Genomic DNA, 50,096 nt, shown 5'->3' on the forward strand with positions numbered 1-50,096 from the left:
CCTCGCCGTCGTCGCCGGCATCGGCGTCCTCGGCGCAGGTGCCGCCGGGCTCTGGGTGGCCCGCACCGGGCTCAGGCCCGTGGACCAGCTCACCGAGGCCGTCGAGCACGTCGCCCGCACCGAGGACCTGAACCTCCGCATCCCCGTCGACGGCGACGACGAGATCGCCCGGCTGTCGGAGTCGTTCAACTCCATGACCGCCTCCCTGGCCTCCTCCCGCGACCTCCAGCAGCAGCTGATCGCCGACGCGGGCCACGAGCTGCGCACGCCGCTCACCTCCCTGCGCACCAACATCGAGCTGCTCGCCCGCAGCGAGGACACCGGCCGCGCCATCCCGCCCGACGACCGCAGGGCGCTGCTCGCCTCGGTGAAGGCGCAGATGACCGAGCTGGCCTCGCTCATCGGCGACCTTCAGGAGCTGTCCCGCCCCGACGCGGGCCAGGGCAGCGCGAAGGTGCAGGTCGTCGCCCTGCACGACATCGTGGAGACGGCGCTGGAGCGGGCCAGGCTGCGCGGTCCGGAGCTGACGTTCGCCGCGGACCTCGCGCCCTGGTACGTCCGCGCGGAGCCCGCCGCGCTGGAGCGCGCCGTGGTCAACATCCTCGACAACGCGGTGAAGTTCGGCCCGCCCGGGTCCGCCGTCGAGGTCGTCCTGAAGGACGGCGAACTGACGGTGCGCGACCACGGGCCCGGCATCCCCGCCGAGGAACTCCCGCACGTCTTCGACCGGTTCTGGCGTTCACCCACCGCGCGGAGCCTGCCGGGCTCCGGGCTCGGTCTGTCGATCGTGGCCCGCACGGTGCGGCAGTCGGGCGGCGAGGTGGCGCTGGCGTCCGCCGAGGGCGGCGGCACGGTGGCGTCGGTGCGGCTGCCGGGGGCGGCCACCCCGCCGCCGGAGACGCCGGAGACGCCGTCGGGGACCCCGCTGGAGTCCCCGACGGGGACCTCGCCGAGCTGACCGGAGAGACAGGAGAAGCCAACGAGACGGACCGTCTTGCGAGACGGTCCGTTCTGCGTTACCTTTCTTCTACGCGAGACGGAACGTCTCGTCGCGCAGGACCGACCATGCCGTCGAAGAAAGAGGACGTACTTGTACCCAGTCACCGGCACCACCGCGGCCACCACGACCACGGCCACCACTGCCGCCGTCTCCCAGCTCACCCTCACCGACATCACCAAGCGCTACGACGACCACGTCGTCCTCGACCGGGTCTCCTTCACGGTCAGCCCCGGCGAGCGGGCGGGCATCATCGGGGACAACGGCTCCGGGAAGTCCACGCTGCTGCGGATCGTCGCCGGCGCGGAGTCGCCCGACAACGGCACGCTCACCGTCACCGCCCCCGGCGGCACCGGGCACCTCGCCCAGACCCTCGACCTGCCGGACACCGCCACGGTCGGCGACGCGATCGACACGGCGCTCGCCGAACTGCGCTCCCTGGAACGGCGGATCCGGGTCGCCGCGTCCGCCCTGGAAGGCGCGGACGAAGCGGCGTACGAGCGGTACGCCGCCCTGGTCGCCGCGTTCGAGGCGCGTGACGGCCACGACGCCGACCGGCGCGTCGAGGTCGCGCTGCGCCGCCTCGGCGAGCGCGCCCCGCTGGACCGCGCCCGCCCGCTGGCCACGCTCTCCGGCGGGCAGCGCTCCCGCCTCATGCTCGCCGGGACCCTCGCGTCCTCGCCCGAGCTGCTGCTCCTCGACGAGCCGACGAACGACCTCGACGACGAGGCCGTGCGCTGGCTGGAGGACCGGCTGCGCGCCCACCGCGGCACGGTGCTCGCGGTCACCCACGACCGCGCGTTCCTCGACCGCGTCACCACGACGATCCTGGAGGTGGACGGTGACACACGGACCGTGCGCAGGTACGGCGACGGCTACGCCGGCCATCTGACCGCCAAGGCAGCCGAACGGGCCCGCCACGAGCGGGAGTACGAGGAGTGGCGCGCCGAGGTGGCCCGGCACTCCGCGCTCGCCGACTCCAACATCGGGCTGCTCTCGGCGATCCCGCGCAAGGCACCGGCCTCGTTCAGCGGGGCGGGCGCCTTCCGCGCGCGGTCACGGGCGCACGGCGCGATGAGCCGGATCCGCAACGCCCGCGAGCGGCTGCAGCGCCTGACCGAGCACCCGGTGCCGCCGCCCCCGCGCCCCCTGCGCTTCACGGCACGGGTCGAGGGGGAGGCCGCGGGCGCCGCCGAGCTGACCGACGTACGCGTGCCCGGCCGGCTGGCCGTCGAGGGGACGCTGCGGATCGGCGCGGGCGAGCGGCTGCTGGTCACCGGGCCGAACGGCGCGGGCAAGTCGACGCTGCTGCGGCTGCTCGCCGGTGACCTCGCGCCGGAGAGCGGTACGGTCCGGCGGCCGGCGCGGGTCGGCTTCCTGCGGCAGGACAACGTCCTGTGGCAGGAGGGGCGTTCGGTGCTCGACGTGTACGGAGGCGCCGAGCACCGGGACGAGCTGCTCGCCCTCGGGCTGTTCCGCGAGGCGGACCTCGGGCGGCCGGTGCGGTCGCTGTCGGCGGGCCAGCGCCGCCGCCTCGAACTGGCCCGGCTCGTCGCGCGCCCGCTGGACCTGCTGCTCCTGGACGAGCCGACCAACCACCTCTCCCCCGCCCTGGTGGAGGACCTGGAGGCGGCGCTCGCCTCCTACGAGGGCACGCTGGTGGTCGTCAGCCACGACCGGCGGCTCCGGGCGGGCTTCCGGGGCACGCACCTGGCCCTGCGGGACGGGCGGCCACAGGACGAAGGCGACGTCGCCTAGCGGCCGAAGCCCAGTCCCGACCCCGTGAGCCGCACCCGGATGCCCTCCTTCTCCACCGTCACGTCCTGGAGCGCCACCGTCCCGGCCCCCGGCAGCTTCGGCAGCTCGAAGGCGAGGGTCAGACGGTCGGCGAGGACGGGGCGGGTGAGCTGGGAGAGGCCCTTGAGGAGCGCGGGGTCGAGGCCGAGCTTCTTCAGGAGCCAGGGGTGGCCCATCGCGACGTCGATGAGGTTCAGGCCCATCACGTCGTTCACGAAGCGCGGGGAGCCGGTGAGCTCGTTGAGCTTGGCGTCGCTCTTGAGGGCCTCGCGGACCACGTCGTCCGGGACGCCGAGCCGCTGGACGATCGCAGGGACGGAGAGCAGCGCCTTCGCCTTGGCGGTCTCCTCGGCGACGCGGTCGGCGGAGCTCTTCGACAGGTGCAGGCCCTCCGCCGCGCGGGCGCCGGGACGGTAGGTCGCCAGGTCGCCGAGCTGGAGGCTCATGCCGCCGATGTCGGTGGAGATGCCGCGGTCGCCGTTGCGCTGGATGCGGGCGTCGGCGCGCACCTTCAGGTCGTGGCCCGCGACGGGCAGCGTGCCGCGCGCGAGGACCTTGTCGCGGCCGTGGCCGGTGAACGTGACCTGGGAGGCGCCCAGTTCGCGGTTGAGGTCCTCGAAGGAGAGCAGCACCTCGCCGTTCATCCCGCCGATGGTGGCGCCCGTGATGGAGGTGGGTCCGTCGCCCTCGATGGTGACGTCGGTGGCGGTCGCGGAGACCTTGGCGAGGGAGACGCGGTCGGCGGCGACGTCCGGGACGGTCACCTTCACCTGGTCCAGGCGCTTGTCGAGGACCTGGGTGAGGAAGGGGAACCCCTCGATGTCGACCTCGGGAGCCGCGCTCAGGTTCATCTGCTCCTTGAGCCTGTCCGCGGCCTCGTGCTCCGCGTACAGGAGCGCCCAGCGGTCGCCGAGGGCGAGGAAGGCGGTGGCGACGAGGACGGCGACGACGGCCTTCGCGGCGAGCGGCAGTCCGGCGAAGCGGTTGCGGCGGCGGCTGCCGCGGCGGTGGTTGGGCGGCGTCCAGGGCGCGTCCGCGGGGTCCGCCGCGTCCTCGGAGTCCTTGTCCTCGTGGAGGAAGTCCTCCAGCGGGTTCGGCGCGAGGGCGGCGAGTTCGTCGTACGGATTGCTGTACGCGGGCTGGTCGGCGCGGTCGCCGTGAGGCCGGTCGGAACGGTCGCCGTGAGGCCGGTCGGAGCGGTCGTGGTCAAGCTGGTCGGCGCGGTCGTCGTCGATAGGCGCATCCGGAGGATGCGTGGCTATGCGGTGGGGGGAACGCATCGAGCGATCTCACCATACGTTCACACCCCACCCCAAACCTTACTCCCGGTAAGCCACGGTTTCGGCCGGTACTTGCCGGTCGTGAGATTGCCTACTTCACGATCGTGATCCGGTCGGCCTTCGGCGGCGCGATCGGCTTGTCCGCCGAGGAGTTGGCGGTCAGGTAGTCGTTGAACGCCTTCAGGTCGTCCGCGCCGACGAGCGGCTTGGTGCCCTTGCCGAGCTCGGCGAAGCCGTCGCCGCCGCCCGCGAGGAAGGAGTTCATCGCGACGCGGTAGGTGGCCGCCGGGTCGATCGCCTTGCCGTTCAGCCTGATCGAGTCGGCGACGACGCGGTCGGCGCCGGTCTTGGTCATGTCCAGCGTGTAGGTGAGCCCGTCGGAGATCTGAAGGATCTTCGGCGAGGCCGTGTTCGAGCCGCTGACCTGCTGCTTGAGGCCCGTGACGAGCTGCGCTCCGGTCAGGTCGACCAGGTTGACGGTGTTGCTGAACGGCTGCACGGTGAACGCCTCGCCGTAGGTGACGACGCCGTCGCCCTCGCTCCCGCTCGCCTTGAAGACGATGTCGGAGCGGATGCCGCCCGGGTTCATCAGGGCCAGATCGGCCTCCGGGTCCAGGGACTTGGCGTGCGCGAGCTGCGCGTCCGCGATGAGGTCGCCGAGCGGGGACTCGGGCACACCGGCGCCGCGGCCGGGGATGTCCGCCGAGATGTAGCCGACGGCCTTGTTGGCGACCGGCGCGGCCAGCTTGTCCCAGCGCGAGATGAGCGAGGTCATGTCGGGCGCCTTGGCCTGCTCACGGCTGACGACGTGGTTCGCGGACTTCACGCTGGTGCGCACGATGTCCTTGGTCCTGCGGTCGTACGTGAGCGTGGTGTCCGTGTAGAGCTTCCCGAAGGAGGACGCCGAGGTGACCATGCGGGGGTTGCCCGCCGGGTCGGGGATCGTGCAGACGTACGCGTTGTGCGTGTGGCCGGTGACCAGGGCGTCGACCTTCGGCGTGATGCCCTTGGCGATGTCGGTGATCGGGCCGGAGATGCCGTCGCCCGCGCCCGGGGAGTCGCAGTCGTAGTTGTACGTCTGGGTCTTCGGCACGCCGCCCTCGTGGATGAGCGTGACGATGGACTTCACGCCCTGCTTGTCGAGGATCTTGGCGTACTTGTTGACCGTCTCGATCTCGTCGTGGAACTTCAGCCCCTTGACGCCGTCGGCGGAGACGATGTCCGGGGTGCCCTCCAGGGTCACGCCGATGAAGCCGATCTTCACGCCCTTGTGCTTCCAGACCCAGTAGGGCTTGAGGATCGGCTTGTCGGTCTTCTCGTCGGTGACGTTCGCGGCGAGGTACGGGTAGTCCGCGCCCCCGAACTTCTTGTCCTTGCCCTTCTTGTCCTTCTCGAAGCAGCCGTCCTTGGGGTGGCAGCCGCCGTTCTGGATGCGGGCCAGCTCCTTGGCGCCCTCGTCGAACTCGTGGTTGCCGACGCTGGTGACGTCCAGGCCGAGCTTGTTCATCGCCTCGACGGTGGGCTCGTCGTGGAAGAGGCCGGACAGCAGCGGGCTCGCGCCGATGAGGTCGCCGGCGGCCGCGGTGACGCTGTAGGGGTGGTTCTGGCGGGCGGTGCGCAGGGAGGTCGCGAGGTACTCGACACCACCGGCGTCGATCTTCTTCTCGGTCCCGTCGGCCTGCTTCTCCGTCACCTGCCCCGAGGAGCCCGCGGGCGGCTGCAGATTGCCGTGGAAGTCGTTGAACGACAGCAGCTGCACGTCGACGGTGCGGTGCTTGCCGCCCTTGCCCGCGGCCGCGTGGTCCGGCCCGGCGCTGGCGGGCAGCGCGGCGGCCAGCGCGCCGACGGTGGCGAGCCCCGCGGCGACGGCGAGGACGCGGGTGGCACGGCGCCCGGACCTTCGTTGCTTCTGTATGGCGGACAAGCGTTCCCCCGAGGGTGAGGTGGGACGACAGGGACGGCGACATCGCCGAGCGCAGCCTAGGTTCAACGCGCGTAGCGCGACAGAGGGTTGCCGGTTACATCCTGGTTGCCATTGCGGGAACCGGTCCGGGGCCGTGCCGAGCGCGCGGTGCGATGACACCCCCGGGCCGCCGCGCCGCCCCCCGTACTCTCGATGCATGACTGACGACCGCGCCGCCGAGGCCCCCGTACCGCTCCGGAAGATCGACACCCTCGCCGCACTCACCACCGCGCAGGCCGACGCCGTGCTCGCGCTGCTCACCGAGGCCGCCCGCGCCGACGGTCAGCAGGCGGTGTCCGAGCAGGGCAGGCTCCAGCTGAAGGGCGGCGCGCGCGACGGCATCCGGCACCTGCTGCTCAGCGTCGACGACCTCCTCGTCGGCTACGCGCAGCTGGAGGACACCGACCCCGTGGAGGCCCCCGCCGCCGAGCTGGTCGTGCACCCCTCGTACCGCGGGCGCGGCCACGGCAGGGCGCTGGGCACGGCGCTGCTCGGCGAGTCGGGCCGGCGCCTGCGCGTGTGGGCGCACGGCGGGCACTCCTCGGCCCGGCACCTGGCACAGGTCCTCGGCCTGGCCCTGTTCCGCGAACTGCGCCAGATGCGGCGCCCGCTGGCGGACCTGGACCTGCCCGAGCCCGCGCTCCCCGAGGGCGTCTCCGTCCGCGCGTTCGTGCCCGGACAGGACGACGCGGCCTGGCTCGCGGTGAACGCGGAGGCCTTCGCGCACCACCCGGAGCAGGGCTCCCTCACCCAGCGCGACCTGGACGACCGCAAGGCGGAGCCGTGGTTCGACCCGGCGGGCTTCTTCCTCGCGGAGAAGGACGGCGAACTGGTCGGCTTCCACTGGACGAAGGTGCACGCCGCGGAGGGCCTCGGCGAGGTGTACGTGGTCGGCGTGCGGCCCGGCGCCCAGGGCGGCGGCCTCGGCAAGGCCCTGACCACGGTGGGTCTGCGCCACCTCGCGCAGGCGGGCCTGCCGACCGCGATGCTGTACGTGGACGCGGACAACAAGGCCGCCGTGAGCGTCTACGAACGCCTCGGCTTCGTCACGCACGAGACGGACCTGATGTACCGCACGGAGTCCTGAGCCCGGCGCCCGCGGACGCGCGAAGGGCGCGGTGTTCCCCCGGGGAACACCGCGCCCTTCGGCGTACCGGCCGTCGGCCGCCAGGCGGACTACTTGGCCCCGGCCTGGCTCAGGCACATCGAGAACTGCACCCGGCCGCGCCGCGTCTGCTCGTAGCGGGACTGCCCCGGCTCGCACTCCGCCTGGCCGGTGCTCTCGACCTTGTACTCGGCCTTGGCGTCGCCGCAGTCGACGGCCTCCATGTCGGGGCTGCCCTCGGACCCCTTGTTCTGCACGCAGTCGCCGATCTGGAGGGCCGCGGGCTGGTTGGCCGTCTCGCTGTCGGAACCGGTGGTGTTGCCGCGGCTCGTGTACATCCAGACGCCGGCGATGACCGCCGCGATGAGCAGGACGCCCACCTTCATCAGGGGCGAGAGACCGGCGAACGCGCCGCCGCCACCGCCCTGCGGGACGTGCCGGGACAGACGGCGCCGCCGGGTGCGCTGGACCTGCTGGGACATGGACAAGGCAAAGCCCCCGTATTTCATGCGTGTTCACGTCAATGCTGAGCGGCAGACGGTACAAGATCCGCGGCCGCGTCCCGGACCCCGCCCCCGCCGCCTCCATCAGTCCGTCACATCCCGCTCCCACCGGGCGACTTGACCGCGGACCCCACCTTGCACCACCCTTTCACTACTCAATTAGTGAAAGGGTGGTGCAAGGCAGTGGTCGAATACCGGATCGACCGGCGCAGCGGCGTCGCCACGTACCTCCAGATCGTCCAGCAGACCCGGCAGGCGCTGCGCCTCGGCCTGCTGGAGCCCGGCGACAAGCTGCCCACGGCCCGCGAAGTCGTCGAGGCCACGGCCATCAACCCGAACACGGTCCTGAAGGCCTACCGCGAACTGGAGCGCGAGGGCCTGGTCGAGGCCCGCCGCGGCCTCGGCACCTTCGTCCGCCGGACGCTGGGCGCCGCGCCCGCCGACTCGCCGCTGCGGGGGGAGCTCGTCGAGTGGGCCGCGCGGGCCCGTCGGGCGGGTCTCGAGAAGGACGACGTGGCGGCACTCTTCAGTGCCGTACTGGAAGAGCAGTTCACTGATTCACCGGCCCAAGAGCAGGAAACCAGGGGGGACTTGGTATGACCGACACCGCCATGGAGGCGACCGCACTGACCAAACGCTTCGGGCGGGGCCGGCACGCCCTGCGCGACTGCGCGTTCCGCCTGCCCGCCGGGCGCGTCTGCGCGGTCGTCGGCCCCAACGGCGCGGGCAAGTCGACGCTGCTCGCGCTGGCCGCGGGGATCGACCGCCCCACGTCGGGGACGCTCACCGTCCTCGGCACCGGCCCCGGCGAGGCCCGCGCCCGCGTCGCCTACGTCGCCCAGGACAAGCCGCTCCACCCGCAGCTGACCGTCGCGGACACGCTGCGGCTCGGCGCCGAGCTGAACCCCGACCGCTGGGACGCGGCCGCCGCCGAGCGCGTCGCGGGCGGCAGCGGGCTCGACCCGAAGGCCCGCGTCCGTACGCTCTCCGGCGGGCAGCGCACCCGTGTCGCGCTCGCCCTCGCGCTCGGCAAGCGCGCCGAACTCCTGCTCCTGGACGAGCCGATGGCCGACCTCGACCCGCTCGCCAGGCACCAGCTCATGGGCACGCTGATGGCGGAGGCCGCTGAGCACGGCACGACCGTGGTCATGTCCTCGCACATCATCGGCGAACTGGCCGACGCCTGCGACCACTTGCTCCTCGTGTCCGAGGGCCGCGTGCGGCTGGGGGGCGGCATCGACGACCTGCTCGGCGCGCACCGCCTGGTCACCGGGCGCGGCCCGGCCGACCGCCTGCACCCGCACACCGTCGTCGAGTCCCGCGCCACCGGCCGCGGCCTGTCGGCCCTGATCCGCCCCGAGGGCCCGGTCGGCGACGACTGGGACGCCGAGGAGCCGTCCCTGGAGGAACTGGTGCTGGCCCATCTGCGCGCACCGGACGCGCCCGCACTGATCGCCCCCGACGCCACCCCGAGCGACCTGGAGGTGTCCGCGTGAGCACGCAGTTCCTGCACGGCCCCCGCTGGGCCTTCGCCCGTGTCCACCGCACCACTCTGTGGGGCACCGCCGCCCTCCTGGCAGCCGCCGTCGCGGTGACCGGATTCCTGCGCTGGGCCGCCTGGGCCTACCCGGCGGCGGAGTGCCACCAGGGCCCCTGCGAGACCTTCCTCGGCTTCAGCAGCGCCGACGACCTGCTGTACACCGCCATGCGGTACGGCTCCACGAGCCTGCTGCTCCTGCCGCTGCTGATCGGCGCCTTCGTCGCGGGCCCGCTCATCGGGCGCGAACTGGAGTCCGGGCTCCACCAATTGATGTGGACCCAGTCCCTCTCCCCGACGCGCTGGCTCAGCTCGAAGCTCGTGACGACCGCGGTGGTGGCCGTCGCGGGCACGCTCACTCTCATGGCCGCCTTCAGGTTCGGCGCCGCCCGCATGCTCGACACGCGCTCCGACCTGATCTGGGCCGACCGGGGCGTCTACGAGGCCACCGGCCCCGTCCTCGTCGCGCACGTCCTGTTCGCCGTGGCCACGGGAGCCGTCATCGGCCTCCTGGTGCGCCGCACGCTGCTCGCCGTGGCCCTCGCGGGCGGGGTCACCGGGGCCGTGCTGCTGGGCGCCGGCACCGTGCGCTGGGACCTCTTCCCGACCCGCACCGCCTCCGGGGCCGCCACCAACGAGGACTGGTGGCCCACGTACCCCGCCGACTCCTTCGCCGTGGACCAGGGCGTCACCAACGCCGCGGGCGAGCGCTTCTACCCGGGCCAGTGCCTTCCGAAGCCGATCCCCGGCTACTCCTGCCCCACCGACACCAAGGTCGTCAGCTCGTACGTGGACTACCACCCCCGGTCCCACTTCTGGTACGTCCAGCTCATCGAGACCGGGATCGTCCTGGCCCTCGCCGCCGCCGCGACGTACGCCGCCTTCCGGCTCTTGCGCCGCCACGCGGCCTGAACCGTACGATCGGGCCTGAAACGTACGGTCGGCCGAGGGCCCCCGGCGCTGTAGACGCCCGGGGGCCTTCGGCCGATGTCCCGCACGTCATGTCGCCGTAACCGCTGATTCAGACTGGCTTGCGACGCTCACTCAATGCAGCCCGCCGTGCCCGACCCGTCCCCGGAGAACGGAGCGGCTTCCCCGACGAACGGGAAGCTCCACCTCGCTCCCGCGCTCTCCGACGCGCCCATCGGCGTGCCCGCGCGGAAGAATGGCTCCATGAGCCAGCAGAACACGCAAGGACAGGTCCGGCACGCCCAGCCTTCCGTGGGTTCCATCGCCGCGCACCGGCCGCACACCATCGCAGCCACCGTCTCCGACCTCGACCCCGACATCGACGCGGATCTCGACGCGTACGACGAGGACGCCCAGGTCGGACACGACGGCACCGAACTGCCCCAGGGCCGTTTCCTCGACCGCGAGCGCAGCTGGCTCGCCTTCAACGAGCGCGTGCTCGAACTGGCCGAGGACCCCCACACCCCCCTCCTCGAACGGGCTAATTTCCTGGCGATCTTCGCCTCGAACCTGGACGAGTTCTTCATGGTCCGCGTCGCCGGCCTGAAGCGGCGCATCGCGACCGGCGTCGCCACCCGCTCGGCCTCCGGCCTGCAGCCCCGCGAGGTCCTGGAACTCATCTGGAACCGCTCCCGCGAGCTCATGGCCCGGCACGCCGCCTGCTACCAGGACGACGTCGCGCCCGGCCTCGCCGACGAGGGCATCCACCTGGTGCGCTGGCACGAGCTGACGGAGAAGGAGCAGTCCCGGCTCTTCACGCTGTTCCGGCAGCAGATCTTCCCCGTGCTGACCCCGCTGGCCGTGGACCCCGCGCACCCCTTCCCGTACATCTCGGGACTCTCGCTCAACCTCGCCGTCGTGGTCCGCAACCCGGTCTCCGGACATCAGCACTTCGCACGCGTGAAGGTGCCGCCGCTGCTCTCCCGCTTCCTGGAGGCCTCCCCGCAGCGGTACGTGCCCATAGAGGACGTCATCGCCGCGCCCGCGCATCTCCAGGAGCTCTTCCCGGGCATGGAGATCCAGGAGCACCACATGTTCCGGCTCACCAGGAACGAGGACCTGGAGGTCGAGGAGGACGACGCCGAGAACCTCCTCCAGGCCCTGGAGAAGGAGCTCATGCGGCGCCGCTTCGGGCCGCCCGTGCGCCTGGAGGTCGAGGAGTCCATCGACCCGAACATCCTGGGCCTGCTGGTGCGCGAGCTGAAGATCAGCGAGGCCGAGGTGTACCCGCTGCCCGGCCCCCTCGACCTCACCGGCCTCTTCAGCATCGCCGCCCTGGACCGGCCCGAGCTGAAGTACCCCAAGTTCGTGGCCGGCACCCACCGCGACCTCGCCGAGGTCGAGTCGGCGTCCGCGCCCGACATCTTCGCGGCCCTTCGCGAACGCGACGTACTCCTGCACCACCCGTACGACAGCTTCTCCACGTCCGTGCAGGCCTTCCTGGAGCAGGCGGCGTCCGACCCGGACGTCCTCGCCATCAAGCAGACGCTGTACCGCACCTCGGGCGACTCCCCCATAGTCGACGCGCTCATCGACGCCGCCGAGTCCGGCAAGCAGGTCCTCGTCCTCGTCGAGATCAAGGCCCGCTTCGACGAGCAGGCCAACATCAAGTGGGCGCGGAAGCTGGAGGAGGCGGGCTGCCACGTCGTCTACGGCCTGGTCGGCCTGAAGACGCACTGCAAGCTCTCCCTCGTCGTGCGCCAGGAGGGCGAGGCCCTGGTCCGCTACTCGCACGTGGGCACCGGCAACTACCACCCCAAGACCGCCCGCCTCTACGAGGACCTCGGCCTGCTCACCTCGAACGCGGAGGTCGGCGCGGACCTCTCCGACCTCTTCAACCGCCTCTCCGGCTACTCCCGCCGGGAGACCTACCGCCGCCTCCTCGTGGCCCCCAAGTCCCTGCGCGACGGCCTCGTCTCCCGCATCAACAAGGAAATGCAGCACCACAGGGCGGGCCGCCCCGCCTACGTCCGCATCAAGGTCAACTCGATGGTCGACGAGGCGGTCGTCGACGCGCTCTACCGCGCGTCGCAGGCGGGCGTCGAGGTGGACGTGTGGGTGCGCGGCATCTGCGCGGTGCGCCCCGGTGTGGCGGGTCTGTCGGAGAACATCCGCGTACGCTCCGTACTCGGCCGCTTCCTGGAGCACTCCCGCGTCTTCGCCTTCGGCAACGGCGGCGAACCGGAGGTGTGGATCGGCAGCGCCGACATGATGCACCGCAATCTCGACCGCCGCATCGAGGCGCTGGTCAGGGTCCAGGACCCGGCGCACCGGGCGGCCCTCAGCCGGCTCCTGGAGACCGGCATGTCGGACACCACCGCCTCCTGGCACCTGGGCGCGGACGGCAACTGGACCCGCCACTCGGTGGATCCGGAAGGCCAGCCCCTGCGGAACGTACAGGAGATGCTCATAGACGCCCGGAGGCGCCGGCGTGGCACAGCAACACCATGAGATGACGGGTACGCCGGGGACGGGCGCCGCGGCGGGCGAGGCACTCTCGGCCTATCTGCAGGACCAGGCCACGGAGTTCCTCCGCTCCCTGCGGCTGCACCGCGAGTCCTCGACGGACGCGCAGGGCGCCGAGGAGGCCCTGGCCGCGGCCCACTCCCTGCGCCGCGCGGCCCGCCGCATCGGCGCCACCCTGCACACCTTCCGCCCGCTCCTCGACCAGGACTGGTCGGCCGCCCTGCGCCCCGAACTGGCCTGGCTCTCCGGCACCCTGGCCCAGGAACACGCCTACGCCACCCGCCTCCAACGCCTCCTGGAGGCCTTGCACCGCCTGTCGGGCCCGGCAGCGGTGCCTTCGCCCGCAAACGGAGGCACCGCTGTGGGCACGCGTTCCGCGGGCCGAGTGGGGTCGCCCCTGCTCGCGCGGAGCCGGGAGCTCGGCGAAGGGTGGGCACAGCCCCCGGTGCCGGGCGCCGAGAACGGGGGCAGCACCCCGAGAGGCCTCACAGTCGGCGCGGCCAAGGCCGCCGCCCTCCTGGAGCGGCAACTCACCCTGGCCCGGACCCGCGCCCACTCCACCGCCCTCCAGGCCTTCGGCTCCTCCCGCTTCCACGCGGTGGCGGACAACGTGGCCGTCCTGGCCAGCGAAGTCCCCCTCACCGACACCGAGGACGACCTGAAGCACCTGACCGCCAAGGCGGAGGCCGACCTCAACGAAGCCGTCGCCGCCCTGCCCCTCGGCCAGGCGGGCCACCCCTACAACGCCGGCGCCCTCGTCCACGGCCTCGCCGCGGACACCGCCCCCGACGCCCAGGACGCCCCCTGGCTGAAGGTCCGCTCCCTGCTGCGCCTGCACCGGTACGCCCTGGAGATCCTCCTCGACCACGCGCCCCTGGCACCCCGCATCGCGGAGGCGAGCCACGCCCTGAACGTCCACCGCGAGGCCGCCGCCGCCGCGTCCGCCGCCGCCCAGGCGGCCCGCACCCCCCGGATCGCCCCGGCCACCGCGTACGCGCTCGGCGTGCTCCACGCCGACCAGCGCCACGAGGTCGAGGCCGCGCGGTTCGCCTTCCAGCAGGCCTGGCTGTACGAGGTGGTGAGTACGCGGTGACGTACGAGGAAGCGCCCCGGAGCGAGCCGGGCGCGCCCCGGCCCAAGCAGGCCACCGTCCACGCGGCCGGCTGCGTCCTGTGGCGCCGCTCCCCGGTCGACGGCGAGCTGGAGATCTGCCTCGTCCACCGGCCCAAGTACGACGACTGGTCGCACCCCAAGGGCAAGCTGAAGCGCGACGAGGACCCTCTGGCGGGCGCCCTGCGCGAGGTCGAGGAGGAGACCGGTCACCGGTGCGCCCCCGGCCCCCGCCTGCCCACGGCCCGCTATCTCGCGCACGGCCGCCCCAAGCAGGTCACCTACTGGGCCGCCGAGTCCACCGGGGGGCACTTCACCCCCAACCGCGAGGTCGACCGCGTCCTCTGGCTGCCGCCCCTCGCGGCCCGCAACCGCCTCACCCAGCTCCGGGACCGGCAGCTCGTGGACGCCCTGCTCAGCATGCTTAACCCTGCGTAGCTCTGCCGCTACTTTTTGTCACACATCGTTCTAACCAGGCCGACCGCCGAGGTTCACCCTCCGTTCACTCATGCCCATCGGCCGCTTCACCTGTCCTGCCTAATTTCGGCCTTACAACACGACGTAAGACCTCAACACGCAAGACATCGCACGCCGCCAGCAAAGGGTCGGCGGCTCCCGGAAGGAAGACCCGAAGTGAAGCTTCAGCGCAAGAACCGGCTCCGCGCCCTCTCCCTCGGCGCCATCGCCGTCTCCGGCGCCCTGGCCCTCACGGCGTGCGGCTCCGACGACACGAGCGGCTCGGGCGGCGGCAAGGAGACCAACGCCAACGCCAACATCAAGTGCGACGACGCCAAGGGCCAGCTCGCCGCCTCCGGTTCCTCCGCGCAGAAGAACGCGATCGACGCCTGGCGGAAGGTCTACACGACCAACTGCAAGGACGTGCAGCTGAACTACAACCCGACGGGTTCGGGCGCCGGCATCACCGCGTTCCTGCAGGGCCAGACCGCCTTCGCGGGCTCCGACTCGGCGCTCAAGCCGGAGGAGATCGAGAAGTCGAAGAAGGTCTGCAAGGACAGCCAGGCCATCGACCTGCCCATGGTGGGCGGCCCGATCGCCATCGGCTACAACGTCCCCGGCGTCGACAACCTGACCCTGGACGCCAAGACCCTGGCCGACATCTTCAACGACAAGATCAAGACCTGGGACGACAAGGCGATCGCGAAGCTCAACCCCGACGTCAAGCTCCCCAGCACCAAGATCCAGGCCTTCCACCGCTCCGACGAGTCGGGCACCACCGACAACTTCACCAAGTACCTGAAGGGCGCCGCCCCCGACGCCTGGCCGTACGAGCCGGGCAAGCAGTGGGAGCCCAAGGGCGGCCAGTCCGCGAACGGCTCCGCCGGTGTCGCGGGCCAGGTCAAGCAGACCGCGGGCGCCATCTCGTACTTCGAGCTCTCCTACGCCGGTGAGGGCATCAAGACCGTCGACCTGAAGACGGGCGCCAAGGAGCCGGTGAAGGCCACCGTCGACAACGCCTCCAAGGCCATCTCCGAGGCCAAGGTCGTCGGCAAGGGCAAGGACCTCGCCCTGGAGCTGAACTACAAGCCCACCGCCGAGGGCGCGTACCCGATCACCCTGGTGACGTACGAGATCGTCTGCGAGAAGGGCAACAAGGCGGAGACGCTGCCCGCCGCCAAGTCCTTCCTGACCTACATCGCCAGCGAGGACGGCCAGAAGGTCCTCAAGGACAACGACTACGCCCCGATCCCCGCAGAGATCATCGCCAAGGTCCGCTCCACCGTCGCGAGCCTGAGCTAGCTGACCCGAGTGCGGCCGGCCCCCGCAAGGCCGGGCCGGCCGCACCGTCCGGTGCACCGCCGCCACGGAGCGCCTGCGACAGCCGCACGGCGCCTCCGCAGACCGGAGAACCCCCATGGACATACCAAGCAATACGACCGCTCCTCCCCCCGTCGACGACGTCGAGCCGATCGCCCCGGCGAGCAAGGCCTCCGCCCGCGGCACCACCCGCGCCGGTGACCGGATCTTCCTCGGACTCTCCCGTGGCTCCGGCATCGCGCTCCTGGTGATCATGGCCGCCATCGCGGCGTTCCTGACCTACCGCACGACCCTCGCGCTCTCCGACAACACGGGCAACTTCCTCACCACCTTCGAGTGGGACCCGGCCGGCAACACCACCGGCGGCAAGCCGTACTTCGGCATCGCCGTCCTGGTCTTCGGCACCGTGGTCAGCTCGGTGATCGCCCTGGTGATCGCCGTGCCCGTCGCCATCGGCATCGCGCTCTTCATCTCGCACTACGCGCCGCGCAAGCTGGCCACCCCCATCGCCTACGTGATCGACCTGCTGGCCGCCGTGCCCTCGATCGTGTACGGCCTGTGGGGCGCCCTCGTGGTCGCGCCCAACCTCACCGGCCTCTACAGCTGGCTCGACGACTACTTCGGCTGGACCGGCGTCTTCTCGTACCAGGGCGGCGCCCCGCGCTCCCTGATGACCGTCGGCATCCTCCTCGCGATCATGATCCTGCCGATCATCACGAACGTGACCCGCGAGGTCTTCCTCCAGGTCCCGAAGATGCACGAGGAGGCCGCACTGGCCCTCGGCGCCACGCGCTGGGAGGTCATCCGCATGTCGGTGCTCCCCTTCGGCCGCTCCGGCATCATCTCCGCCTCGATGCTGGGCCTCGGCCGCGCGCTCGGCGAGACGATCGCCGTCGCCACCGTGCTCTCCCCGACCTTCGTGATCCAGGCCTCCGTGCTCGACTACGGCGGCGGCACCTTCGCGCAGAACATCGCCAGCAAGTTCAACGAGGCCAGCGAGTACGGCCAGGACGCGCTCATCGCCTCCGGCCTGGTCCTGTTCATCATCACGCTGCTGGTCAACGGCGCGGCCCGCCTGATCATCGCGCGCCGCAAGGAGTACTCGGGGGCCAACGCATGAGCACCACGACACCCACCCCGCCCAACCCGCTGGTCAAGCGGCCCAGCACGCTCAAGGCCGCGACCCTGCCCCGCTGGTCCCCCGCGGCCGTCGCGGCCGGCTCGGCCGCCGTCGCCGTCGCCATCGGCGCGGGCGCGGGCCTGGAGAGCCGCATCCAGTGGGGCCTGATCGCCGCCCTGCTCTTCATCGCCGGCTCGTACGCCCTCGCGGTGGCCGTCGAGGGCACCCGCCAGGCCAGGGACCGCCTCGCCACCTCGCTGGTGTGGGTCATGTTCCTGCTGGCCGTCGTCCCGCTGGCCTCGCTGATCTTCGAGACCGTCAAGCGCGGCATCAAGGTCTTCGACGGGTACTTCCTCACCACCTCGATGGGCCTGCTCTCCGACGACGAGACCGGCGGCGGCATCTACCACGCGATCATCGGCACCCTGGAGCAGGTGCTCCTTGCCTCCCTGATCGCCGTGCCGATCGGCCTGCTCACCGCGGTCTACCTCGTCGAGTACGGGCGCGGGAAGCTCGCCAAGACCGTCACGTTCTTCGTCGACGTCATGACCGGCATCCCCTCGATCGTCGCGGGCCTGTTCGTCCTCAGCTTCTGGATCCTGATCCTCGGCTTCGGCTACTCCGGCTGGGCCGGCGCCATGGCGCTCGCCATCCTGATGATGCCGGTGATCGTCCGCTCCACCGAGGAGATGCTCAAGCTCGTCCCGAACGAGCTGCGCGAGGCCTCCCTCGCCCTCGGCGTCCCGAAGTGGCGGACCATCCTCAAGGTCGTCCTGCCCACCGCGATCGGCGGCATCACCACGGGCGTCATGCTCTCGGTGGCCCGCATCGCCGGTGAGACCGCGCCGGTCCTGCTCCTGGTCTGGGTGAACCCCATGATCAACACGAACCCCTTCGAGGGCTCGCAGGGCTCGCTGCCGCTGTACATCTACCAGCAGTACGCGGCCGGCACCGACGCGTCGTACGACCGCGCCTGGGCCGCGGCCCTCGCCCTCATCGGCTTCATCATGATCCTCAACCTGGCGGCCCGCGGCGTAGCCCGCTGGAAGGCCCCCAAGACGGGCCGCTGACGCGGCCACATCAGCGACCCTCGCACGTTCCATCCCGAAAGAAGCAGTGATCCCCATGGCCAAGCGAATCGACGTATCGGGCCTGACCGCCTACTACGGCTCCCACAAGGCGATCGACGACATCTCGATGACCGTGGAGCCCCGTTCGGTGACCGCCTTCATCGGCCCGTCCGGCTGCGGCAAGTCCACCTTCCTGCGCACCCTGAACCGCATGCACGAGGTCACCCCCGGCGGCCGCGTCGAGGGCAAGGTGCTCCTGGACGACGAGGACCTCTACGGCAGCGGCGTGGACCCGGTGGCCGTGCGCCGCACGGTCGGCATGGTCTTCCAGCGCCCCAACCCGTTCCCCACGATGTCGATCTTCGACAACGTCGCGGCGGGCCTGAAGCTCAACGGCTCGTACAAGAAGAGCGAACTGAACGACATCGTCGAGAAGTCCCTCAAGGGCGCGAACCTCTGGAACGAGGTCAAGGACCGCCTGAACAAGCCCGGCTCCGGCCTCTCCGGCGGCCAGCAGCAGCGTCTGTGCATCGCGCGGGCCATCGCGGTCGAGCCGCAGGTCCTGCTGATGGACGAGCCCTGCTCGGCCCTCGACCCGATCTCGACGCTCGCGATCGAGGACCTGATCGGCGAGCTGAAGGAGCGCTTCACGATCGTCATCGTGACGCACAACATGCAGCAGGCGGCCCGCGTCTCGGACCGCACGGCCTTCTTCAACCTCGCCGCCGTCGGCCAGCCCGGCAAGCTCGTCGAGATCGACGACACGGAGCGGATCTTCTCCAACCCGTCGGTCCAGGCGACCGAGGACTACATCTCGGGCCGCTTCGGCTGAGCCGACGGCAGCGACTCCCCGCGGTGCTGCATGGCGGTGCCACCGCAGGGGCAACAAGAAGGGCCCGCCCCTGGCTCCCGGGGGCGGGCCCTTCCTCCGTTCCTGCGGTGCCGTCACGCGCCTACAAGAAGGCGAGATTCACGACCCAGAAACTCAAAGCCGCGACGATCGCGGCCGCGGGCATCGTGATGAACCAGCCCAGGATGATGTTCTTGGCGACGCCCCACCGCACCGCGTTGACCCGCTTGGTCGCCCCCACACCCATGATCGCGGAGGTGATGACGTGCGTCGTCGAGATCGGCGCGTGGAACATGAACGCGGTCGTGAACATGATGCCCGCGCCCGTCGTCTCCGCGGCGAAGCCCTGCGGCGGGTCCAGCTCGATGATCTTCCGGCCGAGCGTCCGCATGATGCGCCAGCCGCCCGCGTACGTACCGGCCGAGAGCATCACGGCACAGGCGATCTTGACCCAGACCGGGATCGGCGCGTCCGCGCTCTGCACGTCGGAGATGACCAGGGCCATCACGACGATGCCCATCGTCTTCTGCGCGTCCTGCAGACCGTGGCCGAGGGCCATGCCGGCCGCGGACACCGTCTGGGCGATGCGGAAGCCGCGCTTGGCCTTGTGCGGGTTGGCCTTGCGGAACATCCACATGATCGCGCACATGACCAGGTAACCGGCGACGAGGCCGACCACCGGCGACAGGAACATCGGGATGACGATCTTGTCGACGACCCCGGACCAGATGACGCCGATCCCGCCCGCGAGCGCCGCGCCGACCATGCCGCCGAACAGCGCGTGCGAGGAGGACGAGGGCAGTCCGAAGTACCAGGTGATCAGGTTCCACACGATCGCGCCGATGAGCGCCGCGAAGAGGATCCACATCCCCTTGTCGCCGTGCGGGGTCTCGATGATCCCCTCGCTCACCGTCTTGGCGACCCCGCTGCCCATGAAGGCACCGGCGAGGTTCATCACGGCGGCCATCGCCAGCGCCGCGCGTGGCGTCAGCGCACGCGTGGAGACGGACGTGGCGATGGCGTTCGCGGAGTCGTGGAAGCCGTTCGTATACGTAAATCCGAGCGCGACGCCGATGGTCACGACCAAAGCAAAGGTGTCCATGGCGGTGCCTCAGGACTCCTTGACCGCGATGGTCTCCACCGTGTTGGCGACGTGCTCGAACGCGTCGGCCGCCTCTTCCAGCACATCCACGATCTGCTTGAGCTTCAGCACCTCGATGGCGTCGTACTTGCCGTTGAAGAGGTGGGCGAGCAGCTTGCGGTGGATCTGGTCGGCCTGGTTCTCCAGACGGTTGACCTCGATCCAGTACTCGGTGAGGTTGTCCATGGTGCGGAGGTTCGGCATGGCCTCGGCCGTCAGTTCGGCGGCCCGCGACAGGACCTCGATCTGCTGCTCGACGCCCTTGGGAAGTTCCTCGACCTGATAAAGGACGACCAGGTCGACGGCCTCCTCCATGAAGTCCATGATGTCGTCGAGGGACGACGCGAGGGAGTAGATGTCCTCGCGGTCGAACGGCGTGATGAAGGAGGAGTTCAGCTGGTGGAAGATCGCATGCGTGGCGTCGTCTCCCGCGTGTTCCGCGGCCCGCATACGCTCTGCGATCTCGGCCCGTGCGGAAGAGTCCGCTCCGAGCAGTTCCATCAGGAGCTTCGAGCCCGTGACGATGTTGTCCGCGGATGCGGCGAACATGTCGTAGAAGCTCGTCTCCCTGGGGGTCAGACGAAAGCGCACGTGGGGTCCTCGGGGTGCTTTGGATGCGGTCAGGCTGATGCTAGGCGCATCATCCGGCCACGGCTAACCGGCCGCCCCCCAGTGTCGCCCATCAGGCACAGTGATCAGCACACCCCCCGAGAAATCGGCTACCATATACCCACCAGGGGTATATGGATCTGCAGAAATGCGGGAATGTCCAACAGGAGGACGCGATGACCACCACCGAGGCGGCCGAGGCGGCCACGACCACCCCCGAAGCGCCCTCCGACCACGCGCACGGGGTGCACGGCTACCACAAGCAGAAGGACGAGCACCTCAAGCGGCTGCGCCGCATCGAGGGCCAGATCCGCGGCCTGCAGCGCATGGTCGAGGAGGACGTCTACTGCATCGACATACTCACGCAGGTCTCCGCGAGCACGAAGGCCCTCCAGTCCTTCGCGCTGCAGCTCCTGGAGGAGCACCTGCGGCACTGCGTGGCCGACGCGGCCGTCAAGGGCGGCACGGAGATCGACGCGAAGGTCGAGGAGGCGACGAAGGCGATCGCCCGGATGATGCGGACGTGACCCGCGCGGCGGTCCTGCCCCGGCCGGCCGGCGGGGCTAGTCGCGGTCCTCGTCGAAAGGGGGCTGCTCACAGCCGTCGGACACCTTCAGGACCTCGTCGATGCGGTCGAAGCTCAGACGTTCGGCCGCCGCGCTCGCCGCGATGATGAGTTCGCCGCACAGCTCGATCTCGGCGAGGGCGACGTGGTCCTGAACAGCCGTACCGCCACGCATCGGAGCCACGTTCATCACCTCTTCCTGACCCGTTCCTGCCGATACCGGTTTCCTAGAGTAGGGAGCGGTCTACACACCGCGCATGGCACGGACGGACCATTTCCACCGGCCGTTCGCGACTACGGCCCGGCAATCTTCCCGGCGAAGATGTCCTTCTCGGCCGGAATTCGCACCTCCGCCGGTGCCCCGAAGTCGTACAGCAACGTGGTGGACGCCACATTCGCGTCGGCCACCGAGAACTGCTGCCTCAGCTTGCGCACCCGCCCCAGCTCGTCGAGGTAGACGTCGAAGGGCACGCTCCCCTTGCTGAACCCTTTCGCCGCCGCGACGCCCAGCGCACCCCGATGACCTGCGGAGGCCGCCTTCGCCGCGTCCTTCAGGTCCGCGACCCCGCGGTAGTGCCGCACCTCGGCCCCGCCGACCCGCTCCTCCCCCACGAACACCACCTTCTCCGCGCCGCGCAGCAGCTCCGCCGCCGCGAGGGGATCCGTGGCACCGCCGGTGACCAGATTCCCGTCCGAGAGCGAACGTGTCTCGATCCGCACCCACTTGTCGGCGGGCACTCCGGCCCCGCGGTTCTTCATGTAGAGCGCGCCCGCGGTCATCAGCTCGGTGATGGGCCGGTGCCCGCCGTCCCCCGCGGTCTCCGCCGGCAGGACCACCTCGAACCGGCCCCGCTGGCGCCTGAAGTCGTAGACGCCGCTGCCGCGGATGGTGACGCGCGTACCACCGCTGGCCATCTCCATCGACGTACGCGCCGTGGCGCCGCCCGCCCGGACGAGGGAGTCGGCCGCCCCGCGCACCGCGCCCCCGGGGTCGCCGACGTGGCGCCCGTCGGCGGCCGCGCCGGTCTGCGAACATCCCGCGGTGACGGCGACCAGTCCCGCCGCCGCGAGCGCGGCGACCGCTGCGCCCGTGTGCCTGTGCCGCTGCGCCATCGCTCGTGTACCCCCAAGCGTTCCGGGCGTTCCCGCGCCTGCCTATCCCCCGTCGTCCGCCTAACGATCGGTACGTTGACCCGTCACGCGGACGAGTCGGCACACGCCCGCCGACGGCCGTTCACCCGCGCTCGGTACGGTGACGGCGTGGCCGACCAGCAAGCCCCCGCCTCCCACCGCACGACGACGGTCGAGAAGGGCCGTTTCGTCTCCGCGCACTGTTCCTGCGGCTGGCGGGGACCGGCCCGCAGAGCCCGCAGCAAGGCCCGCTCCGACGCGGCCGAGCACGAGGCGTCTCCCTGATCCCCGCCGGGGAACCCGTCGGCCCCGCACACCGTCTCGTTCTCCGGGAAGCGACGGGAGGCGTCATGGAACGACGTACGTTCATCGGCACAACGGCGGCCACGCTGGCCGCGGCGACGGTCGCGGGGTGCAGCGCCGCGGGCTCGGGCGGCAGCGGCGGCACCGCGTCGCGCAGCGGCACCGGGACCGGGACGCCCGTCAGGACGGCCAGCGCCGCCGCGTCCGCCCCCGCCACCCTCAAGGCCCTCGCCCGCGACCTGGACGGCACCCTCGTCCAGCCCGGCGAGGCCAAGTGGGCGGCGGCCCGCCAGCTGTACAACACGCGCTACGACGACCTGCGGCCCACCGCCGTCGCCTACGTCGCGCACGCGGACGACATCCGCACCGCCTTCGCGTACGCCCGCGCCCACCGCACCCCGGTCGCGATCCGCAACGGCGGCCACTCGTACGCGGGCTGGTCCTCCGGCACCGGCCGGCTCGTCATCGACGTGTCGAAGCTGAACAAGATACGGGCGAGCGGCACCACCGCCACGATCGGCGGGGGCGCCAAGCTCATCGACGTCTACCGCTCGCTCGCCGCGAAGGGCGTCACCATACCCGCGGGCTCCTGCCCGACCGTCGGCATCTCCGGCCTCACCCTCGGCGGCGGCCACGGCGTCGTCTCCCGGGCCTACGGCCTGACCTGCGACAGCCTCACCTCCGCCACCCTCATCACGGCCGACGGCAAGCAGCTGACCGCCTCCAAGTCCGAGAACAAGGACCTGTTCTGGGCGCTGCGCGGCGCGGGCAACGGCAACTTCGGCGTGGTCACCGAGCTGAGCTACCGCACGCACGCCGCGCCCCAGGGCGTCTCCGCGTACATGACGTGGCCCTGGTCGAAGGCGGCGGCCGTCATCAAGGCCTGGCAGGAGTGGGGCCCCGACCAGCCCGACGAGATCTGGTCCTCCGCCCACCTCGCGAACACCCCCGGCGGCACGCCCACCGTCTCCGTCGCCTGCTTCTCGCTCGGCACCTACGGCGAGTTGCAGAACGCCGTCGACCGCCTCGCCGACCGGATCGGCGCCCCCGCGCGCAGCGTCTCCCTCAAGCGGCGTACGTACGAGGAGTCGATGGAGGTGTACGCGGGCTGCTCGTCCTTCGCGGCGGACGCCCAGTGCCACCTGCCCGGCGCGACGCCCGGCCGCACCCCGCAGGGCGCCCTCAAGCGCGAGACGTACGCGGCGAGTTCGGACTTCTTCGACCGGTCGCTTTCGGCGGCGGGCATCAGGGCGCTCCTCTCGCAGATCGAGAACGTGACGGGCGCGAGCGCGGGCAGCATCGCGCTCACCGCGCTCGGCGGCGCCATCAACCGCGTCGACCCGACGGCGACGGCCTTCGTGCACCGCCGCTCGCGGATGCTGGCGCAGTACATCGCGTCCTGGCGCGCGGGCACCTCCGGCAAGCCGGCCCAGGCATGGCTGAAAACGGCCCACGGGGCGATGGGGCGGTACGCGTCCGGCGCGGCCTACCAGAACTACACGGACGCCACGCTGACCAACTGGCGCGCGGCGTACTACGGGGACGCGGCGCCGCGGCTGAAGAAGCTGAAGAAGCAGTACGACCCGAAGCGGTTCTTCGACTTCCCGCAGGCTCTGTAGCCCGCCCGGGGCGGGGCGGGGTCACCGTGAGCGCCGGACGGGCTGGTTTTCCAACCCGTTCGGCCCTACCGACACGCCCTCAGGTGGCCCACCCCGCTGGACGCGGGTGGCCTGAGGGCATGACCCCACCGCGCAGCACCGCCCGAATAGCCGCCGTCACCGCCACGGCCGCCGCCGCCCTCGTGCTCTGTCCGGCGGGCCCCGCGCTCGCCCTGGACAAGCCCACCGAGCCCGGCGAGCTGACCCTCATCGACACCCCCAAGGGCAAGGCCCTCGCCGACAAGGACGGCAACCCGCTCTACACGCGCGACGCCGACAAGCCCGACACCCCCGACTGCGCCGGGGAGTGCGCCGCCCAGTGGCCCGCCGCGATCGGCTATCCGACCAAGGCCGACGACGTCACCGGCCAGACCGCGCAGACCGGGGACGACGCCGCCGACGCCGACCAGCCCCAGGTCATCTATGAGACCCGGCCCCTCTACTACTTCAAGGACGACGAGAAGGGGCAGGACCCCAAGGGCCAGGACGTCGAGGGCTGGAGCCTGCTCGGCGCGGACGGCAAGGAGCTGGGCGCGGGGGCCGCGAACGACACCACGGACGAGTCGGCGTCTCCGGAGGCGTCCGCCGAGGCGTCCGCTTCTGCCGAGGCGTCCGCGGAAGGGTCCGCCGAGGCCTCTCCCGACGCCTCGCAGTCGCCGTCCACGAACGTCTCCGCCGACTCCTCCGCGACCCCGATGCCGACGGCGCCCTCCGCCGACGCGTCCGCCGGGACGGGCACGGGGACGGACACCGGGACGGACACCGACAGCGGCGCGGGTACCGGCACCGACACCGGCGCCCTCAAGGCCACCCCGTCCGGCGCCGCCCGGGGCGGTGCCCCGCACGCCACGGCCGCCGGCGAGCACCCCTCGTCCGGTCCGCTCGCCATCGCCTCCGCGGGCGTCACCGGGGCCGCGGCGGGCGCCGGGATCTGGCTGCTGCGCCGCCGCAGGACCCGCGGGACCGGGGCGGAGCACCACTGAGCCGCGCCCTGCGGCGGACGGCGGCGCCCCTGCTGCTCGCGGCGGCCGCGCTCCTCGCGGCGGCGCCCTCCGTGGGCGACCGGCCGCCGGAGCGGGGCGAGCGCCTGCGCATCCCGGCGATCGGCGTGGACGCCGGTCTCCTGCCGGTCGGCCTCGACCGGCGGGGCGCCCTGGAGGTGCCGTCGTTCCGTGACGCGGCGAAGGTCGGCTGGTACACCCTGGGTCCCCGCCCGGGAGCCCGGGGCCCGGCCGTCCTGGTGGGGCACCGCGACGCGCCCGCGGAGGGCGGCGGCAGGGGCTACCGGGACGCCGTGTTCGCCCGCCTGGACCGGCTGCGGCCCGGCGACCGGATCGAGACGGTGACGGCCGGGGGTGCGCGTACGGCGTTCGAGGTGACGGCCGTCGACACGTACCGCACGACGGCCTTCCCCACGGCCGAGGTCTACGCGCCCGCCGCCGAGCCCCAACTGCGCCTGCTCAGCTGCGGCGGCCGCATCGGCGAGGACGGGCACTGGGACTCGAACGTGGTGGTGCGCGCCACGCGGACGGCGGACGGCGCCCGGCGTACCGGGGGCTAGGCCGCGCCCGGCGTACCGGGGGCTAGGCCGCGCCCGGCGTACCGGGGGCTAGGCCGCGCCCGGCGTACCGGGGGCTAGGCCGCGAGGTCCCGCTCGTCCGGGTCGGCCGCGGCCGCCGGCGACGGCTTCGTCTCGCTCAGCGGTGCCGCGACGGGGTCCACTTTCCGGTCCCACACCAGTCGGCCCAGGCGCCCGGTCCGGCCGATCGCCTTGGTGAGCGGGGTGAGCAGCGCCATGGCGAGCGGGGAGAGCAGCAGGGCGACGGCGGTGCCGAGCGCGAAGCCGCCGACGACGTCCGTCGGGTAGTGGACGCCCATGAAGACCCGGCAGAAGCCCTCCAGGGCGGCGAGGCCGAGGCCGACGAGGCCGAACTTCCGGTTGGCGACGAAGAGTCCGGCGCCGATGGCCATCGCGAGCGTCGCGTGGTCGCTGACGAAGGAGTAGTCGGTCTTGCCGTCGATCAGGGGGTCGATGCCCTCGTGGTCGAGGAACGGGCGGGGCCGTTCCACGAAGCCTCGGATGGGGACGTTCACCAGCACGGCGATGCCCGCGGCGAGCGGCGCCCACACGACGGCGGCGACGGACGAGGCGGCGTCGTCGAGGGTGGCGCGCTTGCGCTGGCCCCACCAGCACCACACGACCAGGAGCACGAGGGCGAGCAGCAGTCCGTACTCCCCGACGAACGTCATCGCGGAGTCGAACCAGGACGGGGAGTCCTTCGTCAGGCCATTGATGTCGTAGAGCAGACTGACGTCGGGGTTCGACCCGGATTCATCGAGTCCAGCCATGGCGCCGCGGCCCCTTCGTCTTCTCGCCCATGGGCGTACTCACCGCACACCCGTCCATCAACCCCCGTGGTTGGTCGGTCCAGTCAAGGGAACGCCCTGTCCCCTCCCCTACGTTCCACTCTCCACCGAAAGATCACGCAGACGTTATCGAAGAGAGATACATCGCCGCAGCTCAGGGGAGTGATTTAACGGAGAGTTCAAGCCACATCACCCCTTGCGCACGGTCCCGGAATCCCTCCCTCAGGGGCCTCTCAGACCTCTGACGGCTTGGTCGGCAGGGCCTGCGCCCCGTCCTTGGTGACACGGGTCGCGCCAAAATAATCCGGTGTGTCGATCGGGTCGAAACGGATCACCGCGCCCGTCCTCGGGGCGTCGATCATGTAGCCCCCGCCGACGTAGATCCCCACGTGGCGGATGGCGCGCGAATTGGTGAGGTCGTCCGAGAAGAACACCAGGTCACCGGGGAGCAGTTCGTCCCGCTTGGGGTGCGGTCCCGCGTTCCACTGGTCGTTGGCGACGCGCGGCAGCGTGATGCCGACGGAGCGGTAGGCGGCGAGCGTGAGACCCGAGCAGTCGAAGCGGCCGTTCTGCTCCGGGGTGCCGTTGCCGCCCCACAGGTACTCGGTGCCGAGCTTCTTCTGCGCGTACGTGATCGCCCCCGCCGCCTGCTGCGACGGCTGCACGCGCCCCACGGGCCGCGCGAAGCTCTTCGAGAGGGTGGTGATGGTCTTCACGTAGTTCTGCGTCTCGCGGTAGGGCGGGACACCGCCGTACTTGATGACGGCGTACGCCCCCGCGTTGTACGCGGCGAGCATGTTCTTCGTCGGGTTGCCCGGGGCGTCCTTCACATAGCCGGCGAGCTTGCAGTCGTACGAGGCCGCGGAGGGGATGGCGTCCTTCGGGTCCCAGACGTCCCGGTCGCCGTCGCCGTCGCCGTCGACGCCGTGCGCGGCCCAGGTCCCGGGGATGAACTGCGCTATCCCCAGCGCCTGTGCCGGGCTCTTGGCGCGCGGGTTGAACCCGCTCTCCTGGTAGAGCTGGGCGGCGAGCAGCGCGGGGTTGATGGCCTTGCAGAGATTGCCCCACTTCTGCACGAGGGGCTGGTAGCTCGCGGGCACGGCGCCCTTGGCGAGGCCGACGGAGCCGCCGCTCGTGCCGCCGGCGAGGCCTCCCGCCGCCATGTACGTCCCGACGACGAGCAGCCCGATGAAGCCGAGGGATCCGCCGATCCCGACGGACGCGGCCAGCCACGCCTTACGCACCGTCAACCACCCCTCAGCCACCGGCAGTCCGCCGCCGCTCAGTGTAAAGGGCACGTGCGACAGTGACAGGGATCATTCCCCGGGAAAACTTCCGGAACACCGGGAACCCGACCCCGTCCGCGGACAACACCTGATGTGACGTACTCATTCTCATTGCACGCCCGGATCCGGGCCGGAGACCCGGAGGCGTTCCGCGAGCTGTTCCGCGACCACTCCCCGTTGGTCTACCGGCACGCGCTGCGCGTGAGCGGCGACTGGGCCACGGCCGAGGACGTGGTCTCGCTGACGTTCCTGGAGGCGTGGCGGCTGCGCGGGAAGCTGCGGGACGAGGGCGATTCGCCCCGCCCATGGCTGATGGGCATCGCTGTGAACGTGCTCCGCAACACCTCGCGGGCCGCGCGCCGCTACCGCGACGCGGTGGACCGCGTGCCCGCGGCCGGCTCCGTCCCCGACTTCGCCGACGAGCTCGTCGGGCGGATGGCGGACGCCGAGCAGCTGGCCGCCGCGCAGTCCGCGCTGCGGCGCCTGCGGCGGGGCGAGCGCGAGGTGTTCACGCTCTGCGTCTGGTCGGGTCTCGGGTACGCGGAGACCGCCGAGGCCCTCGGCGTTCCGGTCGGCACGGTGCGCTCCCGGCTGTCCCGGGCGCGGACGCGGCTGCGGAAGCTGGCCGAGGAGGAGCTGGCGGCGGGACGCGGAATGCGCACGGAAAAAGAGGAACTGCCCCGTATGGGCGGACAAGTACAGGTTGACCGCACCGAGGCGGTCAGGTCGGACAGGGAGGGAAACCGATGATGCGCGCTCCATGGAGCCGTTCGGCGCGGCAGGAACCGCTGGACCACGTGGAGTTGGCCCGGCTGCTGCCGGCGCCCGGCGACCCGGCCCTCTCGCCCGATCGCCAACTCCTGCTCGAGAGGCACCTGATGACCCACATCCAGCAGCAGACGGGACCGTCGTCCCCGGAGTTCCCCGCCGCTCCGGCCGGGCCCGCCCCGCGCCCGCTGCGCCGGGCCCTGTTCATCGCCGTTCCCGTCACGGCGGCGGCGCTGGCCGTAGTGGTCGCGGTGAACACGCTCGGCGGCAGCGGCGGCTCCGGCGACGCGGGCGACCCGGAGGGCGGGCCGCGCGTGGCCGCGCCCGTCGTCCAGCTGGAGCCGGGGAGCGCGAAGACGGTCTCGGCCGTCGCCGAGAAGGTCTCGCGGGCCGCGGAGACCCAGAAGTTCACGGCGCCCCGCCAGGACCAGTACGTCTACGTCAAGAGCAAGGTCTCCTACCTCTCGATCTACGAGAACGCGGACACCGACGAGCGCAAGGTCATGGTCCAGAAGCTGCACCCGCGCGAGGTGTGGCTCTCGCCGAACGGCCTCAAGGGCTGGCTGTACGAGCCGGGGTACCAGCCGCAGGACGGCATCACGCTCGACGGCGACGTGGAGGGCTGGTCGTACAACAAGGTCAGCAAGCTCCCCACGGACACGGACGCCCTCCTCGACCGGATCTACGCCGACACGAACAACCAGTCCTCCCGCGACCAGCAGGCCTTCGACACCATCAGCGACATGATCTCCGAGCAGCTCGCCCCGCCGAAGATCAGCGCCGCGCTGTACCGGGCGGGCGCGAGGATCCCGGGCGTGGTCGTGGTGGACCACGCCAAGGACGCGGCGGGCCGCGCGGGCGTCGCCCTGGCCCGCACGGACGAACAGACCGGCGAGCGCCGGGAGTGGATCTTCGACAAGAAGACGTACGCGTACCTGGGCAGCCGAGGCGTCCAGATCAAGGAGGTGGACGGCGTGAAGCCGGGCACGGTGGTGGAACGGACGGCCATCCTGGACCGCCGGATCGTGAACGAGAAGAAGTCCCACACGCCGGCGGCGGGGTCTGGGGCCTGAGGCTGGGCGGGGGGGGAGGGCTCCTTCTCTCCCCCCCCCGGTGCCGGGCCACGGTTAATAAGGCACCAAGCCCGGAGCCGCCGGAAAATGCCTGAGGCCCCCGGCCGGCCACTGCTACGTTCCCCGCATGTCTGACCCTCACGCGCCTCTGCCCGTCACTCCCGACGACGTCACCCGAGCCGTCCGCCTGGCCGTCGCCGCGCTTCGCGAGGCCCCCGCGGGCGCGGACTGGAGCGTCAAGGCCGGGGGCCTGGAATGGGACTGCTGGGAGACCACCGAGCACCTCGCGGACGACCTCTTCGCGTACGCCGCCCAACTGGGCCCCGAGCACCCGCCCCAGGACACCGAGGTCCCCTTCCTCTGGTACCGGCACCGCTCCACCGGCCCCGCCAACGTCACCTTCGCCGACCGCGAGGCCGGCGTCTCCGGCCTGCTCCAGGTCCTGGAGTCCTGCGGCGCCCTCCTGACCGGCATGGTCGCGACCACGCCCGCCACGGTCCGCGCCCACCACGGCTGGGGCGCCGCCGACCCGGAGGGCTTCGCCGCGATGGGCATCGTGGAGACCCTCGTCCACACGGACGACATCACGCGCGGCCTCGGCATCGGTGACCTCTGGAACCCGCCCGCCGACCTCTGTGCCCGCGTACTCCACCGCCTCTTCCCGGACGCCCCCACGGACACCGACCCCTGGCCCACCCTCCTGTGGGCGACCGGCCGCGGCGAGCTCCCCGGCCGTCCGCGCCGGACCGAATGGCGTTGGTACGGAGCCCCCAGGGGCTGACGCCCCGGGCCGGAACGGGATCTTCCCGTCCCAGGGAGGCGTTCCATGGGATCGGCGTTTTAGCAGGTCAGGACCCATGCGAGTGTTCCAGCGTTCCCGATGCTCCGGCGCTCCTTGCCGAGGCTGACGGGGAACGGTTTGTCTGTTCCCCGTCAGCCACCACGGCGACGCACCGAAGCGCCGGGACGGATCCGAACGCACCGGACCGCAGCGGAACGCACACCACGCATCTCACGGGGGATCCCATGAAGCTCACGCACGCCTCGAAGACCCTGCTCGCCGGTCTCGCGCTCATCGGCTCGCTCTCGCTCACCGCCTGCAACGGCGACGACAACGGCGGCAGCTCGGACGCGGCACCGGCCGGCTCGTCCTCCAGCTCCTCCACGGGTGGCAGCACGGGCGGCAGCACGGGCGGCTCGGGCGGCAGCGGCGGCAACAGCGGCAGCGGCAGCGGCACCTCCGGCAAGAGCGGCGAAGACGCCCCGCAGGGCACCGCCGCGGGCACCGGCTCCAACGAGAACGGCAAGATCGGCATCTGCCGCAGCGACGAGCTGGAGGTCTCCGCCTCCGACAACACGACCGGCGAGGACGAGGGCGTCGTCACCGTCGCCTTCAAGAACGGCGGCGGACGCGACTGCTCCATCAGCGGCTACGCGGGCGTCGACCTGAAGACCTCCACCGGCGACACCCTCTCCGTGGACCGCAACGGCGAGCAGGTCCACCCCGACATCCTCAAGGACGGCGAGAGCGCGGCCTTCAACATCGAGTTCCCGGTGAACAACACCGGCGGCTCCGGCGTGCGCGTCACCAAGATCCTCGTGACCCCGCCGAACGAGACCAAGACGGTCACCATCGACTGGCCCGCCGGCACCCTCCCGGTGAGCGAGTCGGGCTCCGGCCGGCTCTCCATCGGCCCGGTCACCAAGGTCAGTGACTCCCCCGCCGGCTGACGCCCCGTCGGCCGACGGCCATCCCGTCGGCACGGGTACGTGAGTGACCCCTGCGACCAGGGAAACGCCCTGGTCACAGGGGTCCACGTGCTTCCACCACGCTGCCGCCCCGCCGGTTGACGTGCACCCAACCATCCCCGACCGTAGGGGAATTGGGCGTTATGCGCCGCCCGGCACGGGCAGGCATGACGCGGTCTCACGGCTGGGGGGAGCCGCCCATGGAGCCCAGGGATCAGCACGGCCCGGAGGACCGGGCCGGGCAGCCGGGCGGCGAGTTCGGCCCACCGCCCTCCTTCCCGCCGCCGCCCCCACTCTTCGATCCGCCGTCCCCGTCCCCGTCCCCGTCCCCGCCCCCGCCTCCCGACCGGCCCCCGGCCATCGGCCCCGGACCGGAACCCGGCCCCCTGCGCCCCCTCGCCGCCGCCCTCCTCAACCTCACCGGGCTCGGCCTCGGCTACCTCCTCCTGCGGCGCCTGCCCCTCGCCGCCCTCTGCTGCGCCGCCACCGCCGCGCTGCTCCTCGTCGCCCTGCCCGCCGACGTCGACGGCGTCCCCGGCGGCGTACTCATCGGCTACGCCGCCGTCCTGGCCCTGGCCGCCGCCCACGGCGCGCGCCTGGCCGCCCGCGACCGCGGCCGCTGGCCACTCCGGACCCCCCTCGCCGTCGGGCTCGGCGTCGTCCTGCTCGCCGTGCCCGCGGGCGGCTCCTTCGCGTACGCGTCCGCGCGCGACGAGGCCGTCGAGCAGATGCTCCTGGACCGCCTCGACCGGGCCGACCGCATCGTCGCGGGGCTCGACGGGCAGCCGTTCGGGGACGCGACGAAGAAGCGGTACGAGCAGGCGCTCGGCATCTACCGGGGCCTCGCCGCGGACCACGGCGGTTCGAGGGCCGCAGGCCGCCTGCCCGACAGCCTCGACCGCTACTACAAGTCGGCCGCCGCCCCGTACGCCGCCAAGCGGTACTGCGAGGCCGTCACCCCGCTCGAACACCTGCGGACCGTCCCCGACGCGCTCGGCCCCGACGGCAAGGACCGTCTCGGCACCCTCGCCACCTGGCCCGACGACCGCCTCGCCACCTCGCTGTACGAGTGCGGGACCGCCGCACTCGGCCGCGCCGACGCCACCGCGCCCCTGGACGAACTCCTGAGCACCTTCCCCGAGTCCGACCGGGCCACCGAGGTCGGGCCCGCCCTGCGCGCCGCCGTCGACACCCGCTCGGCCGCGCTGACGGGCACCGACCCCTGCCCCGCCGTGGACGCCCTGCGCGCCATCGCCACCACCGCAGACGCCCTGCCCGGCGGCAAGGTCGACGCCGACGCCCTGCGCGAGGACACCGACCGCGCCGTGGAGCGCGGGGTCTACGCCTGCGGCGTGGACGAGTTCAAGGACGCCGCCTTCACCAAGGCGGCCGAGACCCTGAACGGCTTCGTCGAGAAGTACCCCGGCAACGGCAGGCGCGAGCGCGCCGAGGACATCGCCGTCGCCGCCGAGATCGCCGCCGAGCGCCCGAGCGCGGGCCGCCGCCTGCCTCCGGCCCGCCCCGGAGGCGGCGGCAAGGTCGACTTCGTCCTCGCCAACCTCGGCCCCGGCGGGCTGGAGGTCCTCTACACCGGCCCCACCACCGGCCGCGTCAAGCTCGACGCCTGCGGGTCCTGCCGCATCTTCGCCACCAAGTCCCAGGGCGACAAGGCCTGCCGGGCGGGCGTCACGAAGTACCCCAGAACGACGCTGAGGCTGCCCGCCGGCGAGTACCACTTCCTCTACAAGCGGGGCACCGTACGGAATCGAGCCGAGGGCGCGAGGCTGAGTACCGCCTACCGTTACACCGACTGCTCCTTCGTGACCCGCGCGGCCGCCGGGCTCGGCCTCACTTAACGCCTGGTCAGATAACACCTGGTCAGAGGCACGCCGAACCCTCATTGCCCGGCGTCGTACCGCGTGATACACAGAGTGACCAGACATCACGTACGAGGAAACGTACGAAGTCAGCCAACGAATGGCGCCAAGGCGACATCCGCGGGCCCGATTGTCGGCGAGAATGAGCTGTCCTCTGTACCGAGGTGGGCAGAGGTGGCAGAACAACCCACTAGGGGCGGTGAGTTACACATGCTTATGGCAGCCGAAAAGGGCGACATCACCACCATCATCGGCGGGATCGCCCCCGACTGGGGGCCCTTCGGGAGCCTGGGCAACGAGGCACGCGTGATGATCGAGGTCGTGATGGCGATCGCCATCCTCCTCTGTCTCGGCATTGCCATCTGGGGCGCGGCGAAGCAACGCATCGGCGCGACGGCGCTGCGCGACACCTTCAGCGCGGAACAGGGCAAGGGCCTGATCATCGCCGGTCTGACCGGCGTCTTCATCATCGGTTCGCTCGGCACCCTGTTCACGATCGTCTACGGCATGGCGGTCTAGCGGTCGGCCCAGCGGTCCCCCTGCGCCGCCGCCTCCCCTCTCCCCCGTGCCCCTCTCTCCCCCGTGTCCCCTTCTCTCCCATGTCCCCTCTCCCCCACCCGTCCGTCGTGCCCACCGGCTGAGGTTGCGTCTCCCTGATGTCGAGTCACCACACCGCGCCCGCGCGGGAACCAGCACGGCTACCGTCGTACGTGGCCTACGTGTCCTGCGTGGCGGTTCAGCGAGAGGTTGAGGGGGCGTTCGCGGCATGAGTCCCGACGACGAGCGGAACGACGGCCTCTTCGGCGGCTCGGGGGAGACCCGCACGAGACTCCCCGAGGGAGAGGGCGACGTCTACGGCGGCGCCCGCAGATCCGGCCGCGGCGGTACGTCGTCGCGGAGCATGGTGACGGTGGTCGGCGTCGTGGTCCTCCTGATCGCGGCGATCGCCTTCGCCAACCGGGGAGGGGGCGACGACGACTCCTCCGGGGGCGGCGGCGACGCGAAGAAGGCGGGCGCATCGGCGACGGCTCCCTCCGGGGAGAAGCCGGTGGGGGGCAAGACGGACGGGATCCCCACGGGGTACGCGAAGTCGGAGCAGGGGGCGCAGAGTGCGGCGGCGAATTTCGCCGTGCCGCTCGGCTCGGCCGAGATGTTCGACAAGAAGAAGCGCGACGCCATCCTCAACACCGTCATGGCGCCCACGAGCGTGCCCAAGTTCCAGGCCACCCTCGACAAGGCGTACACGGCGCCGTTCTTCAAGAACGTGGGCCTGAACGAGGACGGTTCGACGCCGAGTGGGTACCAGTTCGTCTCCCGCACGATCCCGATCGGCACCGAGGTCACGGACTTCTCGGGTGACAAGGCGACCGTCGAGGTCTGGTGCAGCGGCCTGCTCGGGCTGGCCGGTGAGAAGTCCACCAAGCCGGTCACCAGCAACTGGTTCACGATCACCATGAAGCTGGCGTGGATCGACGGCGACTGGAAGTCCGTCACGCACTCCCAGAAGGACGGCCCCTCGCCGGTTCCGGGCGACGACCGCGCGTCCGGCTCCGACGAGATCGCCAAGGCAGTCGAGGGATACGGAGGGTTCACCTATGCCCGGTAGCCGCCGTGCGCTCCGACTCGGTGCCGCCGTCGCGGCCGTGCAGACCAGCGCCGTCCTGTTCGCGACGCGTGCCTTCGCCGCGCCGGAGCCGAAGGACGACGCCTGCGACCTGATCCACGGCCCCGCCAAGAAATACTGCGAAAGAGGCCAGGAAAGCAGCGGCGGAGGCGGCGGCGGCAAGTACCCCGCCGAGGCCCCCTTCGACGACTCCTCCACCGACCCCCTGAGCTCCCTGGCCAAGGGCTGCGCCGAAGCCGCCTCCTGGACCGTCGACAAGCTGTCCGACGCCGTCAAGGAGACCGCGAACGTCGACTTCACCAACCCCAAGTTCCTCCAGCAGTACGCCGTCGTCTTCGCCGCCTCGACCGTCCTGACGCTGCTCCTGTGGCTGATGGCCGTCGCCAAGCGCGCGGTCCGCGGCGTGCCGCTGACCACCGCGATCTCCGAGGCCATCGGATTCCTGTGGCTCACGGTCCTCGCCTCCGCCTTCACCCCGCTGATCCTCTACACCGTCGTCTCCGCGTCCGACGGCGTCACGGACGTCATCGCGAAGGCGACGGGCGGTCAGACGGACACGTTCTTCGGGACGTTCGCCGAGGCCCTGAAGAAGGGCGACGACATCGGCGGCGGCCCGATCATGCTGATCGTCGTCTCGCTCGTGTCGATCCTCGCCGCCGGCGTCCTGTGGCTGGAGCTCGTCATCAGGGCCGCGCTCCTGTACGTAGGAGCGCTCCTCGGCACCGTCGTCTACGCCGGCCTCGTCGACAAGAACCTGTGGTCGCACGTCCGCCGCTGGGCGGGCATCATGATCGCCGTCATCCTCGTCAAACCGATCATCGTCATCGTGCTGGGCCTCGCCGGTGCCCTCTCAGCCGAGGACGGGCCCGACTCGTTCTCCGCGGTCGTCTCCGGGCTCTCGATCATCCTGCTCGCCATCTTCGCGAGCGCCATGATCTACCGTTTCGTGCCGGGCTTCGGCGACGAGATCGCCAACTCCCGCAACAACCGCATCATGCGCGGCGCCGAGAACAAGGCCGCCGCCGTGATCAGCTCCCCCGCCTCCCTCGTCTCCCAGGGCATCAAGACCCACAGTGCCCGGGGCAACGGCGGCGGCGGTGGCGGCGGGAACAGCCAGGCGCGGCCCGCCAACCCCGCCAGCGGCGGTGTCGCCGCGCACAGCAGCCGCCCCGCGGGCGGCTCGTCGAACGGCGGCGGATCTGTCCCCTCCGCCGCACCCCCGCCGCGCGGCAGCGCGACGAACACACCGCACGCGGGCAACCGCGGCGGTTCCCGCACCAGCAGTACCAACCGCACGGGAGGTGAAGGGCGTTGACGACCCAGTCCCACGTGTCCCAGCCGGTCGCGCCCCGCCGCACATATCTGATCGGCCGCGCGCGGCCGAACGCGATCGTCGGCAAGAACCGCGAGACGGGCGAGATCGCCCTGATCATCGCGGGGGCGTTCCTCGGCATGATGTGCGGGCTCCTGGTCCCCGTCCTCTCCCTGCGCATCGTGCTGCTCACGGGCTTCCCGATGCTCGCGATCGCGGCGGTGTACGTCCCGTACAAGGGCCGGACCTTCTACAAGTGGTTCGAGATCAACCGCAGTTACAAGCGCTCCCTCAAGCGCGGCACCGCCTACCGCTCCGCCGCGCCCGAGTCCGGTGTGCGCCTGGACGGCCGCGAGGTCGAGATCGGCCCGCCGCCCGGCATCGGCCGCATCAGCTGGCTGGCCGCGCCCTTCGGCCCGGACGAGATCGCCGTGCTCCTGCACGCGGACCGGCGGACCGTCACCGCCGCCATCGAGATCGAGGGCCCCGGCGTCGGCCTGCGCGACTCCGAGGACCAGGAGGCCCTGGTCGACCGGTTCGGCACGCTCCTCAAGCACGTCGCGAACGGCGACGGCTTCGTGACCCGCCTCCAGATGCTCGCCCGTACGCTGCCCGCCGACCCCGACGCCCACGCCAAGGACGTCACCCAGCGCGGCGACGACCGGGCGCTGCCCTGGCTCCAGGAGTCGTACGACCAGCTCCAGTCGATGGTGTCGACCAGCAGCGAGCAGCACCGCGCCTACCTCGTGGCCTGCATGCACTACTCCCGCGACCTGGCGGGCGAGGCCCAGGCGATGGCCCGCGCGGCCCGCCCGCAGGGCGGCAGGAAGCTCGACAAGGACGCCGGTCTCGCGGTCGTCATGGCGCGCGAGCTGACCGACATCTGCTCGCGGCTCCAGGAGGCCGACATCCGGGTGCGCCAGCCCCTGGGACAGGGCCGCCTCGCCTCGCTGGTCCACTCCATGTACGACCCGGACCACCCCATCGACCACATCCAGGCGATGACGAAACGCAATGCCTGGCCCGCCGAGCTCGACGCCATGGAGCCCACCTACCTCCAGGCCAAGACCCGCGAGTCCTCCACCCGCGCCCCCTGGTGCCACGCCACGGCCTGGGTGAAGGAGTGGCCGATGACGCCCGTCGGCGTCAACTTCCTCGCCCCGCTGCTCGTCCACACCCCCGACGTGATCCGCACGGTCGCCGTCACCATGGACCTGGAGCCCACCGAGGTCGCCATCGAGCGGATGCTCACCGAGAAGACGAACGACGAGGCCGAGGCGAGCCGCCAGGCCAAGATGAACCGCACGGTCGACCCCCGCGACATCGCCTCGCACTCCCGCCTGGACCAGCGCGGCGAGGACCTGGCGAGCGGCGCGGCGGGCGTCAACCTCGTCGGCTACATCACGGTCTCGTCGCGTTCCCCCGAGGCGCTCGCGCGCGACAAGCGCACCATCCGCGCCTCCGCCGGCAAGTCGTATCTGAAGCTGGAGTGGTGCGACCGCGAGCACCACAGGGCCTTCGTCAACACGCTGCCGTTCGCGACCGGCATCCGACGCTAGACGGTATCGACGTAGAGGCAGGCTGTTGCGATGCGGGATCCGCTGACCGTCCTCACGGACGCCTTCACCTCCTTCCTCTTCGGGAAGGTCGAGACGACCAGGCTTCCGGTGCGTACGTCGACGGGGCAGGCCCAGGCGGTCTACCTCCCGACGGCCGCGCCGGGCCTCGGCGACTCGGGCGTGATCATCGGTCGTGAGGTGTACTCCGGCAAGGGCTACATCTACGACCCCTTCCAGCTGTACGGGCAGCAGCTGCCCGCGCCGCACTGGCTGGTGCTCGGCGAGTCCGGCAACGGCAAGTCGGCGCTGGAGAAGACGTACGTCCTGCGGCAGCTGCGCTTCAAGGACCGGCAGGTCGTCGTCCTGGACGCGCAGGGCGAGGACGGCGTCGGCGAGTGGAACCTCATCGCCCAGGAGCTGGGGATAACTCCCATCCGGCTCGACCCGACGGCGGCCCTGGACATGGGCATCCGGCTCAACCCGCTGGACCCGGCGATCACCACGACCGGTCAGCTCGCGCTGCTCCGGACCATCATCGAGGTGGCGATGGGGCACGGGCTCGACGAGCGCTCGGGCTTCGCGCTGAAGGTCGCGCACGCGTACGTGAACGAGACCATCGTCGAGCGCCAGCCGGTCCTCACCGACATCGTCGAGCAGCTCAGGCACCCGGAGCCGGAGTCAGCCGAGGCCATGAACGTCGCCATAGACGACGTGCGGGCCTGGGGTCTGGACGTGGCGCTGGTCCTGGACCGGCTGGTCGACGGCGACCTCCGGGGCATGTTCGACGGCCCGACGACGGTGGGCATCGACCTGGACGCCCCCCTGATCGTCTTCGACCTCTCGCACATCGACCGGAACTCCATCGCGATGCCGATCCTGATGGCGATCGTGGGCGTGTGGCTGGAGCACACGTGGATCCGGCCCGACCGCAAGAAGCGCATCTTCCTGGTGGAGGAGGCGTGGCACATCATCAACTCCCCCTTCGTGGCACAGCTGTTCCAGCGGCTGCTGAAGTTCGGCCGACGGCTCGGCCTGTCGTTCGTGGCGGTGGTCCACCACCTGAGCGACGTGGTCGACGGCGCGGCCGCGAAGGAGGCGGCGGCGATCCTGAAGATGGCCTCGACCCGGACGATCTACGCCCAGAAGGCCGACGAGGCGAGAGCGACGGGCCGGGTGCTCGGGCTGCCGAGGTGGGCGGTGGAGATCATCCCTACCCTCACGCCCGGCATCGCGGTCTGGGACGTGAACGGCAACGTCCAGGTGGTCAAACACCTGATCACGGAGACGGAACGCCCCTTGGTCTTCACCGACCGCGCCATGACGGAGTCGTCCGCCGACCGCGCCGAGGAGGACGGTCCGGTCGACGACGCCATGCGGGCGGCGGAGCTGGAGGCGGAGGAGCGGGCGGCGTACATGGAGCAGCATGCGGGATGAGTGGGAGCGGGACCGGTCCGCCCGCGGACGCGGCCCCGAGCGGGGCGCGCGTCCCGAACGCGGCGTGCCCGACGGACTGTTGGTGGGCTTCCTCGCCCTGCTGATCGGGGCCACGGTGCTCGTGTGGTCGGCCACGAACCTCGCGGGCCGCTTCGCGCGCGGGGCCTGGCCGGAGAAGGTGTCGTTCGGTCATACGCCGCCTGCCGTGCGCCACTTGATCGGCAACCCGCAGGACGTGGCGGGCGCGTGGCCGCAGACCCCGGCGGGCCAGCTGTCGGGGTACGGCCTGTTCTGGGGCCTGTTCATCGGCCAGCTGCTGGTCCTCGTCGTGCTGACGGTCTTCGTGATGGGGACGGTGACGCGGGCGCGGGCGGTACGGAGGGCGCGTCGGGCGGGGGCGAAGGCGGGGGCAGCCTCCGCTGGTGCGGGTTCGGAGCCCGCTGGTGCGGGGGCGGGTCCGGGGGCCGCCGGGCCCGTCGAGTCCTCCGCGTCCACCGGTCCCGCCGGGCCCGTCGAGTCGTCCGTACCCGCGGGCCCCGCGCAGACCGCCGCGCCGCTCGCGTACGCCGCATCCGCGTCCGCACCCGCACCCGCGCCGGTCGAGGCCGAACCCGTCACGCCCGCCGTCGCGCCCCTCGCCACAGAGGCCGCGGGCCCCGGCACCACTCCCCCCGGTCCCCCCACTCCCCCCGGTCTCGCCGTCCCCACCCCCCGCACGCCCCTCGTGCTCGGGGACCCCGCGACCCGTCGCCCCCTGGCCGTGCAGGCCATCCAGGACGCCGAGGGCGCCGCCCTCGTCCTGACCTCCGACCCCACCCTGTGGGCCGAGACGAAGGACGCGCGCGCCAAGCTCGGCCCGGTCCTCCTCTACGACCCCTCCCACCTCTGCGACACCCCGGCCCGCCTGCACTGGTCCCCCACCGCCGGCTGCCAGGACAGGACGACCGCCGACCACCGCGCCGCCGCCCTCCTCGCCCCGATAAGGCCGACCGCGAAGCTGGACAGCGCCGTGGCCGACACGGCGAGGACGCTGCTGCGCAGCTTCCTGCACGCCGCCGCGGTGGCCGACAAGCCCATGAAGCTCGTCCACCGCTGGTCCCAGGGCACCCAGGTCCAGGAGGCGGTACGCGTCCTCCGTACGCATCCCAAGGCCTCGTCCGGCAGCGCGGGCGAGCTGGAGGCGGCCCTCACCGCGCACCCCGAACGGCGCGACATCGCCCAGGAGTTGACCGCCCGCGCGCTCTCCGCGCTCTTCACGGTCCACGTCCGTGAATCCTGCACACCAAACCGAACTGATGCGCTCACCCTGGATTCCTTCGTGGCGGAAGGGGGCACGCTTTTTGTGGTGGGTGAGGCGATCGAGGATCCCAAGTCCCACCAGGGCCCGGGTGCCATGCCTCTGCTGACGGCACTCGCCTCCAGCGTGGTCGAGCACGGCCGGCGCATGGCCGAACGGTCATCCTCCGGTCGGCTCGACCCACCAATGACGCTGGTCCTGGACGACGTCGCCGCGGTGGCCCCGCTGCCCCAGCTGCCGGACCTGCTCGCCACCGGCGCGGACCGCGGACTCCCGACACTGGCCCTGCTGCGCTCCCGGGAACAGGGCAGGACCCGCTGGCCGGACAGCGAACTGCCGGTGCCGTAGGCCGCCGTGCGTCAGCGCTTCCCGCCGTCCACGTCCAGCGTCGTGCCCGTCGTGAACGTGTTCTCCATCAGGTACGCCGCCGCGTGGGCGACCTCCTCGGCGGTGCCGGGCCGCCCCACCGGCAGCCGCCCGGCGATCTCCGCGCGGTAGGCGCGGTGCTCCTCGGGGCTCATCAGGTGCGCGTGCGTGTCGGTCGGGCCCGGAGCCACCGCGTTGACCCGCAGTGGCGCGAGCTCCATGGCGAGGGACTTCACGGCGGCCTCGACGGCGCCGTTGACCGCGGCGAAGGCGAAGTAGCCCGGGTCGGCCTTGCGGTAGAGGTATCCGGAGACGAGCGTGACCGACCCCGTCTCCTTCGGCATGTACGGCAGCGCCGCCCGCAGGCACCGGTACTGCCCCCACCACTTGACCTCGAAGAACTGCCGCACCCGCGCCTCGGTGAGCTCCTCGAAGGGCGCGATCATGCTGCCGGACGCGCAGGTGAGGAGGTGGTCGATGGTGCCGACCGACGCCATGACCTCCTCGACGGCGGCGCCGTCGGTGACGTCGAGCGCGCGGAACTCCGCCTCGGCGCCCGTCGCTTCGGCGATCCGCTCGGCGTGCGGCCGCACCGCCTCCGCGCTGCGGTCGGTGAGCACGACGCGGGCGCCGCGCCGCGCGACGAGCTCGGCGGTGGCGAGCCCGATGCCGCTGCCCGCACCGGTGATGACGACGGTGCTGCCGGAGAGATTCACATCAACCACGTTCCTTCGATTCCCAAGAGGAGATCCCTTGCGACTTCGAGTCTCACAGCGAAGACCCACGTGAACCTTCGATTTCCCGGTGCATAATCGTGCGATGCACGATGACGCACAGGGCCCCGCGACCGGCTGCCGCTGCACCGACACCGTGGACGCCCCCTGCGCCGACGGCCTGACCCGCTACCGCGCCGCCGTCGTCAAGGGCTGTCTGCCGCGCGCGACGGCGCCCCACTGCCTCGTACGCCTGGGTCTCCTCACGCCGCCGCCGGACGACCCGGACGTCCTCGTGCCGGTGTCGCCGAACGTCGCGGAGTCGGAACTGCTGCATCCGGTACGGGAGTCGCTGGACGCCCAGCAGGACCGGCTGCGGTCGATCAGTTCCGGTTTCTCGCCGGTCCATGCGATCTACCGGGCCGCGCGGCGCGAGTCCCAGGACTGGCTGACGGCCTTCGACGGCGCCGACGCCGTCCCCGCGCTCCTGGACCAGGCCGTGCGGGACTGCCGCGAAGAGCTGCTGACCATCCGGGCGGCGGAGGGGATCACGGTCCCGCCCGGCGTCACCCACCGCGCCCTGTTCCCGCACGCGGCCCGCACGCACGCCGCGCGGTGGCGCCACCTCCAGGACGTCGAGCGGGCGGGCGGCGAGGTGCGGACGCTGCACCAGCTGACCGGCCGCCTCGTCGTCCGCGACCGCACGACCGCCTACCTCCTCGGCCGGGGCGCCGTGGAGATCCGCCACCCCGCCGTCGTCGCCCACCTCGCCGCCGCCTTCGACGACGCGTGGGAGCGGGCCAGGCCGGTGGCGGAGGCGGCCGCCGCCCGCACCCGCGAGCCGCTGATCCTCGACGAGGTCCGCCGCGCCGTGATGAAGCTGCTGGTCTCCGGCCTCACGGACGACGCGATCGCGCGCCGCCTCGGGGTGTCGCGGCGCACGGTGGCGGGCCATGTCGCCGCGATCTCCCGTGAGTTGGGCTCCCGCTCCCGGGCCCAGCTCGGCTACCTCATCGCACGGGCCGAGCCGGACCTGTAGAAGCCGCGGGCCCCGCACGGGCCCTCATCCCGCGGGCCCCGTACGGACCGATCCTCACCCCCACCCCGCAGGCCCCGTACGGACCACCCTCACCCCACCCCGTACACCCGCAGGAAGATCCCCACCCCGTCCCGCACGATCTCCTCGATCTCGGCCTCCGTCAGCGGCAGGGCACCGAAGTACGACTCGGCCGTCACCCCGCCGCCCACCATGAGCGCGAACTGTCGTGCCGCCTTGCGCGCGTTCGTCTCGTCGACGGCGAGCAGCCCCTGCCTGCCCAGCTCCAACAGCCAGTGCCCCAGCGCCTCTTGGGTCGCCCGGGGCCCGATCCGCTGCCACTCCGCCAGGACGTCCGCGGGCAGCCGCCCGCCCTCCGGGATGATCTGGCGCACGACGGCGAAGTGCCCGGGGTGCGCCGCGCTCTGCGCGACCCAGTCGCGGGCCAGGTCGAGGAGGTCCTCCTCGACGTCGCGCACCTTGCGCAGATGCCGTTCGAAGACCGCCGCCGTCGTCTCGGTCACCGTCGCCGCGCTCTCCAGCAGGACGGCGCGGAAGAGGCCTTCCTTGTCGCCGAAGTGGTTGTAGATGGTGCGCGTGGAGACGCCGGCCTCGGCGGCGATGGCGTCGATGCTCGCGCGCGTGTAGCCCTCGCGCCCGAAGACGGTACGGGCGCCGCTCGTGATGGCCCGGCGTTTCTCCGCCATCCCCTTGCGCAGCGGCTTCTGTCCCTCTGTGTCCTGGTCTGCCTTGCCCGCCATCTCACCTCTCCCAAGAAAATTACAACGACCGTTGTAATTACTACAACGCACGTTGTACTTTACTCGCATGCCCACCGAGACCGCTCCGCAGGCCCCGCGGCCCCTCCGCCGGGGCCGTCCCGTCCTCACCCTCCTCGTCGTCCTCCTCGGCATGCTCACGCTGCCCATGGCGATGTCCGGCACCACCGTGGCCCTGCCCCGCATCGGCTCCGACCTCGACGCGTCGGGCGCCGCCCTCCAGTGGGTCGTCGTCGGCTACTTCCTCGCCGCCTCCTCCTTCATGCTCGTCGCCGGCTCGCTCGGCGACATCTTCGGCCGCCGCCGCGTCCTCACCGCGGGCGCCACGCTCTACGCCGCGGGCACCCTGGCCTCCGCCGCCGCCCAGCACATCCTGCTCCTGGACGCCGCCCGGCTGCTCTCGGGCACGGGCGCCGCGGGCGTCATGGCCAGTGGCGGCTCCCTGCTCGCCGCCACCTACGAAGGCCCCGCCCGCACCCGGGTGTTCGCCGCCCTCGGCACCACCGCGGGCGTCGGCCTCGCCATCGGCCCCACCTTCTCCGGCTGGATGGTGGACGGCCTCGGCTGGCGCGCCACGTTCCTCGTCTTCGCCGCCGCCGGCGCCGTCGTCCTCACCGGCTCCCGCCTCCTCGCCGAGTCCCGCGCCGAGAGCGCCCCGCGCGTCGACAAGGCCGGCGCCGCCACCTTCATCGGCGGCCTCTCCCTGACCCTCTTCGCCATCACCCAGGGCTCCAAGTCCGGCTGGACGTCGGCCGGTACGCTGCTGCCGCTCGCCGCGGGCGCGGCCCTGCTCATCACCTTCGTACGCGTCGAGAAGCGCCTCGCCGCGACCGGCGGACGGCCCATCCTCGACCTCTCCCTGGCCCGCGACCCCGCCTTCCTCGGCTGGTCCATCGGCGCCTTCGGACTCGGCGCGGGCACCACCGGCGTCCTGGTCTTCCTGCCCACCTACCTCCAGGGCGCGGGCGGCGCCACGGCACGCGACGCGGGCCTGACCCTGCTCCTGATGACCGTCCCCGTCCTCGCCCTGCCCCCGCTCGGCGCCCGCCTGGTCAACCACGGCGTCCCCGCCCGCCGCGTCCTCGTCCTGTCGCTGCTCCTGATCGCCGCGGGCAACGCCTGGCTGACCACCCTGCACCCCGGCATCCCCACCGCCGCGCTCGCCGGGCCCCTGCTGACCATCGGCGCCGGTCAGGGCCTGTCCGTCGGCATCATCGACGCCCAGGCGCTCGGCATGGTCGAACCCGCGAAGGTCGGCATGGCCTCCGGCTTCCTCAACACCGTCCGCGGCGGCACCGGCGCCGTCATGCTCACCCTCTTCGGCGCCCTGCTCCTGGCCCTCCTGGAGCCCCGCGTCGGCTCGGCGGAGCTCGCGGGCCGCATCACGGCGGGCGCGGGCGGCCACGCCACCGCGTTCACCGAGGCCTGGCAGCTCACCCTCTGGACCGTCGCGGGCGCCCTCACCGCCCTCGCCGTCCTCGTCCACACCCTCCTGCGGCCCCGCCCCGAGCCCCGGCCCCGCACGGCCGAAGCACCCAAGATCACCCCCGCCGTCCCGGCGGAAACCACGACAGCGCAGACTCACTGACGCCGTACCCACCAACTGTCCCCAGCACGACCGTTCTTGAGGAGTACGCCATGACCACCACCCCGGACACCACCACCGCCGCCGCGCCCCTGCGCCTCGCCGTCGTCGTGGGCTCCAACCGCGACGGCCGCTTCGGCCCCACCGTCGCCGACTGGTTCACCGCCCTCGCCGAGCAGCACACCGGCTTCACCGTCGACGTCATCGACGTCGCCGCCCTGGAGCTGCCCGACGGCCACCCGGCCTGGGGCACCGAGCCCACCCCCGCCCTCGCCTCGCTCTCCGAACGGGTCGACGCCGCCGACGCGTTCGTGGTCGTCACCCCGGAGTACAACCACAGCTTCCCGGCCGGACTCAAGCACTTCATCGACCTGCACCGCACGGAGTGGGAGGCCAAGGCCGTCGGCTTCGTCTCCTACGGCGGCATCAGCGGCGGCCTGCGCGCCGTCGAACAGCTCCGCCTGGTCTTCGCCGAGCTGCACTGCGCCACCGTCCGCGACGGCGTCAGCTTCCACGGCGCCTGGGACCACTTCGGCGAGGGCGGCCGCGCGCACGACAAGGACGGCGCGCCCGGCGCCGCCAAGGTCATGCTCGACCAGCTGGCCTGGTGGGCGAAGGCCCTCCGCACGGCCCGCGCGGAGAACCCGTACCGCTAGCCCGCGACAGGCCCGGCCGCCCGCCCCGCAAGAGGCCGGGCGACCGGGCCTTGGTGCGCGCCGCCCACCCGCTAAGGCCGCTTGAGCACCATCTCGTACTCCCGCGCGGAGGGGTCGCCCGGCACCGGGACGGCCTCTCCGCTGCGTACGAAGCCGAAGCGGCGGTAGAACGCCTGCGCCCGCGGATTGCCCTCGTGCACGTACAGCCGCACCCGCTCAAGACCCGCCAGCGACCACGCCCACTCCACCGCCGCCCCGAACAGCGCGTCCGTCGCCCCGCCGCCCCGGTGCTCGGGCCGCACGAAGACGCCCACCAGGTGCGCCTGCCGCTGCTCGATCACCCCGCCGAAGACGTCCTCCGCCCCGGCCTCCTCGACCAGCACCGTCACCGAACCCGCCCACACCCCGTGCGGCCCCTCGGCCACGAACTGCCGGACGGACAGCCCGCGCGAGGCACCCGACGCACGCTCCTGCCAGAAGGAGTCCGGCCGCGCCGCGGCGTCCTCGTACGTCTCCAGAAAGGCGACCGGAGCCGCCGGATCCCGCAGCGCGGCCAGGCGCAGCTCCCTGACCTGCGGCCACTCCTCGGCCCGCACGGCCCGTACGACGTACTCGTGTTCCATGCCGTGATCCTAAGTTCTCCGGGCGCACACCCAGGAGTCGTCCGGCTCACCCTCGGGGTAGCCGTCCTACCCCGGTACTACCCGCCGCGCCCGCTTCCCGCCCCCGGTCCGACGATCCGCGCCCCCGCGCACGCCAGCATCGAGACCATGATTCGGGCACACGGACTGACCAAACGCTACGGCGACAAGACCGTCGTCGACGACCTCGGCTTCGAGGTGCACCCCGGCACCGTCACCGGCTTCCTCGGCCCCAACGGCGCCGGCAAGTCCACCACCATGCGCATGCTCCTCGGCCTCGACGCCCCCACCCGCGGCCGGGCCACCATCGGCGGCCGCTCCTACGCCGCCCACCCCGCGCCCCTCCACGAGGTCGGCGCCCTCCTGGAGGCCCGCTCGGTCCACCCGGGCCGCTCCGCCTTCCACCACCTCACGGCGCTCGCCCACACCCACTCCATCCCCAGGAGCCGCGTCGACGCGGTCCTGGAACTGGCCGGCATCCACGAGGTCGCCCGCCGGCGCGTCAAGGGCTTCTCCCTCGGCATGGGCCAGCGCCTCGGCATCGCGGCCGCCCTCCTCGGCGACCCCGCCACCGTCATCCTCGACGAGCCGGTCAACGGCCTGGACCCCGAGGGCGTCCTGTGGATCCGCACCCTCCTCAAGTCCCTCGCCGCCGAGGGCCGCACGGTCCTCGTCTCCTCCCACCTCATGAGCGAGATGGCCCTGACCGCCGACCACCTGATCATCATCGGCCGCGGCAGGCTCCTCGCCGACACCACCGTCGACGCCTTCGTCCGCGCGTCGGGCAGCGGCACCGTCAAGGTCGTCACCCCCGAGGCAGGCCACCTCACCGAACTGCTCGCGGGACCCGGCGTACAGATCACCGGCGGCACGCCCGGCGTCCTCGACGTACACGGCACGGACGCCGAACACATCGGCCGCACCGCCGCCGCCCACGGCATCCCCCTCTTCGAACTCACCCCGCACGCAGCCTCGTTGGAACAGGCCTTCATGGACCTGACCCGCGACTCGGTCGACTACGTCGCGACCACGGCCGACGCCACCCCCACCGTCCCCACAGGAGCCGCGGCATGAGCACCACCACCGCACCCGCCACCGCACCCACCGCGCCCCGTCGCCCGGCCGCCTCCTACCGCCTGAGCCTCAGAGGCGTCGTCCGCTCCGAGTGGCACAAGCTGTGGACGCTCCGCTCGACCTGGATCACCCTGATCACCGCGTCCGCCCTCGTCCTCGCCGTCGGCATCACGATGGGCGCCACCTACGACGGCGACGACGCCGACATCGACACCGTCGTCTTCACCCTCTTCGGCACCCAGCTCTCCCAGATCTGCCTCGCCGTCCTCGGCATCCTCGTCACCGCGGGCGAGTACTCGACGGGCATGATCCGCTCCTCGCTCACCGCGGTACCGCGCCGCCTGCCCGTCCTGTGGTCCAAGGCAGGCGTCTTCACCGCGATCGCCTTCACGGTGACCCTCGCGACGAACGTCGCCACCTTCCTCGTCGCCCAGATCTGGCTCGCGGACACCGACAAGGCGCTCTCCCTCACCGACTCCGGAGTCCTCGGCGCCCTCACGACCAGCGCCGCGTCCATCACGCTGCTCAGCCTCCTCGCACTCGGCCTCGGCGCGCTGTTCCGCTCCGTCCCCGGCGCCATCGGCGCGTTCGTCGGCGCCGTCCTGATCCTGCCCGAGGTCCTGACGATGCTGCCCTTCGACGCCGTCGACACCGCCCTGAGGTACTTCCCCGCCCAGGCCGCGAGCGCGCTCGGCTCGGTCGCCCGCGTCGAGAACACCATCGCGCCCGGCCCGGCCGTGCTCACGCTCGCCCTGTGGGCGGCGGCGGTCCTCGCGGCGGCGGCCGCGCTGCTCAAGCGGCGCGATGTGTGACCCGGCCGCGCCTTCCCCGGCCATGAGGGGATGAGGCCGTGCACGGGCTGTACGAGGATGGGCCGGTGACCGAACCCCACCCCCTCACCCGGCACTTCCAGCGGTCGGCCCAGCGGGTGCGCGCCTTCGACCGGCGCCGCCCGCTGGTCTGGGACGTACTGGTGACGGTGTTCTTCGTGGTGGCCGCCCTCATCGACGGCTCCGGCGGCTGGCGCAGCACCGCGGCCAACCCCGACGTGCCCGCGTGGCAGGTCACCCTGATGAGCCTCGGTCTCTCCGTGCCGCTGCTGTGGCGCCGCCGTCACCCGATGACGGCGCTCACCGTGATGGCGGCGACGACCGCGGTCAGCAACTGGACGGGCGCCTGGCTCCAGTCCGCCCTCATCCAGTTCGTCGTGGTCTTCAGCGTCGCGCTGCGGCTGCCCCTGAGGACACTGGGCCGGGCGGCGGCGCTGGCCGTGCTGCCCATGGCGGTGTGCGCCTTCCGCTATCCGCCGGGCAGTTGGGACGAGCTGATCGTCCCGCAGATCTGGTCGTTCGTGGTCGTCGCGCTCGCCGGCATCGCCGTGCGCTCCCGCCACGACTACACCGAGGCCCTCGTCGAGCGCGCCCGCCGCCTGGAGGTCGAACGCGACCAGCAGGCCCGGCTGGCCACGGCCGCCGAACGCACCCGTATCGCCCGCGAGATGCACGACATCATCGGCCACAACCTCTCCGTCATCACCGGCCTGGCCGACGGCGGTTCGTACGCCGCCGCCAAGTCCCCCGAGCGCGCCGCCCAGGCCCTCGAAGCCATCGGCACGACCAGCCGCCAGGCCCTCTCCGAACTCCGCCGCCTCCTGGACGTCCTGCGCGACGACGAACCCGCCGCCGCGGAGCTCTCCCCGCAGCCCGCCCTGACCGACCTGCACCACCTCATCGACGGCGTACGGGCCGCGGGCCTTCCCGTACGCAGCACGGTGCGCGGTCACCCCGCCCCGGTCCCCGCGGGCCGCCAGCTCACCGTCTACCGCGTGGTGCAGGAAGCCCTCACGAACACCCTCAAGCACGCAGGACCCGACGCCACGGCGACCGTCGACGTCAGCTACGGCGAGGACGGCGACGTGACGGTGGAGGTGACGGACACGGGAGGGGGCGACGTCCAGGGCTCTCCGCCCCCCGGGCCCTCGGGACGCTCCGGACCCTTTGGCCAGGGCCGCGGCCTGACGGGAATGCACGAGCGAACCGCCTTGTACGACGGCACACTTGAGGCGGGGCCGCGCCCCCATCCGCCGGGCGGCTGGCGGGTCCACCTCCATCTCCCCAAGGACAGCGGAACACCGTGACGACCGTACTCATCGTCGACGACCAGCCCATGCAGCGCTTCGGCTTCCGCATGCTCCTGGAGAGCCAGGACGACCTGACGGTGGCGGGTGAGGCGGGCAACGGCAGCGAGGCGGTCCGCATGACGGCCGAGCTCCGTCCGGACGTCGTCCTGATGGACATCCGCATGCCGGGCCTCGACGGCATCGAGGCCACGCGCCGCATCATCGCGTCGGGCGCCCGCACCCGCATCCTGATCCTCACGACGTTCGACCTCGACGAATACGCGTACGCGGGGCTGCGCGCCGGCGCCTCCGGCTTCCTCATCAAGGACGCCCTGCCCGAGGAACTCCTCGCCGGCATCCGCGCCGTCGCCTCGGGCGACGCGGTGGTCGCCCCGAGCCTGACCCGCCGTCTCCTCGACGCGTACGCCGACCATCTCCCGGTGGCGGGATCCTCCCCCGCGCATCCGGCGAACCACCCGCGCCTGGCCGCCCTCACGGAACGCGAACGCGAAATCCTGACGGTCATCGGCCAGGGCTGGACGAATTCGGAGATCGCCGCGCGCCTGCACCTCGCGGAATCCACGGTGAAGACGCACGTGGGCCGCATCCTGGCGAAGACGGGCGCGCGGGACCGGGTGCAGGCGGTGATTCTGGCGTACGACACGAAATTGGTGAGCCCTTCTTGAAGGACTCGTCTCCGCTGGTCTCCGCTCGTCTCCCAAAAGGGCCCTAAACGCAAGAAAGCCCCGGACCGTTCCCGGTCCGGGGCTTTCTTCAAAAGGAGTTCGGCGGCGTCCTACTCTCCCACAGGGTCCCCCCTGCAGTACCATC

The 50,096-nt window shown here is 71.9% G+C and carries 48 protein-coding genes (1 of these 48 cut by a window edge); 36 read left to right on the forward strand and 12 right to left on the reverse strand.

Features of this window, described 5'->3' with window-relative positions; all coding sequences use genetic code 11:
* Both AB0L89_RS37370 and abc-f read left to right on the forward strand, forming a co-directional pair.
* Positions 1–958: the 3' portion of a HAMP domain-containing sensor histidine kinase gene (locus tag AB0L89_RS37370; protein WP_365151718.1), read on the forward strand. Its footprint begins 515 nt before the window's first position; only the last 958 of its 1,473 coding nucleotides appear in the window; the start codon falls outside the window, past its left edge; it ends in the stop codon at positions 956–958.
* A gap of 132 nt (positions 959–1,090) precedes the next feature.
* The gene (abc-f, locus tag AB0L89_RS37375) at positions 1,091–2,755 is read left to right on the forward strand and encodes a ribosomal protection-like ABC-F family protein (protein WP_365151720.1); all 1,665 of its coding nucleotides are present in this window, start codon (positions 1,091–1,093) and stop codon (positions 2,753–2,755) included.
* Here the strand turns inward: abc-f and AB0L89_RS37380 are convergent.
* Together AB0L89_RS37380 and AB0L89_RS37385 are read right to left on the reverse strand one after the other, a co-directional pair.
* Positions 2,752–4,074, reverse strand: coding sequence for a DUF2993 domain-containing protein (locus AB0L89_RS37380; protein WP_365151722.1), 1,323 nt, complete (start codon positions 4,072–4,074; stop codon positions 2,752–2,754). The two genes, abc-f and AB0L89_RS37380, sit on opposite strands and share 4 nt — an antisense overlap.
* A 91-nt stretch (positions 4,075–4,165) precedes the next feature.
* Complete coding sequence (locus AB0L89_RS37385) at positions 4,166–5,998, reverse strand: bifunctional metallophosphatase/5'-nucleotidase (RefSeq protein ID WP_365151724.1); 1,833 nt, start codon at positions 5,996–5,998, stop codon at positions 4,166–4,168.
* A 196-nt stretch (positions 5,999–6,194) separates the two neighbouring features.
* Here AB0L89_RS37385 and mshD point away from each other — a divergent pair, with 196 nt between their 5' ends.
* The gene (gene mshD, locus AB0L89_RS37390; RefSeq protein ID WP_365151726.1) at positions 6,195–7,124 is read left to right on the forward strand and encodes a mycothiol synthase; all 930 of its coding nucleotides are present in this window, start codon (positions 6,195–6,197) and stop codon (positions 7,122–7,124) included.
* An 89-nt stretch (positions 7,125–7,213) separates the two neighbouring features.
* Here mshD and AB0L89_RS37395 read toward each other — a convergent pair whose 3' ends face one another.
* Positions 7,214–7,624 carry a hypothetical protein gene (locus tag AB0L89_RS37395; RefSeq protein WP_365151728.1) on the reverse strand — a complete coding sequence of 137 codons (411 nt, stop codon included), beginning with the start codon at positions 7,622–7,624 and terminating at the stop codon, positions 7,214–7,216.
* Positions 7,625–7,828: 204 nt separating this feature from the next.
* Here AB0L89_RS37395 and AB0L89_RS37400 point away from each other — a divergent pair, with 204 nt between their 5' ends.
* The 10 genes from AB0L89_RS37400 (at position 7,829) to pstB (ending at position 18,525) form a co-directional block, all read left to right on the forward strand.
* Positions 7,829–8,245 carry a GntR family transcriptional regulator gene (locus AB0L89_RS37400; RefSeq protein WP_365151730.1) on the forward strand — a complete coding sequence of 139 codons (417 nt, stop codon included), beginning with the start codon at positions 7,829–7,831 and terminating at the stop codon, positions 8,243–8,245.
* Positions 8,242–9,141 carry an ABC transporter ATP-binding protein gene (locus tag AB0L89_RS37405; protein WP_365151732.1) on the forward strand — a complete coding sequence of 300 codons (900 nt, stop codon included), beginning with the start codon at positions 8,242–8,244 and terminating at the stop codon, positions 9,139–9,141. Before AB0L89_RS37400 ends, AB0L89_RS37405 begins: the two co-directional genes overlap by 4 nt.
* On the forward strand, positions 9,138–10,094 hold the full coding sequence (locus AB0L89_RS37410; protein ID WP_365151734.1) for an ABC transporter permease: 957 nt from the start codon (positions 9,138–9,140) through the stop codon (positions 10,092–10,094). The genes AB0L89_RS37405 and AB0L89_RS37410 overlap by 4 nt, the downstream gene beginning before the upstream one ends.
* A 261-nt stretch (positions 10,095–10,355) precedes the next feature.
* Entirely contained in the window at positions 10,356–12,602 is a 2,247-nt protein-coding gene (locus tag AB0L89_RS37415) for an RNA degradosome polyphosphate kinase (RefSeq protein WP_365151736.1), read from the forward strand.
* Between the two features lies 1 nt (position 12,603).
* Positions 12,604–13,710 (forward strand): CHAD domain-containing protein, encoded by a 1,107-nt coding sequence (locus AB0L89_RS37420; RefSeq protein WP_365151817.1) that lies wholly within the window; start codon positions 12,604–12,606, stop codon positions 13,708–13,710.
* 77 nt (positions 13,711–13,787) lie between these two features.
* Positions 13,788–14,165, forward strand: a complete 378-nt coding sequence (locus AB0L89_RS37425) for an NUDIX hydrolase (RefSeq protein WP_365151819.1) — start codon at positions 13,788–13,790, stop codon at positions 14,163–14,165.
* A gap of 195 nt (positions 14,166–14,360) precedes the next feature.
* Positions 14,361–15,485, forward strand: a complete 1,125-nt coding sequence (gene pstS, locus AB0L89_RS37430) for a phosphate ABC transporter substrate-binding protein PstS (RefSeq protein ID WP_365151738.1) — start codon at positions 14,361–14,363, stop codon at positions 15,483–15,485.
* A 115-nt stretch (positions 15,486–15,600) separates the two neighbouring features.
* A complete protein-coding gene (pstC, locus tag AB0L89_RS37435; protein ID WP_365151740.1) occupies positions 15,601–16,623 on the forward strand; it encodes a phosphate ABC transporter permease subunit PstC in 1,023 nt (340 codons plus the stop codon).
* On the forward strand, positions 16,620–17,693 hold the full coding sequence (gene pstA, locus AB0L89_RS37440; RefSeq protein ID WP_365151742.1) for a phosphate ABC transporter permease PstA: 1,074 nt from the start codon (positions 16,620–16,622) through the stop codon (positions 17,691–17,693). The genes pstC and pstA overlap by 4 nt, the downstream gene beginning before the upstream one ends.
* A 55-nt stretch (positions 17,694–17,748) precedes the next feature.
* Positions 17,749–18,525, forward strand: a complete 777-nt coding sequence (gene pstB / locus AB0L89_RS37445) for a phosphate ABC transporter ATP-binding protein PstB (protein WP_365151744.1) — start codon at positions 17,749–17,751, stop codon at positions 18,523–18,525.
* Between the two features lie 121 nt (positions 18,526–18,646).
* Here the strand turns inward: pstB and AB0L89_RS37450 are convergent, their stop codons facing one another.
* On the reverse strand, positions 18,647–19,645 hold the full coding sequence (locus AB0L89_RS37450) for an inorganic phosphate transporter (protein WP_365151746.1): 999 nt from the start codon (positions 19,643–19,645) through the stop codon (positions 18,647–18,649).
* A 9-nt stretch (positions 19,646–19,654) separates the two neighbouring features.
* Positions 19,655–20,275, reverse strand: coding sequence for a DUF47 family protein (locus AB0L89_RS37455; RefSeq protein WP_055699552.1), 621 nt, complete (start codon positions 20,273–20,275; stop codon positions 19,655–19,657).
* A gap of 194 nt (positions 20,276–20,469) precedes the next feature.
* Here AB0L89_RS37455 and AB0L89_RS37460 point away from each other — a divergent pair, with 194 nt between their 5' ends.
* The gene (locus AB0L89_RS37460) at positions 20,470–20,820 is read left to right on the forward strand and encodes a metal-sensitive transcriptional regulator (RefSeq protein ID WP_365151749.1); all 351 of its coding nucleotides are present in this window, start codon (positions 20,470–20,472) and stop codon (positions 20,818–20,820) included.
* Positions 20,821–20,856: 36 nt separating this feature from the next.
* Here AB0L89_RS37460 and AB0L89_RS37465 read toward each other — a convergent pair whose 3' ends face one another.
* Both AB0L89_RS37465 and AB0L89_RS37470 read right to left on the reverse strand, forming a co-directional pair.
* Complete coding sequence (locus AB0L89_RS37465; protein WP_365151751.1) at positions 20,857–21,048, reverse strand: hypothetical protein; 192 nt, start codon at positions 21,046–21,048, stop codon at positions 20,857–20,859.
* A 104-nt stretch (positions 21,049–21,152) separates the two neighbouring features.
* Entirely contained in the window at positions 21,153–21,971 is an 819-nt protein-coding gene (locus tag AB0L89_RS37470) for a hypothetical protein (RefSeq protein ID WP_365151753.1), read from the reverse strand.
* A 147-nt stretch (positions 21,972–22,118) separates the two neighbouring features.
* Between AB0L89_RS37470 and AB0L89_RS37475 the strand changes: the two genes are divergently transcribed.
* From AB0L89_RS37475 to AB0L89_RS37490, 4 genes are all read left to right on the forward strand, one after another.
* Positions 22,119–22,274, forward strand: coding sequence for a hypothetical protein (locus AB0L89_RS37475; RefSeq protein WP_365151755.1), 156 nt, complete (start codon positions 22,119–22,121; stop codon positions 22,272–22,274).
* Between the two features lie 65 nt (positions 22,275–22,339).
* A complete protein-coding gene (locus tag AB0L89_RS37480; RefSeq protein WP_365151757.1) occupies positions 22,340–23,911 on the forward strand; it encodes an FAD-binding oxidoreductase in 1,572 nt (523 codons plus the stop codon).
* Positions 23,912–24,030: 119 nt separating this feature from the next.
* Positions 24,031–24,933: a hypothetical protein gene (locus tag AB0L89_RS37485; RefSeq protein ID WP_365151759.1), complete on the forward strand. Its 903-nt coding sequence runs from the start codon at positions 24,031–24,033 to the stop codon at positions 24,931–24,933.
* A gap of 71 nt (positions 24,934–25,004) precedes the next feature.
* Complete coding sequence (locus AB0L89_RS37490; RefSeq protein ID WP_365151761.1) at positions 25,005–25,511, forward strand: sortase; 507 nt, start codon at positions 25,005–25,007, stop codon at positions 25,509–25,511.
* Between the two features lie 74 nt (positions 25,512–25,585).
* Here AB0L89_RS37490 and AB0L89_RS37495 read toward each other — a convergent pair whose 3' ends face one another.
* The gene (locus AB0L89_RS37495; protein ID WP_365151763.1) at positions 25,586–26,299 is read right to left on the reverse strand and encodes a phosphatase PAP2 family protein; all 714 of its coding nucleotides are present in this window, start codon (positions 26,297–26,299) and stop codon (positions 25,586–25,588) included.
* Between the two features lie 251 nt (positions 26,300–26,550).
* Positions 26,551–27,561, reverse strand: coding sequence for a bifunctional lytic transglycosylase/C40 family peptidase (locus AB0L89_RS37500; RefSeq protein ID WP_365151766.1), 1,011 nt, complete (start codon positions 27,559–27,561; stop codon positions 26,551–26,553).
* Between the two features lie 153 nt (positions 27,562–27,714).
* On the opposite strand from AB0L89_RS37500, the gene AB0L89_RS37505 reads away from it, so the two are divergent.
* From AB0L89_RS37505 to AB0L89_RS37555, 11 genes are all read left to right on the forward strand, one after another.
* Positions 27,715–28,353 (forward strand): RNA polymerase sigma factor, encoded by a 639-nt coding sequence (locus AB0L89_RS37505; RefSeq protein ID WP_365151768.1) that lies wholly within the window; start codon positions 27,715–27,717, stop codon positions 28,351–28,353.
* Positions 28,350–29,444 carry a CU044_5270 family protein gene (locus AB0L89_RS37510; RefSeq protein WP_365151770.1) on the forward strand — a complete coding sequence of 365 codons (1,095 nt, stop codon included), beginning with the start codon at positions 28,350–28,352 and terminating at the stop codon, positions 29,442–29,444. The genes AB0L89_RS37505 and AB0L89_RS37510 overlap by 4 nt, the downstream gene beginning before the upstream one ends.
* Before the next feature lie 127 nt (positions 29,445–29,571).
* Positions 29,572–30,225, forward strand: coding sequence for a hypothetical protein (locus AB0L89_RS37515; protein WP_365151772.1), 654 nt, complete (start codon positions 29,572–29,574; stop codon positions 30,223–30,225).
* A 245-nt stretch (positions 30,226–30,470) separates the two neighbouring features.
* The gene (locus AB0L89_RS37520; protein ID WP_365151774.1) at positions 30,471–31,175 is read left to right on the forward strand and encodes a DUF4232 domain-containing protein; all 705 of its coding nucleotides are present in this window, start codon (positions 30,471–30,473) and stop codon (positions 31,173–31,175) included.
* A 218-nt stretch (positions 31,176–31,393) separates the two neighbouring features.
* Entirely contained in the window at positions 31,394–33,049 is a 1,656-nt protein-coding gene (locus AB0L89_RS37525; RefSeq protein ID WP_365151776.1) for a hypothetical protein, read from the forward strand.
* 231 nt (positions 33,050–33,280) lie between these two features.
* On the forward strand, positions 33,281–33,589 hold the full coding sequence (locus AB0L89_RS37530; protein ID WP_055570172.1) for a hypothetical protein: 309 nt from the start codon (positions 33,281–33,283) through the stop codon (positions 33,587–33,589).
* Between the two features lie 247 nt (positions 33,590–33,836).
* Entirely contained in the window at positions 33,837–34,676 is an 840-nt protein-coding gene (locus AB0L89_RS37535) for a hypothetical protein (RefSeq protein ID WP_365151779.1), read from the forward strand.
* Entirely contained in the window at positions 34,666–36,009 is a 1,344-nt protein-coding gene (locus AB0L89_RS37540) for a hypothetical protein (RefSeq protein ID WP_365151781.1), read from the forward strand. The genes AB0L89_RS37535 and AB0L89_RS37540 overlap by 11 nt, the downstream gene beginning before the upstream one ends.
* A complete protein-coding gene (locus AB0L89_RS37545) occupies positions 36,006–37,565 on the forward strand; it encodes an SCO6880 family protein (RefSeq protein ID WP_365151783.1) in 1,560 nt (519 codons plus the stop codon). The genes AB0L89_RS37540 and AB0L89_RS37545 overlap by 4 nt, the downstream gene beginning before the upstream one ends.
* Positions 37,566–37,595: 30 nt before the next feature.
* Positions 37,596–38,999, forward strand: coding sequence for an ATP-binding protein (locus AB0L89_RS37550; RefSeq protein WP_365151785.1), 1,404 nt, complete (start codon positions 37,596–37,598; stop codon positions 38,997–38,999).
* A complete protein-coding gene (locus AB0L89_RS37555) occupies positions 38,989–40,644 on the forward strand; it encodes a type IV secretory system conjugative DNA transfer family protein (RefSeq protein ID WP_365151787.1) in 1,656 nt (551 codons plus the stop codon). The genes AB0L89_RS37550 and AB0L89_RS37555 overlap by 11 nt, the downstream gene beginning before the upstream one ends.
* Positions 40,645–40,655: 11 nt before the next feature.
* On the opposite strand, the gene AB0L89_RS37560 is transcribed toward AB0L89_RS37555, so the two are convergent.
* Complete coding sequence (locus AB0L89_RS37560) at positions 40,656–41,387, reverse strand: SDR family oxidoreductase (protein ID WP_365151789.1); 732 nt, start codon at positions 41,385–41,387, stop codon at positions 40,656–40,658.
* 94 nt (positions 41,388–41,481) lie between these two features.
* Here AB0L89_RS37560 and AB0L89_RS37565 point away from each other — a divergent pair, with 94 nt between their 5' ends.
* Complete coding sequence (locus AB0L89_RS37565) at positions 41,482–42,414, forward strand: helix-turn-helix transcriptional regulator (protein WP_365151791.1); 933 nt, start codon at positions 41,482–41,484, stop codon at positions 42,412–42,414.
* 89 nt (positions 42,415–42,503) lie between these two features.
* On the opposite strand, the gene AB0L89_RS37570 is transcribed toward AB0L89_RS37565, so the two are convergent.
* Positions 42,504–43,172, reverse strand: coding sequence for a TetR/AcrR family transcriptional regulator (locus AB0L89_RS37570; protein WP_365151793.1), 669 nt, complete (start codon positions 43,170–43,172; stop codon positions 42,504–42,506).
* A gap of 67 nt (positions 43,173–43,239) precedes the next feature.
* Here AB0L89_RS37570 and AB0L89_RS37575 point away from each other — a divergent pair, with 67 nt between their 5' ends.
* Positions 43,240–44,778 carry an MFS transporter gene (locus AB0L89_RS37575; RefSeq protein WP_365151795.1) on the forward strand — a complete coding sequence of 513 codons (1,539 nt, stop codon included), beginning with the start codon at positions 43,240–43,242 and terminating at the stop codon, positions 44,776–44,778.
* 50 nt (positions 44,779–44,828) lie between these two features.
* The gene (locus AB0L89_RS37580) at positions 44,829–45,431 is read left to right on the forward strand and encodes an NAD(P)H-dependent oxidoreductase (protein WP_365151797.1); all 603 of its coding nucleotides are present in this window, start codon (positions 44,829–44,831) and stop codon (positions 45,429–45,431) included.
* 71 nt (positions 45,432–45,502) lie between these two features.
* Here AB0L89_RS37580 and AB0L89_RS37585 read toward each other — a convergent pair whose 3' ends face one another.
* Complete coding sequence (locus tag AB0L89_RS37585; RefSeq protein ID WP_365151800.1) at positions 45,503–46,054, reverse strand: GNAT family N-acetyltransferase; 552 nt, start codon at positions 46,052–46,054, stop codon at positions 45,503–45,505.
* 147 nt (positions 46,055–46,201) lie between these two features.
* Here AB0L89_RS37585 and AB0L89_RS37590 point away from each other — a divergent pair, with 147 nt between their 5' ends.
* The 4 genes from AB0L89_RS37590 to AB0L89_RS37605 all read left to right on the forward strand — a co-directional run bounded on the left by AB0L89_RS37590 (position 46,202) and on the right by AB0L89_RS37605 (position 49,951).
* Entirely contained in the window at positions 46,202–47,146 is a 945-nt protein-coding gene (locus tag AB0L89_RS37590; protein ID WP_365151802.1) for an ATP-binding cassette domain-containing protein, read from the forward strand.
* Positions 47,143–47,958, forward strand: a complete 816-nt coding sequence (locus tag AB0L89_RS37595; protein ID WP_365151804.1) for an ABC transporter permease — start codon at positions 47,143–47,145, stop codon at positions 47,956–47,958. Before AB0L89_RS37590 ends, AB0L89_RS37595 begins: the two co-directional genes overlap by 4 nt.
* A gap of 65 nt (positions 47,959–48,023) precedes the next feature.
* Positions 48,024–49,283 carry a histidine kinase gene (locus AB0L89_RS37600; RefSeq protein WP_365151806.1) on the forward strand — a complete coding sequence of 420 codons (1,260 nt, stop codon included), beginning with the start codon at positions 48,024–48,026 and terminating at the stop codon, positions 49,281–49,283.
* Positions 49,280–49,951, forward strand: coding sequence for a response regulator transcription factor (locus tag AB0L89_RS37605; protein ID WP_365151808.1), 672 nt, complete (start codon positions 49,280–49,282; stop codon positions 49,949–49,951). The genes AB0L89_RS37600 and AB0L89_RS37605 overlap by 4 nt, the downstream gene beginning before the upstream one ends.
* Positions 49,952–50,096 lie beyond the last annotated feature (145 nt).

Source organism: Streptomyces sp. NPDC052114, from assembly GCF_040680155.1.
GTDB lineage: Bacteria > Actinomycetota > Actinomycetes > Streptomycetales > Streptomycetaceae > Streptomyces.

Coding starts and splice junctions, on each gene's coding strand:
- AB0L89_RS37380 (WP_365151722.1), bottom strand. CDS start 4,074: ATGCGTTCCCCCCACCGCATAGCCACGCATCCTCCGGATGCGCCTATC.
- mshD (WP_365151726.1), top strand. CDS start 6,195: ATGACTGACGACCGCGCCGCCGAGGCCCCCGTACCGCTCCGGAAGATC.
- AB0L89_RS37395 (WP_365151728.1), bottom strand. CDS start 7,624: ATGTCCCAGCAGGTCCAGCGCACCCGGCGGCGCCGTCTGTCCCGGCAC.
- AB0L89_RS37405 (WP_365151732.1), top strand. CDS start 8,242: ATGACCGACACCGCCATGGAGGCGACCGCACTGACCAAACGCTTCGGG.
- AB0L89_RS37415 (WP_365151736.1), top strand. CDS start 10,356: ATGAGCCAGCAGAACACGCAAGGACAGGTCCGGCACGCCCAGCCTTCC.
- AB0L89_RS37420 (WP_365151817.1), top strand. CDS start 12,604: ATGACGGGTACGCCGGGGACGGGCGCCGCGGCGGGCGAGGCACTCTCG.
- pstC (WP_365151740.1), top strand. CDS start 15,601: ATGGACATACCAAGCAATACGACCGCTCCTCCCCCCGTCGACGACGTC.
- pstA (WP_365151742.1), top strand. CDS start 16,620: ATGAGCACCACGACACCCACCCCGCCCAACCCGCTGGTCAAGCGGCCC.
- pstB (WP_365151744.1), top strand. CDS start 17,749: ATGGCCAAGCGAATCGACGTATCGGGCCTGACCGCCTACTACGGCTCC.
- AB0L89_RS37450 (WP_365151746.1), bottom strand. CDS start 19,645: ATGGACACCTTTGCTTTGGTCGTGACCATCGGCGTCGCGCTCGGATTT.
- AB0L89_RS37460 (WP_365151749.1), top strand. CDS start 20,470: ATGACCACCACCGAGGCGGCCGAGGCGGCCACGACCACCCCCGAAGCG.
- AB0L89_RS37465 (WP_365151751.1), bottom strand. CDS start 21,048: ATGAACGTGGCTCCGATGCGTGGCGGTACGGCTGTTCAGGACCACGTC.
- AB0L89_RS37470 (WP_365151753.1), bottom strand. CDS start 21,971: ATGGCGCAGCGGCACAGGCACACGGGCGCAGCGGTCGCCGCGCTCGCG.
- AB0L89_RS37480 (WP_365151757.1), top strand. CDS start 22,340: ATGGAACGACGTACGTTCATCGGCACAACGGCGGCCACGCTGGCCGCG.
- AB0L89_RS37485 (WP_365151759.1), top strand. CDS start 24,031: ATGACCCCACCGCGCAGCACCGCCCGAATAGCCGCCGTCACCGCCACG.
- AB0L89_RS37495 (WP_365151763.1), bottom strand. CDS start 26,299: ATGGCTGGACTCGATGAATCCGGGTCGAACCCCGACGTCAGTCTGCTC.
- AB0L89_RS37510 (WP_365151770.1), top strand. CDS start 28,350: ATGATGCGCGCTCCATGGAGCCGTTCGGCGCGGCAGGAACCGCTGGAC.
- AB0L89_RS37515 (WP_365151772.1), top strand. CDS start 29,572: ATGTCTGACCCTCACGCGCCTCTGCCCGTCACTCCCGACGACGTCACC.
- AB0L89_RS37520 (WP_365151774.1), top strand. CDS start 30,471: ATGAAGCTCACGCACGCCTCGAAGACCCTGCTCGCCGGTCTCGCGCTC.
- AB0L89_RS37525 (WP_365151776.1), top strand. CDS start 31,394: ATGGAGCCCAGGGATCAGCACGGCCCGGAGGACCGGGCCGGGCAGCCG.
- AB0L89_RS37530 (WP_055570172.1), top strand. CDS start 33,281: ATGCTTATGGCAGCCGAAAAGGGCGACATCACCACCATCATCGGCGGG.
- AB0L89_RS37535 (WP_365151779.1), top strand. CDS start 33,837: ATGAGTCCCGACGACGAGCGGAACGACGGCCTCTTCGGCGGCTCGGGG.
- AB0L89_RS37540 (WP_365151781.1), top strand. CDS start 34,666: ATGCCCGGTAGCCGCCGTGCGCTCCGACTCGGTGCCGCCGTCGCGGCC.
- AB0L89_RS37550 (WP_365151785.1), top strand. CDS start 37,596: ATGCGGGATCCGCTGACCGTCCTCACGGACGCCTTCACCTCCTTCCTC.
- AB0L89_RS37555 (WP_365151787.1), top strand. CDS start 38,989: ATGCGGGATGAGTGGGAGCGGGACCGGTCCGCCCGCGGACGCGGCCCC.
- AB0L89_RS37565 (WP_365151791.1), top strand. CDS start 41,482: ATGCACGATGACGCACAGGGCCCCGCGACCGGCTGCCGCTGCACCGAC.
- AB0L89_RS37570 (WP_365151793.1), bottom strand. CDS start 43,172: ATGGCGGGCAAGGCAGACCAGGACACAGAGGGACAGAAGCCGCTGCGC.
- AB0L89_RS37575 (WP_365151795.1), top strand. CDS start 43,240: ATGCCCACCGAGACCGCTCCGCAGGCCCCGCGGCCCCTCCGCCGGGGC.
- AB0L89_RS37580 (WP_365151797.1), top strand. CDS start 44,829: ATGACCACCACCCCGGACACCACCACCGCCGCCGCGCCCCTGCGCCTC.
- AB0L89_RS37585 (WP_365151800.1), bottom strand. CDS start 46,054: ATGGAACACGAGTACGTCGTACGGGCCGTGCGGGCCGAGGAGTGGCCG.
- AB0L89_RS37590 (WP_365151802.1), top strand. CDS start 46,202: ATGATTCGGGCACACGGACTGACCAAACGCTACGGCGACAAGACCGTC.
- AB0L89_RS37595 (WP_365151804.1), top strand. CDS start 47,143: ATGAGCACCACCACCGCACCCGCCACCGCACCCACCGCGCCCCGTCGC.